Origin of the sequence: Mesorhizobium shangrilense (assembly GCF_028826155.1) — a bacterium.
Taxonomy (GTDB): domain Bacteria; phylum Pseudomonadota; class Alphaproteobacteria; order Rhizobiales; family Rhizobiaceae; genus Arvimicrobium; species Arvimicrobium flavum.
The window spans coordinates 4,041,293-4,097,860 of the sequence record NZ_JAQGPN010000001.1; the positions used below are offsets into that span (position 1 = coordinate 4,041,293).

Genomic DNA, 56,568 nt, shown 5'->3' on the forward strand with positions numbered 1-56,568 from the left:
TCTGGACCGTCCGCCGCGAATCCTGGTTGCCCCCGTTTCCGCTCACGAGACGGTACGAGCATGATCGTGATGCTTCGGGCCGCTTCGAGGAATAGGCGGCACGACGCAGCTAGGCGTCCGACGAACTTTGCAGCCGGATGGCCGAGTTGGCGACCCGATGGAGACCCGGCCAGACCCTAGAGCCAGGTCAGGGCACCGTTCTCGAACTTCAGGACACGGTCCTGCGGGACGTGCAGCCGGGCACCCTCGCGATCCGAGACATTCTCTACGATCTTGAACATCACGCGGATGATGCCGCCATGGGTGACGCATACCGTGGGCAGGCTCAGCTCCGCCAGGAACGGCCGAACGCGCTCAAGCAGCATCTGGTAGCTTTCCGCCCGTTCGCCGGGCGGACGGAAATTCCACTTGTCCTTCGACCGGCGGGAACTGGAACCGGGATCGCGCAGCTCGAGCTCCGTATAGGTCGATCCCTGCCAGTCGCCGAAATGCAGTTCCATCAGGCGCGGGTCAGTCCGGAAGCCCTTCGGGTCCAGTCCCATCGCGGTGCGAACTCGCTCCATCGTCTCGCAGGTGCGGCGGAGCGGGCTGGCGACGAAATCGAACGTCTCGGGATCCGGAATGAGCCGGGCGAGCAGTTCGCCGTTGCGGGTCGCCTGCCGCCTGCCCTTCTCGTTGATGTCGGTATCAGCCTGTCCCTGCAGGCGGCCTTCGGCATTCCAGTCGGTTTCGCCGTGGCGCACGAAATAGACGAGCGGGGACATTTTTCTTGGGATCCTCGCAGCCTACAGGCCGAGTTTGGGGCTAATCCTTGACGACCGAGATATCGGGCGCGTCGACGGCCTTCATGCCGACGACGTGATAGCCGGAATCGACATGGTGGACCTCGCCGGTCACCCCGCGCGACAGGTGCGACAGGAAGTAAAGCGCTGAATCGCCGACTTCCTCTGGTGTCACTGTGCGCTTGAGAGGCGAATTGTACTCGTTCCACTTCAGGATGTAGCGGAAGTCGCCGATGCCCGACGCGGCAAGTGTCTTGATGGGACCGGCCGAGATGGCGTTGACGCGGATGTTGCTGCCGCCCAGGTCGACGGCGAGATAACGCACGCTGGCTTCCAACGCCGCCTTGGCGACACCCATGACGTTGTAGTGCGGCATCACCTTCTCCGCGCCGTAATAGGTCAGCGTCAGCAGCGAGCCGCCGTCCGGCATCAGGGCCTCGGCCCGCTTGGCAATGGTGGTCAAGGAATAGACCGAGATGTCCATCGTGCGCAGGAAGTTATCGCGCGTCGTCTCGACATAGCGGCCGTCAAGCTCCTCCTTGTCGGAAAAAGCGATGGCATGGACGAGGAAGTCGATCTTCCCCCATTTCTGCGCGATGTTGTCGAATACCGCGTCGAGCGTTGCCGGATCTGTCACATCGCAGTGGCCCGCAAGATGGGCGCCGAGTTCCGCCGCAAGCGGCTCGACGCGCTTCCTGAAGGCTTCGCCCTGATAGGTCAGCGCAAGCTCCGCTCCCTGGTCAGCGGCTGCCTTGGCAATGCCCCAGCCGATCGAGCGGTTGTTCGCCACCCCCATGATAAGCCCGCGCTTGCCGGCCATCAGGCCGTTTCCACCCGCCATCTCGCTTAACTCCGCCTGCTGATCCGGAAAACTTGGTCCGCCCTATCGCACAAGCACAGGGCGCGTTTCAAGCCGCATGGAGATACTCCAACAACCGTTTCAGGCGTCCGCTAGGGCATTTAGCCCTGCTTCCTCATGAATTCTTCGAGTTCGGCATGGCCGTTCTCGGGCAACATGACGCGCACATGGGCGTAAAGATCCGCCGTGCCGCCGCCCTTTTCGGGAAGCCCCCGACCCTTGAGACGCAACACCTTGTCGGAGCTCGACCAGGCCGGAACGTTGACCGCCAGACGCCCGGTCGGCGTCTCGACGGCGACCTTGGCGCCAAGCACCGCATCCTTGAGGGGGACCGGGACGTCGACGTGGAGGTCGCGCCCCTCGAGGCGATAGCGGGGATGACGACGGAAACGGATCTTCACCAGCGCGTCGCCCGGCTCGCCGAGCGGAGTCTGCCCACCCTGCCCCTTCAGACGGATGGTCTGTCCGTCCTCGACGACGGTTGGGAGCTTGACCGCGATCTTGCGGCCGTCGGGCATGACCGCAGCGACCTTGGCCGCCGTGGCCGCCTCCTCGATGGTGACGTCCAGGACGGCGTTCAGGTCCTCGCCGCGCTGGACGCGCGCCCGACCGCCGCCGCGCCCGCCACCTGCCCCGCCGAGCGAATCACCGAAGATCTGGCTGAAGATGTCGGTGGCGCCGTCGAACGGGTCGCCGGTCGGCCGCCCGCCGCGAAATTCGAAATGCATGCCGCCCGGTCCCTGCTGGCGGCGGAACCCGGCGAACGGATCGCCGCCCGGAGCGCCCTCGAAACCCTGGAAGCGCGGCTTTCCGTCAGGGCCGATCTCGCCGCGGTCGAAGGCCGCGCGCTGCTTCTCGTCGCCCACAACTTCATAAGCCTGGTTCACCGCGGAAAAGCGGTCCTTGGCAGACGGGTCGTTCGGGTTCTGGTCCGGGTGGTACTTCTTGGCAAGCTTGCGATACGCCGACTTGATGTCCTTGGCGCTCGCCGACTTCGCAACACCCAGCACCTCGTAGGGATCGCGCATGAAAAATCCTGTCGAAAAGGCGAATTTCTCGCCCCTATATGCGTCTTCGTAGGAACAAATTCCAGAGCAGTGCGCGGTGCAGCAGCGACGTGCGCTACATCGGGTCGAAAGCCTTCATGCGCCAGGCGCCGCGGTAGCCCTGGCACGCTTCGCCCTTGTACATGCCCACGCCGTCGTAGCTCTCGCGCGAAGCGGTGAAGGTGCGGCAGAGGGCGCCTGCGGCCCTGGTCTCGGCGACCCCGGTGATGGTGCCGCGCGAACCCGTGTCGGCGTTAGCCCAGGCGAGCGGACCGCCCCCCAATGCCTCGACATCAGCGGCGGAGACAGCATTCCGAATCGTCAGCGAATCCGACACGCTGGTGGAATCGGGCGTCGGGGTGGCGTATCCGACGCTGCCCGTCTGCAGTGTCCGGTCGACATCCGCCTTCGACAGATCGAAGCCGCCTGCCCCGCAGCCGGCAAGCGGCAGCACCAGCGCCAGAATTGCAAGCGGATTCCAGAAATTGGGAGAGCGGCCGCGCGAATGTCGCACGCCCAACGCTTGCGCGTTACGCAACAATGGGCAATCTCCCCGTGGACAGAAGCTTGCGAGCAAAAACTATGAGTGACACTTCGTTAACAAGTGGTGACTTCACCGAGAGCCCGGAGCCCTTCGAACTGTTCGCGGCGTGGCTGGAGGACGCCAGCGCAAGCGAGCCCAATGACCCGAACGCCGTCGCTCTCGCCACCGTCGACGAAGACGGGTTGCCCAACGTCCGCATGGTTCTCCTCAAAGGATTCGATTCGGCGGGTTTCGTCTTCTACACGAATTACGAAAGCGCCAAAGGCCAAGAGCTGTTGACCAACAGGAAGGCGGCAATGTGTTTCCATTGGAAATCTCTTCGTCGCCAGGTGCGGGTGCGCGGCCCGGTGGAGCAGGTGACCGCGGCAGAGGCCGATGCGTACTACGCCTCGCGCCCGCGCGGCAGCCGGATCGGGGCCTGGGCGTCGAAGCAGTCGCGCCCGCTGGAGAGCCGTTTCGCGCTCGAAAAGGCGGTCGCCGAGTACACGGCGCGATATGCGATCGGCGAGATCCCGCGGCCGGCCCATTGGTCCGGCTTCCGGATCGTGCCGCAGACGATCGAGTTCTGGCACGACCGGCCGTTCAGGCTGCACGACAGGATGGTGTTCTCCCGTGTCGCCGGCGGCTGGGCAAAGGCACGGCTCTATCCGTAAGCGCGCCGCCGCATCGGCTACTTCCTGGGCCGGCGGAGCACCCGGCGAGCGGCGGCTGCGGCTGCGATGCCAAGCAGCGGCCAGATCGCCCAGAACCGCCCCTCCCAGGTCAGCAGGTTGACGGCCACGACCGTGGCTCCGATCACGGTCAGTCCGGCCATCACCCGATCGATCGCGCTGGTTCGGCGAGCCCAGTCCAGCCCGGCGATCACAGCAAGGGCGAAGAGCGCCCACACCGACCAGAACTCGCCGGACCACGTGATGAGGTTGATGGCGACGATAACCGCTCCGACAATGCCGAGCAGTTGCACCTTGCGGTCATGCAGCAGGTTTCCTGAGCCGGAACCGGCGTCGCGAGGGATGGGCGCTGCAGCGGCGGCAGAAGCTTCGCCGGCCCCATCGCGCGACGCGTGGACGCTGGCCGTGCGGCCGAACACCGGCGCGCGCTCGGCCTTTCGCAATTCCACCTCGGCCGCCAACGGCCTGCCGTCGTCGCCGATGCGCACGGAGAACACCGGCACGGCCTCCTCCATGTTCTTCACGTCGAGATTGCCAAGGAACTCGAAGCCGACGGTCAGCTTGTTGCGGACCTGGTCGTAGACCGTGCTGGAGATGAGGATGCCGCCGGGCGGCGCTTCCGCCTGCAGCCGCGCGGCAAGGTTCACCCCGTCGCCATAGATGTCGTCGCCGTCTGCAATGACATCGCCCAGATTGATCCCGACCCGATAGAGCATCTGCCGCTCGACCGGCTTTCCGGCATTTCGCTCCGCCAGTTCTCCCTGCGCGTCGATCGCGGCGCGCACCGCCGATACGACGCTCGGGAATTCCGCGATCAACGCGTCCCCCCAGGTGTTGACCACGCGGCCGTCATAGACGGAGACATGCCGCGCGACCGCGTCCCGGGACGCCTTCAGCGCGGCGAAGGTGCCCTCCTCATCGACGCCCATCAAGCGGGAGTAGCCCTCGACGTCCGCCGAGAGGATGGTCGTCAGCTTCCGGTTGGTTTCCATGAACGCCGGCCTCCGCACCGCTCCCGAAGAGCGGCGAAGGCAGCGTCATATCACGCCTTCTTGCGAGACATGAAGGCGGTAAGGGCAGCACGCGCCTCCTCGGAGGTGAGGCGCTCGCGGAAATGCTCGCTCTCCTGCCGGATGCGTGCAACCAGTTCGGCCCGCGGTCCGCGCATCAGGTCGCGCGCGATCTTGAGCGCCTGGGGCGGCTTGGCGGCGATCTGCTCGGCCGCTGCCAGAACGGCATCTTCCAGCACAGCTTCGTCTACGACATCATAGATAAGCCCCGCCGCCTTCGCCCGCTCGGCGGAAAATCCATCGCCGAGGGCGAGCAACGCAAAGGCCTGCTGGCGGCCGAGAATGGCCGGCGCAAGCAGGCTGGAGCCCGCCTCGGGAACGAGCCCGAGATCCGTGAAAGGCGTGCGGAACACAGTGCGCGGCGTAGCGAAGGTCAGGTCGCAATGCAGGTTGAGCGTCGTGCCGATGCCGACTGCAATGCCGTCGACGCCGGAGACGATAGGCTTTTCCGCCTCGGCCAGGCCGATCAGAAAATCCCACACCTCGGCGCCGCCCTCGCCCCCCATGGCCATGACCATGAAGTCCGCCAGATCGTTGCCCGCGGAGAATGAGCCGGGTACGCCCAGGAAAACGTGGCAGCGGATGGCCGGATCGGCGTCGCCGTCCCGCAGCGCCTTGCCCATGGCCGCATACATGGCGCGGGTGATGGCGTTCTTCTTGTCCGGACGGTTCATCCGGATGATGTTGATCGCGCCCTTGCGTTCGATCAGCACGTGTTCAGTCACAGGTTCCTCCTCGTTCAGGCGAGCAGCGTCTTCGACGCGGCGGCCAGGCTCGCGGCGCCCGAAACGACGCGATCCTTCAGCGCACCCGCTTCGCCGACCAGGTTCTCCGCAAAGAAGCGGCAGAGCGCCACGTGGGGCTCGGCCCCTTCCGCCAGCGCACCCTTCGCCAGGTAGCATCCGCCCACAGCCAGGGCGAGCAGACGCAAGTATGGCGTGGCGCCCGCGAGCGCTTCGTCGCCGCGCCCTTCCTTCTGCGCCGCCAGCAGGAATCCAGTGGCCTCGTCCAGCGCGCCAAGCGCAGCATCGAGGCGGTCGGCAGCAGCGCCGAAGCCCGTCATGTTCGACTGGCGCACCGCCTCGACGATGGCGCGCAGCTCGGAGATGTAGCCAGCGATGTGCTCGCCGCCTGACTGGGGCAGCTTCCGCGCCACGAGATCAATTGCCTGGATGCCGTTGGTGCCTTCGTAGATCGGCGCGATGCGCGCGTCGCGTAGCAGCGCGGCCGCGCCGGTCTCCTCGATGAAGCCCATGCCGCCGTGCACCTGGATGCCGAGCGAGGCGACGTCGACGCCGACATCGGTGGAGAACGCCTTGGCGACCGGCGTGAGCAGGTTGGCGCGATCCTGCCAATGGCGCGCTTCGTCGCCTTCGGAGGCATGCGCCATGTCGAGCGCATGCGCACAGCAATAGGCGATCGACCGCGCCATCTGGGTCAGCGCTTTCATGGTCAGGAGGTTGCGCTGAACGTCTGGGTGATGGACGATCGGCGCCATGCCTTGCCCGTCGTAGCCGGCGGCCTTGCCCTGCCGGCGTTCATTCGCATGGGCCAACGCCTTCTGGTAGGCCGTTTCGGCTACTGCGACCCCCTGCATGCCGACTGCGAGGCGGGCATTGTTCATCATGGTGAACATGCAGGCCAGCCCCTTGTTCTCCTCTCCGATCAGCCAGCCGACAGCCCCGGGCTCGCGATCCTTCGCGAAGCCGTCACCATAGATCATGGTGCAGGTCGGCGACGCGTGGATGCCGAGCTTGTGCTCGAGACCGGAGCAGAACACGTCGTTGCGCGCGCCAAGCGAGCCGTCATCATTGACGAGGAACTTCGGCACCAGGAACAGCGAGATGCCGCGCGTGCCGGCGGGCGCGTCGGGGAGCCGCGCCAGCACCAGATGCACGATGTTGTCGGTAAAATCGTGCTCACCATAGGTGATGAAGATTTTTTGGCCGAAGATGCGGTAGGTCCCGTCGCCAGCGCGCTCGGCCCGCGCCTTGAGCGCCGCGAGATCGGAACCCGCCTGCGGCTCGGTCAGGTTCATGGTGCCCATCCATTCGCCGGACACGAGCTTTTCCAGATAGGTCTGCTTCAGTTCGTCGGAAGCGTGCTTGTCGAGCGCCTCGACAGCCCCCACGGTCAGCGTCGGTCCGATGGCGAAGGCCATCGAGCCGGAGTTCCACATCTCGAGCGCCGCCACGGACAGCATGTTCGGCAGGTCCTGCCCGCCGAACTCCTCCGGTGCAGAGAGCCCATTCCAGCCACCCTCGGTCCAGCGGCGATAGAGCTCCTTCCAGCCCTCGGGCATGGTCACGGCGGCGTCGCGGAGTTTTGCGCCCTGCTCGTCGCCGATCTTGTAGAGCGGCGCGACCTCCTCGCTTGCAAAGCGGCCGGCTTCGGCAAGGATCGCGTCCGCGAGATCCTCGGAGAGATCGCCCAGCTTGCCGCCGTCCAGGGCCGCCTTCAGCCCCGCGACGTGCTTTAGGGTGAAGGCGATATCCGCCACGGGCGCTCGGTACATGGATGCGACTCCTCGGCATTTGCGTTTCCCGGACCACAAGGGAAGGGCGCGATCCGACGATCAGGAACCGCTAGATATTTTTTACGTAAACGTCAAACGCCAATTCGTCGGCAGCGGAGCGCGACGCATCGTGGGCATTGACCTCGCCCCTCGGCGCCGTCATTTCCTATGCACGGAGACACGACCATGCTGGCAAGGCCCGAGACGAAACGCTGCATCGAATGCGGCACGCCATACGATGATGCGGCTTTTCACTACTGGGAAGGCCGCGTCGCGAACGGCCCGGCATACTGGTCGGACCGAGGCATCCTGTGTTCGCCCCGCTGCTCGCTGGCCCACCACCAACGCCGCGCGGCGGAGGGCACGCTGGCGGATGCGCCGGCGCCGGATCCCTTCCAGCTTACCCGTTTCCGTTAACGGCGAGCCGGCACGATCTCGCCGTCTTCCTTGACGAACTCACCGATATCCGGATTGGCCAAGATGTCGAGAACACGTTCCGAAGGCCGGGCAAGCAGCGCACCCTTCTCCGTGACGACGATCGGGCGGTTGATCAGAATTGTGTGCGCCATCATGAAATCGACGAGCTGGTCGTCGCTCCATTTCGCATCATCGAGGCCAAGTTCGTCGTAGGGCGTGCCCTTGCGCCGGAGCAAGTCGCGGGGGGAAATACCCATCTGCCTGATCAGACCGAGCAGCCGCTCGCGGCTTGGCGGGGTTTGCAGATACTCGACGATTTCCGGCTCCTCGCCCGAAGCGCGGATCATCGCCAGCGCATTGCGCGAGGTGCCGCAGGCGGGATTGTGGTAGATGGTAACCGTCACGCCTCCGCCTCCCGTTCCACGGCGCGCCAACCGATGTCGCGGCGGCAGAAGCCGCCCGGCCAGTCGATCGCATCGACAGCTGCATAGGCGCGCTGCTGCGCGTCCGAGACAGTCTTGCCCGTCGCCGTGACGTTGAGGACGCGCCCGCCATTGGCGACCAGTTCACCATCCTTGCGCGCGGTGCCGGCGTGGAACACTTCCACACCGCCACTGCCGATCCGGTCCAGCCCCTTGATGACGGTGCCCTTCTTGACCGCGCCGGGATAGCCGTTGGCGGCCATCACCACGGTTAGAGCAGCATCGTCCCGCCAGCGCGCCGAGACATGGCCGAGTTGGCCGTCGGCCGATGCCTCCAGCAGCACCAGCAGGTCGTCCTTCAGCCGCATCATCAGCACCTGGCATTCCGGGTCACCGAAACGGACGTTGTATTCGATCAGCTTCGGCCCATCCCTGGTGATCATCAGGCCGGCAAAAAGTACGCCCGAGAACGGCATGCCCATCTCGGCCATGCCGCGCATGGTCGGCTCGACGATCTCGCGCATGACGCGCTCCGTCATCTCGGCCGACATCACGGGCGCTGGCGAATAAGCCCCCATGCCTCCGGTATTCGGTCCAGTGTCGCCGTCACCGACGCGCTTGTGATCCTGCGCCGAGCCGAACGGCAGCGCGGTCTTGCCGTCGCACAGGCAAAAAAAGCTCGCCTCCTCGCCGTCGAGGAATTCTTCCACGACGACCTCGGCGCCAGCCCCGCCGAACGCGCCGTCGAAGCAGGCGTCGATTGCGGCCAGCGCCTCGTCAAGCTCCATCGCCACGGTGACGCCCTTGCCGGCTGCGAGCCCGTCGGCCTTGACGACGATCGGCGCGCCCTGCTGCCGGGCATAGGTCTTCGCCTCGTCCGCGGAACGGAAACGGCCATACGCGCCGGTCGGAATGCCGAAGCGGGCGCACAGATCCTTGGTAAAACCCTTTGAGCCTTCCAGCTGCGCCGCGGCCTGCGACGGACCGAACACCTTGACGCCAGCGGCGCGCAGCGCGTCGCTCAGGCCGGCGACCAGCGGCGCCTCCGGGCCGACCACGACCAGACCGATTGCTTTTTCGCGGCAGAAGGCAACGACGGCTGCGTGGTCCTCGACGTCGAGCCCGACGCATTCCGCCTCCTGAGCGATGCCGGGATTGCCCGGCGCGGCATAGAGCTTCGTCAGCAGGGGCGATGCGGCGAGCTTCCACGCCAGCGCATGCTCGCGCCCGCCGGAGCCGATGAGGAGAACATTCATGCGCGGTTCCTGCGTTCAATCGACGAACCCGCTACCGCCTCATGGCCGACGCCGCAAGGCGTCAATTTGCGCCGTGGGGCTACCATGGACTATGAAGCCAGGACGAAGGCTCATGTTATGGCGCATATGCGCAAAGGACGCCTTGTGTCATCGCCTGAATGGTGGAAGCACCTGCGCTGGGTGAAACGGCGATTCTGGAAGATGTATCGAAGCGCCGAGAGAAAATTGTCGAAAACTCTGGCCAATCCCAAAGCCGAGACCTGAAGAGACGCATGGAAACCATCCAGTCCCGCACTTCCCAGGGCCGCGTCGCCGATGCGCCGAGCGGACATTGGGTCTACCGGATGCTGCCGCGCGCGGCCTGGCCCTATGCCCAGCTTGCGCGATGGGATCGGCCGATCGGCTGGTGGCTGCTGTTGTGGCCGTGCTGGTGGTCGACCGCGCTTGCCGCTTCCGCCTATGCGCGCCCGGGCGATTCGCTCGCCTCGCTGCTGCCGTCGCCGTGGTTTCTGCTGCTTTTCCTCATCGGCGCAATCGCCATGAGGGGCGCCGGCTGCACCTATAACGACCTGGTCGACGAGGGCATCGACTCGCAGGTGGAACGCACCCGCTCTCGCCCGCTGCCGTCAGGCCAGGTGACCCGCAAGCAGGCATGGGCGTTTCTCGTTGCACAGGCGCTCACCGGGCTGGCGGTGCTCCTCCAGTTCAACGACTTTGCGATCCTTCTCGGCATTTCATCCCTGGCGGTGGTGGCCGCCTATCCCTTCATGAAGCGAATCACCAACTGGCCGCAATTCGTTCTCGGCCTTGCCTTTTCATGGGGAGCGCTGATGGGCTGGGCGGCCGAGTTCGCGGACATCGACGCCCCCGCGATCCTGCTCTACGCCGGGGCCATTCTCTGGACCATCGGCTACGACACGATCTATGCCCACCAGGACAAGGAAGACGACGCGCTGGTCGGCGTGAAGTCGACCGCCCGCCTGTTCGGCGACCAGACGAAGTCGTGGCTGATCGGCCTCTACGGTGGTGCGCTGCTCCTGTTTGCGCTGGCCTTCGCAGCCGCGGGCGCGCCGATGCCAGCGCTTGCCGGCCTGGTCGCGGCCGGCATCCACATGACCCGCCAGATCATTGCGCTCGACATCAACGATCCGGCGCAATGCCTGCGACTGTTCAAGTCGAACACGGTCGTCGGCTGGCTGATCTTCGTCGGGCTGCTCGCCGGCGGCGCCTGGGTGGCGTTGAAGCCGTTGATGTAGCCGTTATCCCCTGGCGATGATCTCTTCGCCGTTGACGACCAGCCGCAATCCCAGTTCGCCCTGACGCCGACGCGCCAGGAAGCGTGGGCGGCGGCGGGTGGAACTGCGCCCCTTGCGCCTTTCCGCGGGCGAACTCGCACGATCAGCCACGCCGAGCGACTCGTCCAGTGTACGGGCCACTCCGTCCGCCTCGATCAAGAGCATCGGCAGGCGATACGCCTCGGACCATGTGCGCCAGTCGGCCGCCACGTCGTCCAGATCCTCGGCGACCAGGAGAGGCACCGACAGCATCGGATCGTTGTGCAAGAGCTCCAGCGTGACCGTCACGTTGCCTTGGGCGTCTTCCATGGCCCGCGCCGCGACGCCCCGGAAGGCGTTTGCCGGCAGCACGATCGTGGCGGGCAAGCCGCTCCTCGAAAGCGTGCGCCGAATGACGGCGCCGCGCCGGTCGATGGAAACGATCACCTCGCCGGCATCGTCGCGGGTCGCGTAGCTCACCATCTGGGGCAGACGGAACGGGTCGAGACGCATGTTGCGCCCCGCCCAGACTGGCTTCAGTCCGGAGCTCATAGTGTTGGCCTTCCTGTCTCTCCTGAGAGCCGGTATCCGGCTTCTCCGGGCCGGTGATCCGGCCTCGTTTATGTGTGCGAGACTAGGCGCCGCTCCTTACTTCGAGCCTTAGAAGTTCGGTTAAATTTTTCGTTGTCTGCCAGATGGTTATTGGAATCCGACCAGTGGTCAGAAAGCGGTAACTTCGGTTGAGTTTCCGTTCAGATGACCTTGCCCGGATTCATGATGCCGGCCGGGTCGAACGCCGACTTGATGCGCCGCATGAGATCGATGGCGACGGTGGGCGCGGTCGCCAGCAGCTCGTCGCGCTTCAGCTGGCCGATGCCATGCTCGGCCGAGATCGAGCCGTCCAGCGCGCGGACCACATCGTGGACGGCCTTGTTCATCGGTTTGTAGAGGTCGAGGAAAGCCGCATCGGCGGCGTCGAGCGGCCGCGAGATGTTGTAGTGCAGGTTGCCGTCGCCCATGTGGCCGAAGCAGACGACGCGCGCCCCCGGGCACACCTCCTCGACCGCCTCCCCCGCCAACCGGATGAACTCCGGTATCGAGGCGATCGGCACGGAAATGTCGTGCTTGATCGAAGCCCCCTCCGGACGCTGGGCCTCGGGTAGGGTTTCGCGGATCGTCCAGAAGCTTTTCGCCTGCGCGAGGTTCTGGGTGACCACCGCGTCGCCGACCGTGCCGTCCTCGATCGCCTCCGCCAGAATGTCCTCGGCGAGCTGCCGCGCGTCGTCCGCCGATCGTCCCGACGAGATTTCCATCATCACGTGCCACGGCCAGTCGACCGAAACAGGAATCATCGTCCCCGCGACGTGGCGGGCGGTGAACTCGACGGGTCTCTGGCCAAGCAGTTCGAATGCGGTCAACGCGCTTCCCGCATGCCCGACCGCCCGATTGAACAGCGACAGCGCCGCCTCGGGGCTCGACAGGCCGACCCAGGCCATCTCCTGGCCCTTCGGCTTCGGAAACAGTTTCAGCACGGCCGCCGTGATGACGCCGAGCGTCCCCTCGCCTCCGACGAAGAGGTTCTTGAGGTCGTAGCCCGTGTTGTCCTTCTTGAGCTTCCTGAGATCGTCCAGCACCTCGCCGGTCGGCAAGACGACCTCGACGCCGAGACACAGTTCGCGCGCGTTGCCATAGGCCAGCACGCCCGTGCCGCCCGCATTCGACGACAGGTTGCCGCCGATCTGGCAGGTGCCCTGCGCCGCCAGCGAAAGCGGAAACAGACGGTCGGCGGCGTCGGCGGCATTGCGGAGATTCTCCAGGATGACGCCGGCCTCGACGGTCACCGTGTTGGAATCGAGGTCCACTTCCCGGATGCGGTCGAGCCGCGAGAGCGAAAGCACCAGCTCCTGCCCCGAACGGTGGGGCGTCTGCGCGCCGACCAGGCCGGTGTTGCCACCCTGCGGCACGATCGCGGTTTTGGTCTCCGTGGCGAGCTTCATGATGCGGCTCACCTCATCGACGCTGCCGGGCCTCAGCACCATCGGCGTGCGTCCAGCCCAAAGTCCGCGCGGTTCGGTCACGTAGGGCTGGATGTCGTCGGCTGCGGTCAGCGCGTATTGCGCGCCCACAATTGCCGCGAAACGCTCGAGGAGGGCCGGGTTCGGAATATTGTCAGCCATTGGTCTGGACTAGGTCCTGTTCTGGGGAAAGTCGCGCGGGGCGGCAGCACGCGTGAGCCGATCGTTGATCGCTTCGCCGAGCCCGTCGGTGGGCACCCTCTCGACAGCTATGGCGGCCGCGCCCGAGCGATCGAGCCGCTGCAGATGCTCGAAGAGGTTCCGCGCCGCCTCGCGCATGTCGCCTGTTTCGGAGAGGTTGAGCACCGCGACGGCCAATTCCGAACCCTTGGCGCGCTCCGCCCCGAAGGCAAGCAGCGCCTCTCCCGGCCTCACCTCGTCTGCGTTGATCCGCACGCCCGCATGTGGCGCATAGTGCGACGCCAGCATCCCGGGGGCCTGTACGGCGCCGCCTTGGCGGCGAAGAACCTTGCGGCCGGTTGCCTGTTCGATCTCAGCCGCGGAAATGCCGCCCGGCCTCAGCAGATGCACCTCGCCGCCCTCGACCTTGACGATGGTCGACTCCACTCCGACCTGCGTCGCGCCTCCATCGACGATCAACGGGATCCTCGCCCCGAGGTCGGCCGCCACCGCGTCGGCGGAGGTGGCGCTGATGCGACCGGACGAATTCGCGCTAGGCGCCGCCAGCGGCCGGCCAAATGCGTCGATGAGCTTGCGCCCGAAACCCTGCGGCATCCGGATCGCGATCGTGTCCAGGCCGGCGGTGACCAGCGGATGGATCGTCGAGGGCTGCCTTGCCGGCAGCACGAGGGTCAACGGACCCGGCCAGAATTTCTCTGTAAGCTTTAGCGACAGCGGGTCGAACAAGGCGATGCCGGTCGCCATCTCGATCGAGCCGACATGCGCGATCAGCGGGTTGAAGCGCGGCCGTCCCTTGGCTTCGAAGATGCGCAGGACGGCGTCGCCATTGGTCGCGTCGCCGGCAAGGCCATAGACCGTCTCCGTCGGAATCGCGACCACTTCGCCCGACTTGAGCACCGCGAGCGCGCGGTCGAGCCCCGTTTCGGTCGTTACGATCTCTGCCAACTCGATACCTCGTCTGGTTGGGGCTGCGTATCGCCGCAGCGGCTCGGCCGCAAGTCCCGGCGTTTTGTTAAAATGCAAAGGATCGTCGCAAGCGGATTGCAACGCGGCATTGCTACAGGAAATGCTGACAAGGGCTGACTTGGGGCAAAACTGCCATGCGCATGGTTCTCACGGCATTCCTGCTTGCTGCTGCAACAGGCAGCGCCGCGGCGTCGTCGTTCCTGGCGATCGGCACCGACGCTCCCAGCGAGACACCGTCGATCCTGGTCCTGAAGAGCGCGGATGCGCCGCTGGCGGCCGTGTCCATCCTTCAGGTGGGAACGACGCCGGACGCCATCGAAACGGCGGCAATCGGCACCGACCATACGCCGAGCGAGACGTTGCTGAGGGGTATCCCTGCCATGCCGATGGTCATCCGGGCGGGCATCGAGGGCGAGGCTTTCATGCGCCCCGACCCGCAGGCGAACAAGGCCGGTTCGCCGACGAAGGCTGGCATCTCCGCCGGCCGGCAAGAGGAGCCGCCGGCCGACGAGTTGGTTCTCGAGTAGGCGCCTATTTCCACCCTCGTAGGCGAGCGGCCCGCATGGGCCGCCGTCGAGGGTGCCTATCCCGCGATCTTCGAGAAATCCGCGACCTGACCGGTCGCCGCCCGGATGCGGGCGAGCAGCGCCAGACGGTTGGCACGCACGTCCAGATCGTCGGCGTTCACCAGCACCTTGTCGAAGAAGGTGTCGACCGGCTCGCGCAGTGCCGCCAGCGCCACCATGGCGGCCGAAAAGTCTTCGTTCTGAATCGCTTGCGCGGCCTTCTTCTCAGCCTGATTCACCGCCTCGAACAGGGCGACTTCGGCCGGATCGGTGAGCAGGTTCGGCGAAACCGCATCGGCGATGCGGGTGCCCTTCTTCTCCTCGGCGGCAAGGATATTCGCGGCGCGCTTGGTTCCCGCGAGCAGGTTCTTGCCGTCCTCGGCGTCGAGCAGTTTTCCAAGCGCCTCGACGCGGCGGACGACCAACAGAAGGTCGTCGGCGTCGGGCGTGATGACAGCGTCGATCAGGTCGTGGCGTGCGCCCTGGTCGCGGAGATAGACTTTCAGGCGGTCGTGGAAGAAGGAAAGGAGGTCGGCGGTCCACCCAGCAGGCGCGGATATGTTCATCGTCTGGATCATTCGAGACAACGTGGCATGTCCGACGAAGCTCTGCGCAAGCGGCAGCCGAACCCCATTCTCCACCAGCATCCTGATCACGCCCAGCGCAGCCCGTCTCAGCGCGAACGGATCCTTGGAGCCCGTCGGCTTCTCGTCGATGGCCCAGAAGCCGACCAGCGTGTCAAGCTTGTCGGCGAGCGCCACGGCGATCGACACGGGGTCGGTCGGCACACGGTCGGACGGGCCCTGCGGCTTGTAGTGCTCCTCGATCGCAGCGGCGACGGAGGGGTTCTCGCCCTGGAGCAGCGCATATTTGCGGCCCATCGCGCCCTGAAGTTCGGGGAACTCGCCGACGACCTCGGTCGTCAGATCGGCCTTGGCGAGCAGTGCCGCGCGGCGGGCAAGGGCCGGATCAGCGCCGACAACGGGTGCGATCTCTTCCGCCAGCCGCGCGATGCGCTCGACGCGCTGCCCTTGCGTGCCGAGCTTGGCGTGGAAGGTGACGTTCAGATGATCGAGGCGGGCCATACGCTGGTCGAGCGGCTTCTTCAGGTCGAGCCCGAACTTCTCGGCGGATTCTTTCAGCAGCGCGAGGTCCGGCAGGTCGCCCTGGTCGGTCTTCCAGAAGTAGAGCGCATCCGAGAGGCGCGCGCGCACGACCTTGCCGTTGCCGTGCACGATCTCCTTGCCGCCATCCTTGGCGACGATGTTCGAGGTGAGCATGAAGTGGTTGGCAAGCGCGCCCTCCCCGCCCTCCGCGCTTCTCACCACAAAGCATTTCTGGTTGGCGCGGATGGTCAGCCGGATCACCTCGGCGGGAATCTCCAGATAGTCCTTCTCGAACTCGCCCATCAGAACGACGGGCCACTCGACCAGGCCCGAGACTTCCTCCAACAGGCCCTCGTCCTCGACCAGTTCAAGTCCATTGGCGAAGGCGAGGTTCTTTGCGTCATGCGCAATGATCTGCTTGCGGCGCTCGGCGTCGAGAACGACCTTGGCCGCCTCCAGCTTCGCAACGTAGTCGTCAAAGCGCTTGACGATGATCGCATCCGGCGCATGGAAGCGGTGGCCGTAGGTCACGTTGCCGGAGCGAATGCCGTCGACCTCGAAGTCGACGACGGCCGGCTCCTCGGTCTCCGGACCGAAGGTGCAGAGGATCGACTGCAGCGGGCGCACCCAGCGCAGGGTTTCACCGCCCCGCCCCTCCAGCTTGCCATAACGCAAGCCCTTCGGCCCCGACGAGCCGCCCCAGCGCATGGATTTCGGCCAAGGGAAGTTGCGGATGACCGCAGGCACCAGTTCCGCAATGATCTCTTCAGCGCCGCGGCCCTGCTTGACGATATGGGCGACGTAGAAGTCGCCCTTCTTCGGGTCGGTGTGGACATGCGCCTGGCTGATGTCGCTCAAACCGGCGGAGCGCAAAAAGCCCTGGATCGCCTGTTCCGGCGCCTTGGTGCTGGGTCCCCTTTTCTCCTCTCGCACGTCCTTCGAGCGCGCGGTCAGCCCACGAACGTCCAGCGTCAGGCGGCGCGGGGTCCAGTATTCCTGGCAGCCTTCATAGGTGAGACCGGCCTCGACGAGACCGTCCGTGACCATCTTGCGCAGATCGCCCGCCGCCTTGCGCTGCATGCGTGCGGGGATTTCCTCGGAACGGAGTTCAAGCAGAAGATCGGGCATGATCACGCGGCCTGTCGAGAAAGGTTGGCGCCGCCGGCGTCGGTCAGCAGGAAGGCTTCGCCGCAGGCTTTCGCGAGATTGCGCACGCGCAGGATGTAGCTCTGGCGCTCGGTGACGGAGATGACGCCACGGGCGTCGAGCAGGTTGAAGACGTGGCTCGCCTTGATCGCCTGGTCGTAGGCCGGCAGCACCATGCGATGCAGCGCCTGGTTCTCGCCTTCGCGCGGCGCGCCGGCTGCCAGCAGCGCCTTGCACTCGGCTTCTGCGTCCTCGAAGTGCTTCAGCAGCATCGCGGTGTTGGCGAACTCGAAGTTGTGGCGGGAATACTCCTGCTCGGCCTGCAGGAAGACCTCGCCATAGGTGACCTTCTCGTCGCCCTCGCGGCCGTTGAAGTTGAGGTCGTACACGTTGTCGACGCCCTGCACATACATGGCCAGCCGCTCCAGCCCGTAGGTGAGTTCGCCCGCAACCGGCGCGCATTCGATGCCGCAGACCTGCTGGAAATAGGTGAACTGCGACACCTCCATGCCGTCGCACCAGCACTCCCAGCCGAGGCCCCAGGCGCCCAGCGTCGGGCTCTCCCAGTCGTCCTCGACAAAGCGGATGTCATGCACCAGCGGGTCGATGCCGATCGCCTCCAGCGAGCCCAGATAGAGCTCCTGCAGGTTCGGCGGGTTGGGCTTCAGGATCACCTGGTACTGGTAGTAATGCTGGAGACGGTTCGGATTTTCGCCGTAGCGGCCGTCCTTGGGGCGACGCGACGGCTGCACATAGGCGGCGTTCCACGGCTTGGGTCCAAGCGCGCGAAGCGTCGTGGCCGGATGGAACGTGCCGGCGCCGACCTCCATGTCGTAGGGCTGCAGCACGACGCAACCTCGCTCGGCCCAGTAGTTGTGCAGGGTCAGGATCAGGCCCTGAAACGAGCGGCTGGGATCGGAATAGTTCGGCTGCGACACGGGTGGACTGAGCCTCAAGGGTAACAGGGGGCAGGAATTGAGGCCCCTCGTAGTGCGATGGCTTTTTGGGGTCAAGCATCGCCGGCTTCGCCATTCGCCCGGACGGCGCACCGCGCGACCAATTTTCAACCAGAGGCTGGGCGTTCGTACCCCATTGTAACTTTGCATGCTGCCGTCTAGATATGCCCCAACATCCAGAGTTGGGCCGACGCCCGACGCCAACCTGCCTTCCGGGCAAGGTGGCGCTCCCGCAGGGGAGGATGTGGCCGGACCGGCAACCAAGCGGATCAAGCCACAGCGTCTGTCCTCCCGGTGAATGTAAAGGACAGACACGCAAGATGCCGATCAAGATACCGAACGATCTTCCCGCCCGCACCACGCTGGAGGCCGAGGGCGTGATGGTGATGCGCGAGGCAGAGGCCGTGCGCCAGGACATCAGGCCGCTGAAGATCGCGCTGCTCAACCTGATGCCGAACAAGATCAAGACCGAGACGCAATTCGCGCGCCTGCTCGGCGCCACTCCGCTGCAAGTGGAGCTGACGCTGGTGAAGATCACCAACCATGTCGCCCGCAACACGCCGAGCGACCACATGATTTCCTTCTACCGCGACTGGGAGGACGTCCAGTCCGAGAAATTCGACGGTTTCATCGCCACTGGCGCGCCGGTGGAGACGCTGCCGTTCGAGCAGGTGACATACTGGGACGAGCTACGCCGCATCTTCGACTGGACGCAGACGCACGTGCACGCATCCTTCAACATCTGCTGGGGCGCCCAGGCTGCCGTGCATCACTTCCACGGCATGCCCAAGTACGATCTTCCGCAGAAGGCCTTCGGCGTCTACCGGCACCGCAACCTAGAGCCCGCATCTCCCTACCTGCGCGGGTTCTCGGACGACTTTTCGATTCCGGTGTCGCGCTGGACCGAAGTGCATCGGGACGACATACCGCCGGCCAGCGGCATCAAGGTGCTGATGGAATCCGACGAGGCGGGGCTGTGCCTTCTCGACGACCCGGCGCACCGGTCGCTGCACATGTTCAATCACATCGAGTATGATTCCGGCTCTCTGGCCGAGGAGTACTTTCGCGATCGCAACGCCGACGCCCCCATCGCGCTGCCGCGCAATTACTTTCCGCATGACGACCCGACGCGCCAGCCCGAGAACCGCTGGCGCAGCCACGCGCATCTCCTGTTCGGCAACTGGATCAACCAGCTCTACCAGACGACGCCGTTCGATCTCGCGGACGTCGGGAGGAAGTAAGTCGTCGCTGGCCGGCAACGCGCCCGGCATGGCCACAAGGGTGGCGCGAGATCGCCCCTCCAGACGCTCCCCGCCTCAGTTCGGCGCCGGCAACACCAGCTCCTGGCCTGGCACCAGCCGGCCGGGATCGCCTTGCAGCTGCGGGTTCAGGTTCAATATCTCGATATAGCGGTTGCCGTTGCCGAGCACCTCGTTGGCAATCGACCACAGCGACTGCCCGCGCAGGACCGTATAGGCGGCAGGCGTCGCTTTCACGCTATCGGTCCGCAATTCGGTCCGCTTCTCCTGCTTGGGCGGTTCGGCGGGCTCGACCGCCGGCGGCTCGGCTCCGACCGGCTGACCTGCCGTCGCCTTGTCTGGAACCGGCGGCAGCCCCTCGGCGAGCTTCTTCTGGACATTGGCCAGAACGTCCGGCTCCGGCTTCAGGTCGCGTGCGTGGCTCCACTGGAAGGTCGCCTCCAGCCGGCGGCCAACGCGCCAGTAGGCATCGCCCAGATGATCGTTGAGGACCGGGTCGTCGGGCTTCAGAGAGACGGCGCGCTCGAGCTCGCGGACAGCGTCCTCGTAGCGGCCGAGCCTATAGAACGCCCAACCGAGGGAATCGACGATGTAGCCGTCGCTCGGCCTCAGATCGACCGCCTTCTGGATCATGCCAAGGGCCTCGTCCAGGTTCATGCCCATGTCGACCCATGAATAGCCGAGGTAATTCAGGACCTGAGGCTGGTCGGGCTGAAGTTCGAGCGCCTTGCGGAAATTGGGCTCGGCCTTCGGCCACTGCTTCAGCCGCTCGTAGGCAATGCCGCGCTGGTAATAGATGTTCCAGACCGATGTCGATGCACCGTCCTTGCGCTCGCCGATGTGGCCCGATTCGATGCGCCGGGCGGCGGCGTCATAGAGCTTCGCCGAGTCCGCGTACTTTTCCTGCGAGCCGTAGACCCCGCCAAGCGCCAGATAGGCGCGCAGGTCGTTTGGATCGCTGTCGAGCAACTTCTTGAGATCCGCCTCGGCCTCGGCATGGCGATCGAGATCGGCAAGGTTCAGCCCGAGTTGCAGGTCGGCGGCCCGGCGCATCGGCGAATCCTTGGGGATCCGACGATAGAGCGCGATGGCGCCCTCGGCGTCCTGCTGCTGTTCGGCGAAGCCGGCCAGTTGCAGCAGCGCGGCATCGCTGTCCGGCCGCAGAGCCAGGGCAAGGCGCAGATAGAGGCGCACGAAAGGCTCGCCACCGCCGCGGTTCAGCGCGCTGCCAAGATCGAGCAGCACCTCGGACGCGCCGTCTGGAGTGGATTCGACGACGGGGGGGATCTTTTCACCGGCTTCCACCTTGGCGCGCAGCTGGTTGATGGCCACGCGGCCCGCTGCGAACTGCTCGGCCATGTCGAGCGCCTTGAGCGCGCCCGCCTTGTCCCCCTTGCGGGCGAGGAAACCGGCATAGGCTTCAGCGGCCCGCAGGTAGGTGTCCGGGGCTGAGCCACCCGAGACGAGGTCGGACACCGTCTCTTCAAACGCTTCGCCGGCCTCCTTCTCCAGACCGGAAGCCTCGGCGATCAGGGCGCGGTGATAGGTCTTGAAGAGCGAATACCATTCGGGTCCTTCAAGCTGGTCGATCGCCTCGAGCGCGCCCTTGCCGTCTCCTGCGCCCTGTTTCGCCCAGGCGGAAAGCAGCCTCGAGATGAGGCGGTCGAGATCGGATTCCAGCGCCAGCTTGAGCATCGTCTGCGCAGCGTCGTAGCGGCCCTTGCGGATATCCTCGACAGCGAGCGCCACCCGCGAGAAGCGTTCGACCTCCGCCACCGTCTTCAGTTTTTCGGCATAAGGCAGCGACGCCTCGAACTGCCCATCGGAGATGAGCGCCAGCATCAGGCTCTGCTGCATGGCCTGGTTGTCGGGATCGAAGCTGAGGGCGCGCTTGTAGTAAGCGATGGCGCCATTGAGATCGTTGTCGACTTCAGCCACGCGCGCAGCCAGGAATGCTCCCGAGAACGAATTGATGGCGACCGGCTCGGTGGCCGCGGCCTGCTTCGCTTGCCCTCCGGCACTCGAGAGGAGCAGGGTTGCGAGCGCCGCCAGCGCCGTGCGCGACAACGAAGATTTCTGGCGCATTCTGTCCCTTTCCAGTTCCAGCGCCCGGCGCTGGACTTAGCAGCCGCTATTCCGCGAAAAGCATGGCCTTTTTGCGATACAGGTCAATCGGCGGCCGATCATAACATCGTCAGCCACGCCGCGGCATGCCTTATTCTACACGAGGCTGACGCCGTTGCGCGATCGCTGTTTGCACGGATGCTCTTTGCCGAAAGCCACATGACGGCAGGCTATGCCGTCATGCTTAGCGCTTGGTTTAAACCGCGCGGCTGATACAGAATTCGATCACTTCGATGAGCGCCGCCTTCTGAGGCGTGGCTGGCAGAGGCGCCAGCGCGTCCCTGGCAATCTCGCCGAAGTGGCGGGCGCGGCCGACCGTATCGGCGATCGCGCCGTAGCGGGCCATCAGGCCGATGGCCTTTTCAAGCGAAGCGTCGTCAGCTTCGTTGTTCTCGATCGCCGCCTTCCAGAACTCGCGCTCGGAGGCGGTGCCGCGCCGGTAGGCCAGGATCACCGGGAGCGTGACCTTGCCCTCGCGAAAATCGTCGCCGACGTTCTTGCCGAGATCCGTGCTGTTGCCGCCATAGTCGAGCGCATCGTCGATCAGCTGGAACGCCAGACCGAGGTTCATGCCGTAGGATCGCAGCGCGGCGCGGTCGTTCTTGGACGCCGACGCGATGACGGGGCCGACCTCGGCTGCCGCCGAGAACAGCGCCGCGGTCTTGGCCTTGATCACCGAAAAATGCTCGTCCTCGGTCGTTTCGAGGTTCTTGGCGGCGGCAAGCTGCATGACCTCGCCTTCGGCGATGATCGAGGCGGCCGAAGAAAGGATGTCCAGCGCGTCGAGAGAGCCGACATCCACCATCATGCGGAAGGCCTGGCCGAGCAGGAAATCGCCGACCAGCACGCTCGCCTGGTTACCCCAGATCATGCGGGCGGTCTTCTTGCCGCGCCTGAGGTCGCTCTCGTCGACGACGTCGTCGTGCAGGAGCGTCGCGGTGTGCATGAACTCGACGCTGGTGGCGAGCTTCACATGGCCATCGCCCGAATAGCCGAACATCTGCGCCGCAGCCAGCGTCACCATCGGACGCAGCCGCTTGCCACCCGACGAGATCAGATGGTTCGCAACCTCGGGAATCATCTCGACGTCGGAACCGGCCTTGGACAGGATCAGTTCGTTGACGCGCTTCATGTCGCCGGCCGTCAGGTCGATCAGCGGCTTGATCGACGCGGCCTCGCGCTTACCGTCCTCAAGATTGACGACTACACCCACAAGAATGCTCCGATTTCAGTCGCGCCTTGTTTGCACCGCTGGCGCAAAGAGTCTAGGGCGCGCGTCGTCGGCACCGCAAGCGGCGAATTGGCGCGGCGTGGCGATTGCATTGGGCGCTAGGCCATGCGAAGCCCCTGCAGGGAGAAGGCGCGTCGGCGTGTCCGATCGCATGATTAGGCAATCGAGGGTTCGCCGGTGCGAGATTGGCCTATCCGATTTTGGCAGTCCCTTTCAGCCGTCGGGCTGCTGCTGGCAACGCTTTTCTTCGCGGCATCGCTCACTCCGAGCCTGGTCCCGCGGCCATTTGTTCTCCAAGGCGTGCTCTCAGGCCTGTCGCTTGCCGCCGGCTATGGCCTGGGCGCTCTCGCTGAATGGATCTGGGACTCACTGCAACTGCGCCGGCCTTCGGGCCGCCTCCGGCGCTTCCTGCAGATTGGTGCTGCCGTCATTCTCGCAGTTGTCGCCGCGACGTTCCTCTGGAAGGCGTCGGAATGGCAGAACTCGATCCGCGTGCTGATGGATTTGCCGCCCGTCGACAGCGCACATCCTACGAAGGTGGGCCTGATCGCACTCGCGGTGTTCGCTCTGATGATCGCTCTGGCCCGCATTTTCCAGATCGTTTTCCGCCTTTCGTCCAGGGCGCTGGCGCGCTTCGCACCGGGGCCTGTGGCCATGCTGGCGGGAGCAGCGATAGCCACCTTCCTGTTCTGGTCGATCGCAGACGGCATTTTCTTCCACTGGGCGCTGCGCGCGGCCGACGCCTCCTTCAAGCAGCTCGACGCGCTGATCGAGGAAGATATTCCGCGGCCCACGGACCCGAACAAGACGGGCAGCTCGGCCTCGCTGATCAAGTGGCGCGGCCTGGGGCGGCAGGGCCGTGCCTTTGTCGCGACCGGCCCGACGCAGCAGGACATCGGCAATTTCCTGCAGCGGGACGCGATGGAGCCGATCCGCGTCTATGCAGGGCTCAACTCGGCCGAAACGCCGGAAGAGCGCGCGCAACTGGCGCTGGCCGAACTGAAGCGCGTCGGCGGCTTCGAGCGCTCGTCGCTGCTGGTCATCGTACCCACGGGTACAGGCTGGGTCGACCCCGCCGCCAGCAATTCGGTCGAGTATCTCCACGGCGGCGACATCGCCAGCATCGCGGTACAGTACTCCTACCTGACGAGCTGGCTATCGCTGCTGGTCGAACCGGACTATGGCAGCGAGACGTCGCGGGCGCTGTTCCACGCGGTCTACGACTACTGGACGAAGCTTCCCAAGGACACGCGTCCAAAACTCTACCTGCACGGCCTGAGCCTCGGCGCGCTGAACTCCGAACTGTCGGTGGAACTTCTCGAGGTGGTTGGCGACCCGTTTCAGGGCGCGCTCTGGAGCGGCCCGCCCTTTCCCAGCCCGCTCTGGGGTTCCGTCACACGCAGACGCGTGCCCGACTCGCCCTCCTGGCTGCCGCGATTCGGCAACGGGTCCGTCGTACGCTTCACCTCGCAGCAGAACGCGCTCAATATCCCCGGCGCGAACTGGGGCGCAATGCGGATCGTCTACCTCCAGTACGCCAGCGATGCAGTGACCTTCTTCGACCCGCGCTCCATCTACCAGGCTCCTTCGTGGATGGTCGGCCCCCGCGGACCCGATGTCTCTCCCGAACTGCGCTGGTATCCGGTGGTGACCTTCCTGCAGCTGCTGCTCGATCTAGCCACCGCCACGACCACGCCGATCGGACACGGCCACGTCTACGCTCCCCAGCACTACATCGACGCCTGGATCGCGGTGACAGATGTGCAGGGCTGGAGCACGGAAAACATCGAGCGACTGAAGGTCAAGCTGGCGAAAGAAATGCCGTAACCTAGGCGGCGCAGTTTACAGCTGCGCCACAAACTGCGACCTTTCCGACATGATCGAGCTCATCCGCACCAACGATGCCGTCGTCATTTCCTTTGTCGAGGCTCTGCTGCGCGACGCCGGAATCCGCTTCGTGGTCGCCGACCAGAACATGAGCGTGCTAGACGGCTCGATCGGCATCCTGCCGCGCCGCATGCTGATCGACGAAGAAGACGCCCCTACCGCGCGCAAACTCCTGGAGGACGCCGGGATCGCCAAGGAGATCAGCGGCCGCTGAGCCGCTGCAACCCGAAACTCTGGCTCACTTTCCGTAAGCGGCCAGAAAAATCCGCACGCATTCACGCGCGTGACCCCGCAGCGCATCCGGGGACGGAATGGCGTCGTCTCCCAAAAGCATCGCGTCATTGACCGGCGCGCCCATGACGAGCCAGTTGAAGAACGACGCAGCGACGCGCGCATCCTCGACCGCGACCGCGCTGCGTTGCCGATAGAGTTCGAAGGCCCGGGTGAGCCGGTCGATGGCGTGCTGGGGGCCGCGCGTATGCAGCGCCTTGCCCAGCTCCGGGAAACGCCCCGCCTCCGCAATGACGAGGCGGCGCAGCTGCATCAGCCTCGGCGTCATCACGATCGCAAGCTGCTGCTCGGCGTATTCCAGCAGAAACTCCTCGACTGGCCTCTCCCCGTCGGGGTCCTCGACTCGCTCCTGCATCGTATCGGCCGCGCCGCCCGTCATGCCGGCAACGACCTCCAGGAACAGCGATTCCTTGCTCGCGTAGTGCGCATAGACCGTCTGCTTGGACACGCCGGCGGTCGCCGCCACCTCGTCCATGCTGGTTCCCGCGAAACCGTGCTTCAAAAACAAGTCGGAGGCGGCCTGCACGATCGAACGGCGAGAGCGCTCCACACGGGTCCGCGCTGTTTTCGTCATTTCCACCACGATATGTTCCAGCTCATTCCTGAAAGCGTACCCGGGTCACATTGACAAATCAAACTGGACCGTCCAGTCTAATTTGTATGGAGGAACGGTCATGGCGCGAGACATTCTGGTCGCCACATGCGGCTGCGGGCATACGAGGATCGAAGCACGTGGCGCGCCCATCATCGCCGCCAACTGCTACTGCGACAGCTGCCGGCGCGCGGGCCACATCTTCGAGACGCTCCCCGGCGCACCGAAAGTAGTCGACAATGATGGCGGCACGCCGTTCATCCTCTACCGGAAGGATCGCGTCGTGGTGACGAACGGGCGGGAGACGCTTCGCGAGCACCGCATCAAGCCGGACTCCAAGACCCGAAGGATCGTTGCGAGCTGCTGCAACGCGCCGATGTTCCTCGAATTCACCAGCGGACACTGGCTGTCGCTGTACAAGGGGCGTTTCGCGCCGCAGGACCAGCCGCCGGTCGAGATCCGGACGATGACGGGCGACCGCCAGGCGGGGCCTGACTTCAGCGACGGCGTGCCGAGCTACAAGACGCACTCGGTGCGCTTCATGTGGCAGTTGATGAAGGCATGGGCAGCGATGGGTTTCCGCGCGCCCAAGGTCGACGGGATCAAGGGAGAACTCGCCCAGCCCTCCCGCTGAAGGATGGGCGTCATCACCTGCATTGAAACTCGCGCCGTGACCTGCCACGGTCACGCCATGATAGAGCTACCGCACACCGGCCACGTTGCCATCACTATCTTCGCGCCGCAGCCGCTGCGCGGGACTGGCATCGTCAACGGGAGCGTCCGTTGAACGAGGTCGCCGCCTTGCCGGAAGCAGCCAGGCACGACACTCTCGACGCCTTCCACCGCGGCGCGTTCCATCTGGTGCAGCCGACAGGCCGGGGCCATCGCGCCGGCATGGACGCCATGATGCTAGGAGCGGCGGTCCCGACAAGCTTCGGCGGGCGGCTCGCCGATTTCGGCGCGGGCGCGGGGGCAGCCGGAATGGCCGTCGCATCCCGCTGCCCCCGAAGCTCAGTGGTCCTTGTCGAGCGCGCACCCGAGATGGCCGAGTACGCGCGGCTGAGCCGCGACCATCCGCTCAACCGACATCTGGCGGATCGGGTCTCTGTCCTCGAAGCGGACGTTTCTCTCACGGGAAAAAAACGAGTCGCGGCAGGGCTTTCAGACGCCGCCTTCGACTTCGTCATCATGAACCCGCCCTTCAACGCGGCCGCCGACCGCGCAACGCCCGACGCGCTGAAGCGCGCCGCCCATGTGATGGAGGACGGGCTGTTCGAAAGCTGGCTGCGCAGCGCCGCCGCCGTGCTCAAGCCCCGCGGCGGATTGGCGATCATCGCTCGTCCGGTCTCGCTCGCCGCCATACTCGCGTCCACCGCGGGGCGGTTCGGCGGCGTCGAGATCTTGCCGGTGCATCCGCGCGCGGAACAACCTGCGATCCGTATCGTCCTGCGCGCCGTCCGGGGTTCACGCGCGGGACTGTCCCTGAAACCTCCGCTCGTTCTCCACGGGACGGGCGAACGCTTTTCGGAACAGGCCGACGCGATCAGCAATGGCCGCGCATCGCTTTTCGGCGATTGAAGGCCCCGCTTCGCGACCAACGCCATTGCGCAGGTTTGCCAAGTCACTACATCCAGCGGAGACCAACCGGAGAGCTTTCGAGTGAATCGCATTTTCAGCCGCCTGCTGCCGAAATCCATGCGGAGCGAGGCCGTCACCATTCCGGTGGTGAGGCTCAACGGCGCCATCATGTCGGGCGGCGGCCAGTTCCGGCAGACGCTGTCGCTCGCCTCGACCGCCGGCGTGCTGGAGAAAGCCTTCGCAGTCGACGCCCCGGCGATCGCCATCTCGATCAATTCTCCCGGCGGCTCGCCCGTACAGTCGCGCTTGATTTTCAAGCGCATACGCGATCTCGCTCAGGAAAAGAATCGGACAGTTCTCGTGTTCGTCGAGGACGTGGCGGCGTCCGGCGGCTACATGATCGCGATTGCCGGCGACGAGATCTTCGCCGACCCGTCATCGATCGTCGGCTCGATCGGGGTGGTGTCGGCTTCGTTCGGTTTTACCGAACTGCTCAACAAGATCGGGGTGGAACGCCGCGTCTACACGGCCGGCAAGAACAAGGCGCTGCTCGACCCATTCCGTCCGGAAAAGCCCGAGGACGTGGAGCGGCTGAAGGCGCTGCAGCTCGAGGTCCATGACACTTTCATCGACCTGGTGAAGTCGCGCCGCGGCGTCAGGCTGAAGGACGACCCCGACCTCTTCACCGGTCTTTTCTGGAGCGGCAAGAAGGGTCTTGAACTCGGCCTGGTGGACCAGCTCGGCGACATGCGGACGATCCTGAAGGAACGCTACGGACCGAAGACGCGGCTCAAGCTGATCACCGCGCCGCGCGGTATCTTCGGCCGCAAATTCAATCTGTTCGGAACGCGCAGCGAGGCCGAGATGGCGGACTTCGCCGGCTCAGCGGCTTCAGGCCTCATCCGCGCCATCGAAGATCGCGCGCTCTGGAACCGCTTCGGCCTTTGAAAAACCCTCAAACCCGGATAATCTCGGCCATCTAACCCAATATGCGCGGCCGACGAAACGGCCGGTGAGTGGGAGAAGGACATGCCGCAGCTCATCTTCTTCGCAGTGGTCGGCGTCGCGGCCTATTTTGTGTACCGCGCCTTCGTGCGCGAGGCGGAGCGCGTGACAGCCAAGATCCGCAGGGAGGAGCGCCAGGCGCGCAGCGGTACCTCAGGGACCCTCGTTAAGGACCCGAAGACCGGCGAATATCGCCTGGCCAAGGATTGAGCGTCGCCTTTCCAGTGGATCAGCAGGTACACCCGATATCCCGGCTCGCGCCGGCAAAGATCAACCTCGCGCTGCACGTCACCGGTCGACGGTCGGATGGTTTTCATCTGCTCGAGAGCCTGGTGGTGTTCGCGCGGTTCGGCGACCGGGTCGAGGCGACGCTCGCCGACGCGGACGAGCTTGTCGTAACCGGCCGGTATGCGCCAGACGTCCCGCTCGATGACGGCAATCTCGTCGTGAAGGCTCGCGACGCCTTGCGCAGCAAGGCCGGCGACAAGAAAGCTCCACCGGTGCGCATCACGCTCGAGAAGAACCTGCCCGTCGCGTCGGGCGTCGGCGGCGGTTCGAGCGACGCCGCGGCGACCCTGCATGCCCTGGCCGGCGCGTGGGGCATGGAAATGGACGGGCCGGAGTTAGCGGAGATCGCCCTGACGCTCGGCGCGGATGTGCCGATGTGCCTGGCAGCGAAACCGCTGGTCGCGCGCGGCATCGGCGAAGAGTTGTCGCTTGTTCCCAACCTCCTCCCGCTCGGTCTCGTGCTCGTCAATCCGGGCGTGCCGGTGCTCACGGCAGACGTGTTCGCGGCGCTGGCCAGCAGCGACAACAGCCCGCTGCCGCCGCTGCCGGTCCATCTCGACTTTCACGGGGTCAGGAACTGGCTCGCCATCACGCGCAACGACCTCGAGCCGGCGGCACGGGCGATCCAGCCGTCGATCGGCGCAGCCATTGCCGCACTGGACAAGGCGGGGTCGGGCTTCACGCGCATGTCGGGGTCCGGGGCGACATGCTTCGGGCTGTTCGAATCGGGGAACATGGCCAAGCGCGCCGCGGCCGCCATTCGCAGCCGGCATCCGGACTGGTTCGTGGCGGCGACGCGCACGATCTCCTCGGAGGCCGAAGACCGATGATCCGCATCGACGATACGCGCCCGTTCATCCCCGTGCAGATTGCGGTGCTCACCGTGTCGGACACCCGTAGCCTTGCCGAAGACAGATCGGGCCAGACGCTGGCAGATCGCATCGCCGAGGCAGGCCACCTACTCGCCGCCCGCGACATCATCACCGACGACGCCGGGAAGATCCGCGACAAGGTGCTCGGTTGGTCCAAGGACCCCGGCATCGACGTGGTGATCACGACCGGCGGCACCGGTTTTACCGGGCGCGACGTGACGCCGGAGGCTCTGGAACCGATCTTCGAAAAGCGCATGGACGGGTTTTCCGAGGTCTTCCACCGCATTTCCTACGACAAGATCGGCACGTCGACCGTACAGTCGCGGGCGACCGGCGGCGTCGTCAACGCCACATTCGTATTCGTTCTCCCCGGCTCGCCTGGCGCCTGCAAGGACGCGTGGGACGGCATCCTGAAGCCGCAGCTCGACTACCGCCACATGCCCTGCAATTTTGTGGAGATCATGCCGCGGTTGGACGAGCACCTGCGGCGCAGCAAGAGTTAGCGCCTGACGCCAGCACGCGTGTCGTGGCGAGCCCGCGAACGTCCCTAGGCCTGCGCGGGGACGATTTCCGCGCTCAGCCGCTTGGTCGCCAAACCGCTCGCAAGGCTTTCTGCGTCACGCGCGGACTTCGCGAGGGCTGCAGCCTGGCGCCTCTGGATCAGCAATCCGTTCGCCAGCGCCCTGTTGCGTGAAAAGACACGCGAGAGGAACGGCGCCCGCGCAGCCTTTGCGCGGCTGAACTGCGCCGCGATGGTCGACTTCGACACGTGATGGACGACCGGCTCGATCCATCCTTCTGAGAGCCGGGCACCCGGCTCGAGAATGAGCAGCCAGTCGCCCTTGGCCTGCTTCACGGCGTCGGCGATGCCTTCGGTCACGAAATGACAGCCCGCGTGCTCCGCCACGTGGTGCGTCTCGTCGGTCGAGCCGCAGTCGCAAACGATGACGTCGCGGATCACGCCGTCCACGGCGCCTGGGACCAGCGACGCAAGCGTACGCGCCAGCCCCTCCTCGCTGTTCTTCGTCTCGATCAGAACGGTCAGCATACCTTACCGATTACCGCAAAGGCCGGCCCAACGCCAGTTGCGGAAAAGAGTAAAAAGTTCTTGATTTGTTCCGCACCGCAACCTAGGAATAATTTCATGAGAACGGCGAGTCGAACAAAAAGCGACAGTCCCTGGGAGCGCGCAAAAGTGGAACAGGTCGTGCGAGCCGACATTACAGCCTTCGGTGCAGGAAGAGCCGAGATGGCGAACGCGATGATCGAACAGAGCGGCCTCCGGGTCAGGCCGGACCGCAACCGCGGGCGATCCGCGGGCATCAATCCGTCCGGCCGCTACGAGCCGATGTCGCGGACCGTCTTCGATGACGGCTGGAACTCGCTGGAGGAACTGCCGCCCTTCAAGACCGAGGTGCAGGTCGAGAAGCCGCGCACGATCATCACGCGCAACTCGTCGCCGGATATCTCCTTCGATCGCTCCATCAATCCCTATCGCGGCTGCGAGCACGGCTGTGTCTATTGTTTCGCGCGGCCGACCCACGCCTATATGGGCCTTTCACCGGGGCTCGACTTCGAATCGAAGCTGTTCGCCAAGCCGGACGCCGCGCACCTGCTGTCGCGCGAACTCTCGAAAGAGGGCTATCAGCCGCGCACCATCGCGATCGGCACCAATACGGATCCCTACCAGCCGATCGAGAAGCAGTATCGCATCATGCGCGAAGTCCTCGAGGTGCTGGAAGCGCGGCAGCATCCCGTCGGAATCGTGACCAAGTCCGCGCTCGTGACGCGCGACATCGACATACTGAGCCGCATGGCCGAGAAAGGGCTGGCCAAGGTGGCGCTGTCGGTGACGACGCTCGACCGCAAGCTGGCGCGGACGATGGAGCCGCGCGCCTCGACCCCGAGCAAGCGGCTTGAGGCCATGCGGCAGCTGCACGAGGCGGGCATCCCCGTCTCCGTCATGGTGGCGCCGATCATTCCCGGCCTCAACGATTCAGAGGTCGAGCGCATCCTCGAGTCGGCCCGGGCGCAGGGCGCCGCCGAGGCGGGCTATGTGATCCTGCGCCTTCCGCTCGAAGTCAGTCCGATCTTCAAGGATTGGCTGCTGCGGCACTACCCGGACAGGTATCGCCATGTGATGTCCCTGATCCGCTCGATGCGGGACGGCAAGGACTACGATTCCGAATGGGGCAAGCGCATGAAGGGCAGCGGCCCCTATGCCTGGCAGATCGGCCGCCGCTTCGAGATCGCGGCCAAGCGCCTGGAATTGAACGTCGAGAAGCGGCAGCTGAGAACCGACCTGTTCGAGCCGGGCGACCGGGAGAACGAACAACTCATTCTGATCTGATCTGATCCGATTTGATCTAATCCGACCTGATCTCGAACGCACGCACCTCTCGATCAAAAAGAACCCGCCCGGCCCGCCCCAGGCCCGACGGCGCCCTCCCGCCGCTCCCCACGGCCGGGAAGGCTTGCGGAGAATCGGAACCGATGCGACCATCGCCGCATCATGGCTCGCCGGACTTCCGATTCTCCGCCCCTCTTCGAAATCATCGCGAAACCCGACTTCTCGTTCGAGCGGTCGGCGATGCGCGACGGACACGCCCCGGTTGCCGGGATGGACGAGGCCGGGCGCGGTCCCCTCGCCGGCCCCGTGGTGGCGGCTGCGGTCATTCTGAACCCACGCAGGATTCCGAAGGGGCTGGACGATTCCAAGCGGCTGACCTTTGCCCAGCGCGAAACCCTGTTCGACGAAATCCTCGCCAAGGCCGAGGCGGTCTCGATGGCCTCGGTCTCGGCCGAAGGGATCGACAGCGTGAATATTCTGCGGGCGAGCCTCGAAGCGATGCGCCGCGCCATCTGCGGTTTGCACATCAAGCCGAAGATGGCGCTGGCCGACGGCCGCGATGTGCCGCCCGGGCTGCCATGCCTGGGCCGGGCCCTCGTCAAGGGCGACCAGCGCTCGCAGTCGATCGCAGCAGCCTCGATCGTCGCAAAAGTCATGCGAGACCGCATGATGTGCGGCTGCGGCCGCGCCGATCAGCGCTACGGCTTCGAGATCCATATGGGTTATGCGACCGAGCGCCATCGTTCGGCCATCGAAATCCATGGCGCCGTGCCCCGCCTCCACCGCGCTTCCTTTGCGCCGTTCCGCATCGCCGCGGAGGCGGAGATCGAGGTCGAGGCGCTAGTCTAAAGCTGTTCGCGAGTCGCGCCTCTCAACGGGGCTTGCCACCGCGACCGATCGGCAACGCGCCCTCACATCCTCTCCGGGGTCCAGTCGAGGAAGAACCCCACGTCTCCCGGAATGCCGCCCGGGAAGTTGATGATCGTGGCCTTGAGCTTGAAGCCCTGCGGCTTGCCGAATTCGAGATATCGAAGGTAGAACTCCTTCGCCTTCCCCTGCAGCGTGTCGGTCCATTTCGGATCGCCGCTATTGATCGCCCGCCCACTGTCGCTGCAGAGGTCCGAAGGGAAACTGTAGACCATGGCCTCGTACTTGCCGTCCCTCACCGCGTTCATGACGAGGCGTCGCACCATGGCAATCTCGTTCTCCGAGACCTGATTCTTCAGGAAATCCTCGGTGAAGGCTGTCAGTCTCTGCTGCTCCTTGTTTTTCTGGGTCTCGAATTTCCTTGCCTCTTTCATCTGCTCTTCCAGCAGCATCATGCGAAGCTGGTCGGCGCTCGGCGGGGTATCGTTCTTCTTGATGTCGGGCATTTTGCTTCTGCTCCTTGCGTGAGGAAGGGGGCACCTGCAGGCTGAGGTGCGGCTATGCGATCAGAGCACCTCCGGCACCAGGCGCCGCGGATAATCGTCATCGACGAAGTCGTCGGGCCGCTTCTGCCGCTTGCCCAGCTTCGGTTCCTGGAACGGGACGCGCCGATACGGGATCGAGTGCAGAATATGCGAGATGCAATTGACCCGCGCGCGCTTCTTGTCGTCCGACGGAACGATCCACCAAGGAGCGTGCTCGGTGTCCGTGGCGCGTATCATCTCGCCGTAGGCGCGCGTGTAGTCCCACCAACGCCGGTAGGACTCGATGTCCATGGGGCTGAGTTTCCACTGCCGGAGAGGATCATCGATGCGCTGCCGAAAACGCTTCTCCTGTTCCTCTTCGCTCACGTCGAGGAAGTATTTGAGCAGGGTGATGCCGCTTTCGACGATGGCGGCCTCGAAACGGGGCGCCAGTTCCAGGAAGCGACGCGCCTTCTTCTCGCTGCAGAATCCCATCACGCGCTCGACGCCCGGCCGGTTGTACCAGGAGCGATCGAAGATCACGACCTCGCCTGCCGCCGGCAGCTGCTGGATGTAGCGCTGCATGTAGATCTGGGTCTTCTCGCGATCCGTCGGCGCCGGCAGCGCCACAACGCGGAACACGCGGGGACTGACCCGCTCGACGATACGCTTGATCAGCCCGCCTTTGCCGGCGGCGTCGCGACCCTCGAAAATAATGACGATGCGTGCGCCGGACTCCTTCACCCAGGCCTGCAGGTAAGCAATCTCGACCTGCAGCTTGGCGAGCTTCTTTTCATAGCGCTCAGCCGACTTCTTCTTTTCCCGCTTCTCGACCGGCTCCGGCTGGCTGTCAGCCTCGGCGACGGCGGGAGCCTCCCCCTCCAGGGTGCCGCCGTCTCGGCGGTCGTTGCGCTTGTTGTTCTCTTTCGTGTCCTTGTCCTTGATCATTGCCTACCTCCCACTACGCTGTGCGAAGATGGCCGCCTGGTCAGGCGGTCGTTTTTTTGAGCCTGAGTGCATCCTCGAGACTGTCGAACACCATTGCGGGGCCGAGGCGCTCGATCACGCCTGCCCGATCGAGAATGCCGCGCACTTCGGCATGGAGCTCCGCCAGCCCCAGCGAAACGCCCCGGCCATGGAGTTCGGCGCAAACCTCCTCGAGCATCGCTGCGGCCGAGCTGTCGACCTGCGGTATCGAACTCGCGTCGATGACCAGCCAGCGGGTGTCGGGCGGCATTCCTTCGGCAATCGTCCGCAACCGCGACTTCACATAGTCGGTATTGAAGAAAAGGAGGCTGCCCTGGAGCACGCAGATGACCATTCCCGGGACCGGACGCGCCTCGGCCATTCGATGCAATTTGTAGAAGCCGTCACGGCCGGCAATCCGGCCGAGCATCGCATCGCGGGGATACATCAGCTTGCGCAGAAGATAGACGAGGGTAGCGCCAATCGCGATGACGACGCCGTTCAGGACGCCAAGGCTGATCGGTCCCCACATTGCTATCAGCGCGAAGGCAAACTCCATCCGGCTGACACGCCACAGCTGGCGCAGGCCGGCGAAGTCGATGAGATTGAGCGCCGTCGCCGCAAGGATCGCCCCCAGCGCAGCGATCGGCAGAACTCGCAAGGCCGGCCCGAGAAAAAGCACCGTCGCAATCAGGGCGAGCGCTGCCACCACGCCCGCCACCTGCGTACGCCCCCCGACCGTCACGTTGACCGCAGTGCGCGAGTCAGAGGCACTCACCGGAAACGCGGCAAAGAGCCCGGCGGCAATGTTCGCGGCGCCGAAACCAACCAGTTCGCGGTTGGGATCGACGGAGTAGCCGCCCCGCGCGCCAAAGCTCTGCGCCGTGACGACACCAGACCCAAAGCTCACGAGGAATATGGCCGCCGCTCCCAGCGCAAGCGTTTCAAAGGGCAGATTTGCGATGGACGGCAGGCTCGGCGCAGGGAGACCGAGGGGAATGTCTCCTACGACGGCGATACCCCGACCTTCGAAGTCGAAGGCGACCGAGAGCGCTCCCGAGACCAGGACCACCAGAACCGGACCGGGAACCGGCAGCCGCACGAGCCGCACAGCTTGCAGCAATGCGAACATCGAGACAGCGACGAGCAAGGTCGGCCAATGAATTGATCCGAGCTTGCCGGCGAGTTCCACGATCGGGCCAATCAGTCCGCTGGCCTGGATATCGAGGCCAGTGAACCGGTCGATTTGCCCAATCAGGATGGAAAGCGAAATTCCGGCAAAGAACCCGATGAGGATGGGACGGGACAGGAAATTTGCCACGACGCCAAGCCGAAGCGCGCGCGCCAGCAGGCATAGGACGCCGACTCCCAAAGCCAAGGCGGCGGCGATCATTGTTCGATCCGCCGCCGGCGGCGAACTTCCCATAACAGCGACAAGAACAGCCGCCAGCACCGTCATCGTGGCCGCATCGGGGCCAACGATGAGCTGCCGGGAAGGTCCGATGAGCGCGTAGGCGAGCAAAGGCCAGATGCTGGCATAGATTCCCGTTTCCGGAGGAAGGCCAGCGATCGCCGGATAGGCAATGGCGCTCGGCAGGCCAACGGCAGCAATCGCCAGACCCGCGGAGATGTCGCTACGGAGCCAGCTCGCCTTGTATCCTGCAAGGTTCGTCAGCAACGGCGGGCGCCAGCCAAAAGCGCTCCCGGCCTTCCTGCCCGTCGATGCTACTCTAGCCGCTCCCATTCGCAGAATGGACGTCATGACATCTTTACCTGAGAGACCAATGATTTGCCGTCAAACTGTCCTTGCACCACAGGACAGCAGGCTTTGTCGTGACGCGATCCCTTGCTCGCCGCCATACCTTGTTCTCTCGGGCTGATTGTGGCCCGACAGGCATAGGGTTCAAGGATCGAGGGGTAAGTTACCGTAGCGCGCACGGCCGCTTGCCGTCGGCAAATCAACCGCGAGGCCGATGCCTGCGGGGAGCAATGCATGACCGAAACGTCGGCGATCCGCGGCGACCGCCGGGTCGGAGCGCGGAGCGCCCGGCTTCAGCGGAAGGCCGTCAGAACTTGAACAGGGCGCCGCCGAAGAACGCCTGGCTGGTCTCGTATTCGCCGTTGTTGTCGTCGTAGCTGTAGTTACGCCAGAGCAGCCATAGCGAGAGGTTTGCCGAATCGATGTTCTGGACAGCCGCCAACCCGACGGACTGGCTATCGGAAGCCTCGGCGGCAATGTCCTTGCCGAGATAGTAGTCGACCGAAAAAGCGGTGGAGCCGATGTCGAAGAAATCGCGCTCGTAGCCGAGTTTCGTATAACCGTAGTAGCCCGAAGGCCCGTCCGTGTCCTCCTGGCCGGCGGCCAGCGTCAGGCTGATCCCGGAAGCCTTGTGCAGTCCCGAAACCGATCCGGCGAGGAAGTTGGTGTCGTTGGTCTCATTGCGCGAGAGGCTGATCGCGCCGCCCAGCACGAAATCGTCGAAATCGCCATCGTAGGTTGCTGCGATGTCATACTGGGCGTCCGCGTCGTCGGCGACCCAGTCGACGCCGTAGGACGCGCGCAGTCCGAAGCCGTTGTACTTCGGCGTATCATACCGCACCCGGAACTTGCGCCCCAATCCGTCGAAGTCCGAGAAGGCATCGCCAACCTGGATGTCCGACAGATCGTCGTCTTCGAAACGGAAGAAATAGCCCCCGGCGGTGTCCGGAATGCTGGCATAGGCGACGACGGTGGTTCCCGACTTGTCGACTTCGGCGGTGCCGTCGCTGGCCATGCTGCCCTGCCCGAGCCACAGCTTGCCGAAGCGTTCATTCGCCATGGTGATCTCGGCCTTGCGGATGTTTTTCTGCCCGAAGTCCCAGTCCGGCGTGTGGTTGACCTGGCTCACGTCGTTCGACGCCAGCGGCTGATACTCAACCTCGAAGGTGGATCCGAAGTTCCAGTCACCTCTGGTTGAGGACATCTGCAGACCCGCGCGGGTACTGGAATTGTCATTGTCGACGAAATTGGTGTCGGTTACCTGTCCGTCGTCATAGCTGAGCACGCCCATGTTTATCTGGCCGTACAATCTTATGACCGTCCCATCGCCGAACGTGTATTCGATCGGCTTCAATCCTTCGGCCGAGGCTGGGCCATGCACAGCCGCAATGCCAAGGAACACAACACCTGCGAGGGTGAACGATGGCACCTTGTGGTTCCTCATACCGTTTCAATCTCCGCTGCAGGACTTGATCGACTCAAGAAGGAACGCCCACCGCAATCACTATAATGGTTCCCCAAAGAGTTAAAAGAATGTTTGCGACGGGATATGCAGGGGTGTAGCCAAGCACGGCGACCGGGCTTTTCGACTGGCTCTGCACGGCGGCCATTGCCGCCGTCATCGTGAGCGCGCCTGCAACGCCGCCAAGCAGCAGCACGGGATTCATTTTCAGTACGTAGCGGCCGAAGAACAGCCCGACCAGCAGCGGCGTCAGCGTCACCACCGCGCCCCCCAGCAAGAGGCCGAGCCCGACTTCCCTGATCGCCGACACGAAGACCGGCCCGGCATGCAGCCCGGTCAGCGCGACGAACGCCGCCAAGCCGAGCGAGGTCATGAGCGCGATGGCGCCGTCGGGGATCCGCCCGAAAAGCGGGTGGCGGGTCCTGAGGTGGCCGACAACCAGACCGGCGATCAGGGCGCCGACGCTCGTTCCCAGCGAAACGACGACGCCGCCCAGCGGAAACCGTATGAGCGTGCCCACCAGACCGCCGATGAAGATTGCCAGGCCGAGCACGATGAAATCCGTCGCCGTCGACGGAGCGATCACCGGCCCGAGACGCGCTGCGGCGTTGTTGACGACGAATTCCGGCCCGACCAGGGTCAAGACATCGCCTCGTTCGAGCCGCAGTTCGGGGGCTAGCGGCACCTCGACGCCGCCGCGGCTGACGGAACGCAGATAGAGCCCTCGCACCCAGTCTTCTCCGGCGATCTCCTGGATCGTCCGGCCCGACGGCTGGGTGAAGAGGACGCTGACCACGAGGAAAGGGACGTCCAGCAATTCGCGATCATCCACCTCTTCGGCGTGAGCTCCTACCAGTTCGACGATGGCCTCGCGACGGCCGGTCACGGCAACGATGTCATTTGCCTCCAGCACAAGGTCGGGACGGGCGTCGATGAGTTCGCCGCCGCGCCTGATGCGCACGATGAAGAGGCGGCTCTGCGGCACGAGCCTCTCGACGTCCAGTACCGACTTGCCCACCACAACGCCGTCGTCGTCCACCTCATAGGCCCGGACTTCGAACTGACGATAGCCCGACACCGCGCCCGGCGTCTCGCGCTCGATACCGAGTTGCTGTTCGAGCTTCTTCGCCTCCGCCACGAGGTCGACCCGCAACAGCTTGGGACCGGCGACGCTGCAAAACCAGATCGCTCCGACCGCACCGAACAGGTAGCAGACCGCATCCGCTACGGCCACGTGCGCAACGAGGCGGGCGCGATCGACGTCCGCCAAAGGGAGAGCCCCTATGGCCTCCGTCGCCGTACCCATGGCGGCGCTTTGCGTCAGGGAGCCGGACAGCAGACCCGCAGCGAACCCGGCGTCGAGGCCGAGAACCATCGCCACGGCATAAGCGGCGCCCAGTCCTGCGCCCGTACAGACGAGCGAAAGCAGCACCGCATTCAGTCCGTCCTTTCGCATCGTCTGCAGGAACTGAGGACCGACGGAGTATCCGATCCCGAACAGGAAGAGCAGGAACAGGAACGACTTCGTCATCGGCGAATCGGGCACATATGCGAACTGCCCGATGAGAATCCCGGCGAAGAGCGACCCCGTCACCGGGCCGAACGAAAAGGTCCCGAACTTGAAACTTCCGAAGTAGTAGCCGAGAGCAATCGCGAGGTAGAGCGCGAGCTCGGGATACCGGACCAGGAACTGCTCGAGCCAGGATAGCATGGGGCCGCGCTACTTCCCCCCTCGCTTGGAAGCCTCGTACACGTCCCGATAGCCGCGGGCGATGGCGCGCACGCCCCTGCCGATGTTCTCGTATGCCTCGTCGGGCAGATTGGCCAGCGAGACGCGCATCGACCACTCGGGTGCGTCAAATCCACCCCCGTTCAGGAGAACTATGCCGTGCCCCTCGGCGAGCCGGAAGGCAAGGTCGAGCGGATGCACGTTCTTCTTCAGATACGCGACGGCATCGTCCCCGATATTCTTGCGCGCCCAGAACTCGAAATCGATCAGGCCATAGTAGGCGTCGTAGTTTGGATTGGGCGACAGTTCCAGTCCCAGCGCTTCGATCAAGGACCTGAAGCGCTTGTGCACGATCTCTATGCAGGCCTTCTGGTAGGCCTTTTCCTCGTCCAGGAGTTCGCAAAGCGAAAACATCGTCATCATGACCTGCTGCGGCAGTGACAAGCCGGCAGTGTGGTTGAGGCCGACGTCACGGCTGTCGGCGACAAGGCGATCGATGAATTTGAGCTTTTGCGGTTCGAGCGAAATCGGCGCGTAGCGCTTGTTCAACGGCTTTGCGCGATCGGCCGGCAGTTTGGCAATCATCTCGTCGAAGATGTTGTCCTCGTGGATGCCGATCACACCGAGGCGCCAGCCGGTGCAGCCAAAATACTTGGAGAAGGAGTAGACGCCTATCGTGTTCCTGGGGAGTTCGCCGAGCAGGGAGCGGAAACCGTTGACGAAAGTCCCGTAGACGTCGTCGGTCAGGAGCATCAGGTCGGGGCGCTTCGTCTTCACGAGGTTGACGATCTTCGCGAGCGTTTCCCGATCCATTCCCATGCCCGTGGGGTTGCCGGGGTTGACGATGAAGAACGCCTTCACCTTGGGGTCTTCGAGCTTCTTGATCTCCTCGTCCGAGTATTGGAACCTGTTCTCCTGGGGCGCGCTCACCTCGACATATTTGAGGTTGTAATCCTCGAGATGCGTGATCTCGAGATAAGGCGTGAAGATCGGCGTGCCGAGCGCAATGGTGTCTCCGGGGAGAAGCAGCCGATTGGCCTTGAGCGACTTGAAGATGTAGCACATCGCCGCCGTGCCGCCCTCGACCGCGAAGAGGTCGAACTTGCCGGCCGGGCGCGGTTCGCCGCACATGGCCCACATCAGGTATTCGTGCACGACCTGCTCGTTATGGACGAGCATGCGGTCCGGCACCGGATAGTTGTCGCCGATGATCGAATCGACCAGTTCATGAACGAAGGCGTCGGGCTTGAACGAGAACTTCTTGACCGCAAACTTAACCATCTCCGACAGCATGGCGGCGCCGGGCATGTCGTCGTGCTTGTCCAGCCATTTCTCCAGTCGCCGGGCGATGCCGTCCGCCTGCGGCATCCCTCCGATGCCGGGCGCCTTGTCCATCACGCGCTTGCTCTCGGTGATGGCGAACTGGCCAAGCAGAAAGAACGCCTCTCGCGGCTTTGTGGCGATCCAATTTGGGTTGCCTCGCCCCGCGTTCAGGAAGGCCATTTGAGCGGTCTTTGAGGCCTCCTTGGCCAAAGTGATCAGCTCGTCCTTGATCTCGAATGGGCTGAGCGCCTCGAATTTGCGAAGGGTCAAAAGGTCAGCCATGGCATGTTCCTTCCGTTTGAAAGCAGGCGAAGATCTGCTGCTAGGTGCGCAAGGGGACGCGCTAGGTGAGCAGGATGACCAGAACCATGCCCCAGATCGTCAGCAGCGTATTTCCGACGGCATAGGTCACCGTGTAGCCCAGCCCCGGGATCTGGCTCTTCGCACGATCAGTGACCATGCCAAGCGAAGCCGTTGTCGTGCGGGCTCCGGAGACCGCCCCGAGTACGATGGCGTCGTCGAACCGGAACAGGTATTTGCCGATGTACATCGCCGCGATCAGAGGGAGCGTGGTGGCGAAAATGCCCCAGAGAAACAGGCCGAAGCCGAGTTGCTGAAGTCCTGCGATGAACTTCGGACCCGACGAAAGCCCGACAATGGCGATGAACACGTTGAGACCGACGGAGTTCATGAACCATACGGTGGGCGACGGGATTCGCCCAAACCTTGGATGGACCGACCGGAGCCATCCGAAGAAGAGGCCGGAGATGAGGGCGCCGCCCGACGTGGACAGGGTGAGCGGGACACCGCCCACATTGTAGACGAGCGCACCCACCAGGGCGCCGATCGCAATGGCCGCTCCGATGAACATCACGTCGGCGACATCGGTCACCTTGTCCGCATAGCCGAGCACCTTGGTAGCCTGGCTCACATCCTGGGTGCGCCCCACGAGCGTGAGGATGTCGCCGCGATGAATCTCTGTGGCGGGCAGGATCGGAATATCGGTCGCTGTCGCGCCCCGCGTGATCTTCCGCAAGAACACGCCGCGCGCCCAGGGCGACTGCGCCAGCTCGGTCAGGCTTCGTCCGTCGACCTCCTTGTTGGTCACGTAGACGTCGAGGCCCTCGATGGGCACCGCAAGCAGCTCGCGGTCGTCGACCTCCTCCCCCTCCACGCCGATCAGGTCGACCAGGACGTCGCGCCGGCCGACAACGGCCACGATGTCGCCTTCCTGGATGACAGTGTCCGAGGTTGCATCAGCAATCTTGTCGCCACGACGGAAACGCTCGATGTAGATCCGGTGCTCCGGCACCATGCGCTCGATCTCAGCCGCCGTCTTGCCGACGACCCGCCCGTTCTTTCTCACACGGTATGCACGCAGTTCGAACTGGTGCCATGCCGTCCCCGGACCGCCCGTCGCCTTTTTTCCGCCATGCGCCTCTTCATACCGCTTGCATGCAGCCTCCAGGTCGATGCCGAGCAGAGCGGGGCCGATCAAGGCAATGATCACGGCTGACCCGACCGTGCCGAAGATGTAGGTGACGGCGTAGGCGACGGGCATTCCGTCAAGCAGGGTCTTCGTCTCCTCAGGGGGCAGGCCAAGACGGTTGATGGCGTCGGTCGCCAAACCCATCGATGCGGAGATCGTTTGGGAGCCGGCGTAGAGCCCTGCCGCAGAGCCAACGTCGTAGCCCGCCAGTATTACCGCAAGAAACGCGCCAAGCAGGCAGAGCACGCACACTACAGCGGCGAACACCGCCTGCGGAACGCCATCCTTGGCGATGCCGCGGACGAACTGGGGCCCGACGGAATAGCCGATGGCGAACAGGAACATCAGGAAGAAGAACGGCTTGAGGGGCCCGGTGACCTCGATGCCGAGCTGGCCGATGATGACCGCGGCGATCAGTGTCGCCGTTACCGCCCCAAGGCCGAGGCCCTTGTAGGTAAAGGAGCCGAAATAGTATCCAAGCGCCAGCGAGAGAAAGATGGCGATTTCCGGATACTGACGAAGGGTATTTGCAAACCATTCAAACATGATCCACCCTCTTCCACGACTACGGCGCGTTCATCTCCGGGACCTGGTCGAGTTCCAACGACCCCGCTGGTCGCAGATGGCCGTTCCCCACGCCTATTTGCGCGCCTTGCCCGCAACCACTTTTGGATTTATGAGCTTCAGCCCTTTCGTCCGCTCGTAGCCGTGGATCTCCTTGACATCGAGCTTGCGCATGAAGTCGATCGTCTCGCTGGTGATCACCTGGCCGGGAACCATGATGGGAAAGCCCGGCGGATACGGGATGACGAAGTTGGCGGAAACCATCTCAGGCCCGTCCCGCAGTCGCTTGTCGCATTCCTCGGAATTCAGGGGCACATACTCGCAGGCGGCCGGGTCGTAGCCGCCATAGAAGGCCGAGCGCATGTCGCCTTCGGGGGTGAGCTTCCCCGCGTCGCCCCTGAAAATCTGGTGGAAGTGACTAAAATTCGGCAGGTCGGGCACGTCCTTCATGAGCGATTTGACGCGCGCGTCGAACGCGTCGCGCCCGACCTGGCCGCCCTGGGCAAACCGCGCCTCAATGCCGTGCGAGATCTCAAGAAGCACCCGGATCAGATGTGCGATGTCGCTGCGTGTGTTGTTGATGTTGGACTGCAGCAGGACCGAGTTGCGCGACGTCTTGTTGAGCTGGATGTCGTAGGTGTTGGCGAGCAGCGCCTTGAACTCGGTGCCATCAAAACCGGCAGTTCCACAGACCAGCGTGATGCGGGTGGGATCGAGACAGAACTCGTCCTCGCGCATGCTGCGCACCTGGTCCACCCAGGTCACCCCGGGCTCGAGGAAGTCGACGAAACCACTGTTGCGGAACTCGGCCGGGATCATTCCTTCGGCGCCGAGCACCTTGAAGTACTTTGAGATCAGCGGATGCGAGTTCACCTCATGGCGAATGGCGAGCGCGATCGCGATCGCATTGGCCACAAGGCCATATCCTTCCAGTTCCATCTGCCGCCGCGCAATGTCCAGGCTCGCGATGAGCTGCTGGTTCGGGCTGGTGGAGGCGTGCGTGAATACGGCTTCCCGGAACTGCGACTCGACGGTGAAATAGTCGACGTCCTTGACCAGGACCATGGACCCTTGGCGCAGCGCCGACATGGACTTGTGGGTGGAGTTGGTCTGGTAGACGCGCAGGCGGATCTGCCTCGGGTCGGGGATCAGGCGCGTTGCGAGCAGGGTTTCCCTTGATGGAGACTTTCCAAGCTCGGCCTGCTGGCGCTCGTAGGCTTCGAGCGATTTCGGATCACGCATCCAGCTCTCGATATCGGCCGCAGCTCCCATCGCCGTCCGCGCGCGGAGGAACGGAGAGAAGCGGGCAAAGCCGAACCAAGCCTCGTCCCATAGGAAGATCAGGTCGGGCTTGATGGCCAGGCATTCGTCCATGACACGGCGGGTGTTGTAGATGTGCCCGTCGAAGGTGCAGTTGGTCAGGTCGACCATCTTGACGCGGTCGAGACGGCCCTCGTCCTTCAAATCGAACAGCGCCTTCTTGATGCTTGCCAGCGGGACCGCGCCGTACATCGAGTACTCGGTCATCGGGAACGCCTCGACATAGAGAGGCTGTCCGCCGGCCAGTACGAGCCCATAGTGGTGCGACTTGTGGCAGTTGCGATCGAGGATGACGATGTCGCCGGGTGCCACCAGCGCCTGGTGAACCATCTTGTTCGAGGTGCTGGTCCCGTTGGTCACAAAGAAGACACGGTCGGCGCCGAAGGCACGGGCGGCCATCTCCTGCGCCTGCTTGATGTTTCCGGTCGGCTCCAAAAGGCTGTCGAGACCTCCCGTCGTGGCGCTGCTCTCTGCCAGCAGCAGATTCAGGCCGTAGAACTCGCCCATGTCGCGTATCCAGTCGGATTTCAGCACCGACTTTCCGCGTGCGATCGGCAGGGCGTGAAAGGTGCTGATGGGGCGCATCGCGTATTTCTTCAGGTTGTCGAAGAAAGGCGTGCGGAACCGCGCGGCGATCCCTTCCATAACGGTCAGGTGAAGCTCCAGGAGCTCTTCAACCGAATAAAGAACGCGGCGCACGGCGGCAGCGCGTTCGTCGCCCGCAACCGCCTCGACCCGCCGATCCGACAGAAGGTAGATGTCGAGCTCGGGCCGGATCCGCTTCAGCGCGTTTGCAAGCGCCAGCGGCCGATCCCGTTCCGGCACTTCGGAGGCGCCGAAGCCGGTGGCGTCGAGGAATCTTCTCAGCATCGGCGCATCGTGCCGGGACCTCTGGGCGAAGCCTTCGTAGATGGTCACTGCCGCGATCGCCGGGTTGATGATGGCGGCGCTGATTGCATCTTCGAAGGAGGCGACCTGCACGGCTTCGTAGATGAATGCGTCTTCGGGCCGTCGCAGCCGTCGCATTTCGTCGATCAGCGTCGCGTTGCGCATCGCCGCTTCCGGCGTCACCAGAAGCATTTCGAAGTAAGGTCGCCGGCCATCATTGGTTTCGAAGGTGGCGACGAGCCCTTGATCGAGCTCGGCAGCAGCCTCGTCGCTCCGCCAGTCGGCCGCATCATGTTTGTATTGCCGGGTGACAACCGATCGCGACAGCCGCCGAGCGAGTTCCGCGAAGGATTCCGCCGCGTCGGCATGGAGCCGCTCGCGCAGCTTCGATGTCAGCCTCCTGCCTGGGAAAGCATGAAACTCCTCGATCGCGCCGAGGGAATCCAGGGTCGCCTCGACCGAGGAACGGTCGGCCGTGCCGGCGGCCCAGTCGTTGGCGATGGCGGTGAGCTCGCGCCATTTGTCGGCGCGCGCCGCGGGCATGGAAAAGAAGTGGTCGATTCGCTCCCGTTCATCCGATGCATCGCGGGTCTTGGCCATGACGCTCTCTCCCGGCTGATTTCGATCAGCGCGCTGCGCGTTGCTTGCTTCCTTCGATCGCTTCGGAGCCAAAATCGTACCCCGTCCTGGATTTGCTTGCGTGTGCCGCCAACTTTTCCGCGGAATGGTGGGAGGCGGAGCAAACCGGATCAAGGATCAGAGGGTAACTTACGGTAGCGTCGTTTGCCCCGCTGCCCGCGTGCATAGTCATTGTCGCAGCCTCAGCCCCGCGAGGCGGCCGCCGAAAGACCGGCATCGGCCAACGCTTCTTCTATGTGGGCGCCAAGGTCGGGATGGACGTTGCCTCCACCCACGTCGGCCAACACGTCGTGACCGTAATGTGGGTCGATGGCGAGAACCGATCTGACCGCAGCCGCGGCTTCTTCTCGCCGCCCCAGCCGCAACAGCGAGATGGCTTGCAGGGCATGGCCGTGCGTGACGTCCAGCGCATGAATGTCCCGCGCGGCGGCGAGGGCCTGCTCGAAGCGACCGCCGATGAAGTGATAGAGGCAAAGCCCGACGTGATGACCCGTCACATGTCCGGCTTCCATCGCCGATGCGCTCTCGAGGAGCGGCAGGGCGCGCTCCCACTCGGCCAGCAGCGACCAATAGAGCCCAAGCTCGGCTATCACCTCGACAGCGTTGGTGTTCAGCGCGAGAGCCGTCTCGGACGCCTTCAGGCTCGCCCCCACGTCCTGCTGGAACCAGCAGGCCATGCCGAGGGCGTGGTACCCGCTGCTCGAATCCGGCGCGATCTCGATCGCCTTTTGCGCAAGCGCCACCGCCTGTCCCAGCAGCATGGCCGGAGAATCTCCGACAGCGAACCCGAAGCGATGGCCATCCGTATGGAGCTGCGAGAGGCGGGCAAAGGCTTCCGCGCAATCCGGATCGATCAGGACGGCACGTTCGAGACCCTCGCGAGCCGGCCGATAGAGATCGCGACGGTAGGCGCGGCGGTATTGATGGAAGAGGAGCATACATTCGGACACGCCCGGCGCACGGTCATCCTGTCCGGCGGACCTGCGTGCCTTGTGATTGAAGATGACGCCGAAGGGCTCCGCCACGGTGCGCGCGATCGCGTTCGCCACCTCGTCGCGGACGCCCAGAGTGCCTTGGGGGGGAAGGTCCCGTTGAAAGCGCTGCCCCCAAAGGACGCGTCCCGTCGTTGCCTCATGCAGCACCGCCTTGACATGGAGCTTGTCGGCCAGCACGGCCTTGCTGCCGGAGAGCACGAAGTCGGCAGTGCGCTCGATATGCATCAATTCCTCGTCGTGCGCCGAGGCGCGCCCATGGGACCTCGATCCGTAGACGCGGAGATGCGGATAGCGACTAAGCCCGATCATGAGCTCGCGCGTGAGACCCTGCTCGTAGCTCAGGAATATGGACTGGTCGCCTTCGAGCTCGAACGGTTTGACCAGAATGGACGACACGTAGCCGCTGTGGCTCTCTGCGTCGAAACCGCTCTGCGGCGCTGCATGCTCCGGTTCGTCACAGAATTCGGGTACATACCCGCCCTTGGGCATGGTGATCCGAACCGCGCCGTGCTTGCCTTCAGTCAGATAGAAGCGCTCCAGCGAGCGGCGCAGTCGTCTCGCCTCCATGCGGACGACGGGATCCTGCTGGGGGTCGAAGTGGACGTCGCGACCGAACACTGTCGTCGCGATGGTGTAGGCTTTGATGCGATGCGCGTTTCCCGCCAGCGTTTCCTCGACCACATATTCGAGGAAACGCCGATTGCGTTCCGATGCATCGAACTGGACCGAGCCGACGATCCGCCGGACCTCCGCACGAACGTCTTCCGCGGAATTGGCTTCGAAAACTGTCGCTTCGGTCTGGGCAAACGCCTGTGAGGCATCTTGAGGCGCAGTCACGAGCCGCAGCTCGGCACTGGACGTCATCCTGACCCTCCACAGCGTAGCCGGCCACCGGCAGCGCCCGCCGTTGACTTTTACAAGAACAGGCGCGAGCTTAACCTTGAGCGATGGGTTCTCCTATTGTCCGTGCGTGCGTTGTCCGCGGGGACAATGTACGGAAGGACAGGTAACAGCGTCCGGAGGCTCGCATAAAAGGAACAGCGCACCAGCAAATGGCCGGTGTACGTTCTCACACGCGCATTCAGAGACCGAATGCGCGGTATGGTTGCTTTGCAGCAGCCACCCGCAAACTGTCAGGCAGAAGTCGGAGGCGCGTTCCCCGCTCCATGTTCCTCGGCTGGGTCGTCCTCCTTTGCCTGATGTCCTTGGTCCCGGAGGCGTCGGCGGCTGATCCACGGACGAGATCGATCCTGGTTCTCGAGCAGTCGGATGTGAGGGGCCCCTTCTATGCCGCGATCTTCAACGGCTTGCGCTCGAAGGTGAACGATCCCGCCTCTGCGCCGGTCACACTCTATGCCGAGAACCTGGACCTCAGCCGTTTCGGCGGAGAGGATTACGAGCAAAGCCTGCAGCGGCACCTCGTCACAAAGTATCGCGACAAGCCGATCGGGGCCGTGGTCGCCGTCGGGGCTGCCGCACTCGAGTACGCCCTGCGCTGGCGTTCGGATCTGTGGCCGGACGTTCCGGTGGTGTTTGCGTTCGTCGATGAAGCGACGATCGCCGGCCTGTCGCTTCCTCACAACGTCACGGGCAGGATGACGAGATTGCGGCTGCGCGACATGGTGGAGGCCGGGCGCGCTGTCGTGCCTTCCCTCAGGCATGTCGCGCTCCTCGGCGACCACCTTGAGGATCAGCCCGTCTTTAGGCACTTCGCAGACGAGATTCCGGCGATCGAAGAGGAACTGGACGTCATGGATCTCACCGGCATGCCGATGCCGGAGCAGCGGCGGCGCGTCAGCGCACTATCGAGCGACACCGCCATCCTCTACACAGCGGGCTATTCCGACGGGGCCGGAACGTATTTTCCACCCACCGATGCGCTCGCCCTGATCGCCGAGGCGGCCAACAGACCGATCGTGGCGCCCCTCGAAAGCTACATTGGTCGCGGGGCGGTCGGGGGCTATGTCGCGTTTCCAGCGCTCATTGGAACGGAAGCCGCGGAACTCGCACTTGAGATTCTCGACGGCAGGGATGTCGCCAGCATCCCCATCGCCGTAGGGGATTCTATGAAGCCGGTCTTCGATTGGCGTCAGCTCAAGCGATGGGGCGTGGACGAGCGCCGCCTTCCCGCGGGCAGCGAGATCCGCAACCGCGTCCTGCCCATCTGGCGGCAATATCCCCAGGAGGTGGCCAGCATCGCGCTGGTTCTGCTCTTGCAGAGCGGCCTCATCGCGGCCTTGCTCTATGAGCACAAGCAGCGGCGAAAGGCAGAGGTCGAAGCGCGCGCGAGATTGAGCGAACTGGCGCATGTGAACCGACAGGCCACGGCCAGCGAGCTTTCCGCATCCATTGCGCACGAGCTCAACCAGCCGCTCGGCGCGGTGCTCGCCAATGCCGAAACCGCCGAACTGCTGCTAGGCTCCCCGCAGCCGGACGTCGAAGAGATCAAGGAAATCCTGGGCGACGTCAGGCGCAACACCCAGCGGGCGAGCGACGTCATTTCCAGGCTGCGCCGCCTGCTGAAGAAGGCACAGGTCGAGCCGCACGATGTCGACGTGAATCAGGTGGTCGATGAGGTCTTCAAGTTCGTCTCCGCTCAAGCGTCGGCGAGCGATGTCGATCTCACCCAGCGTCTAGAACCGCGACCTCTCGGCATCCGGGGGGACACGATCCAGTTGCAGCAGGTGGTTCTGAACCTCGTCATCAACGGCATCGAAGCGATCGGCGATGCCCGGGGAGGGTCGCGGCGGATGGTCGTCGGCAGCACAGCCCGGCTCAGCGATGCCTTGGTCGAGATTGCCGTCTCGGACTCCGGTCCCGGCATAGCCGCCGACAAGCTGGGCAATGTCTTCGATCCGTTCTACACCACCAAGACCCATGGGATGGGGATGGGACTGTCGATAGCCCGCACCATCATCGAGGCGCATGGCGGCTCCATCCACGCCGAAAACCAGTGCGGCGGAGGCAGCATCTTCCGGGTCCGACTGCCGCTGACTCAGTCGCCGGCCGAGGAAGTTCAATGAGCTACACGATCCACATTGTCGACGATGACGAAGCGTTTCGTACTGCCATCGGCCGTCTGCTGCGGGCGCACGGCTACAATACCGCCGAGTATCAGTCTGCAGACAGTTTCCTTGAGCAGGCTCGCCACGGCATGGAAGCGGGCTGCATCGTACTGGACGTCCGACTGCCGGGGCTGAGCGGACCCGACCTGCAAACCCGTCTGAGTGCGGCAGGCGACCCCTTTCCGATCGTCTTCCTGACCGGACACGGCGACGTTCCCACCACGGTCCGCGCAATCAAGGCCGGCGCCGAGGATGTCCTGACAAAACCTGTTCCCGGGCCCGTCCTGCTCGACAGCATCGCCCGCGCCTTTCGAAGATACGATTCGGAACAGACCCAGCGGGAATGGCTCAAGAGCGCGCGGTCCCTGCTCGACACCCTTACCGTGCGCGAGCGGGAGGTGTTCGAGCATGTCGTTCGAGGCAGATTGAACAAGCAGACCGCGCAATCGCTTGGCATCACTGAGCGGACGATCAAGGCGCACCGCCAGCGCATCTTCGACAAACTCGGCGCCAGGTCGGTCGCCGATCTCGTCTCGATGGCGGAGCGTCTCGGCCTGCTGGTCGATGCTCCTCCGGCTGGCGCAGCCTCAGTTGCCGGCGACGCATGGCCAGCCGGCAAGCCGCCGCTCCCAGCCGTCGACCGGGGCTAAGCTGTCGGCAGGTTGCCGGCCACTCTGGCCTGTCCGTCAGGACAATAGCCAAAGAGCGCCGCCCGGCTATCTAGTTTCCAGCCATAGCGCGTTGTCGCCTCAAGCCGACATGCGCTCACGGGTCGGACAACCGGATCGCCATGCTGACTGGCAAGCTCGTACATGTGGTCGACGACGACAGCGGCTTCCTGAAGGCGCTCGAGCGGCTGCTCAAGGCGCATGGGCTGCAGGTCAGAACCTTTGCCTCCGCCGAAAAATTCGAGTCGGAGGCAGATCCCTCCGAGGCGGCGTGCCTCATCGTGGACATCCAGCTGGGCGGCATGACGGGGATCGACCTGCTGCGCCGGCTGTCCGACGCCGGCATACAGGTTCCGGTCGTCCTGGTGACGGCCAACGACAGTGAAACGATGCGCAGGCCGCTGCCGCCGCAGGCTGCAGCGCGTATCTCGAGAAGCCGTTCGCGGCGAAAGCACTGATGGACGCAGTCAGCGCAGCTGTAGCTCGGAGTGGAGGACAGGCGCTCTGAAGGGGACTCCGGTGGCCCCTGCCCCGTCGCCCGGCCAGCGCGCGGCCCGGCGCCGACCGAAGGTCGTCAGCGCTCAGTCCGGCATCCCCCGCCGACGGGATCCCGCTACAGTAACTTACTTGCGTTCGACCAGCGGGGAGGCCCACCATGAAACGGATTGACCAGAGTGGTCGAGGGACTATGGTCCTATGGCGGATGCGAAAAATCGGTCGATGCCCCTGAGCGCCGCTTTGGCTCGGTTCGTGGATGTTGCCGACCTCATCAAGTCCCGACTGCATACAGATGAGGTGCTGCGCGACCTGTGCGAGGACTATAGGCTGGCGCGAGAGACGCTCACCCGGCTGAGGAAGGAAAAGCCGAAGAATTCAAGCCGGATCGCCGAGTACGCGTCTCTCGTTGCGGAGACCGAGGATGAGATCATCCGGCATCTACTGGACACAGAGGGGCGGAAGAGTGGATGATCGACCGCTGCGAAGTGCCCGACACGGCTAATAGACGGGCGACAGGCGACGCGCAGGTCGCCGACCCCGGGGAGGCCGGCGCGTCGAAAAACGCGGTCCGGAAGGGATGAGCGGTGATGACGAACGTCGTGATGCATCCAGCAGCCCCTGAGCACCTGCCCGTGTTCATAACGGCGCCGGGACAATCGGACGTGTTCATGATCGGATGCGTCATTTTCCTTGTCCTCGCGGTTGTGGGACTGGGAAGCCTCTACTTCAAGCTGCACGCGCTGCCCGAACATCTCGCGCATGGCAACGCCAGCAAACTGCAGTTCGAAGTCGTGTCCGTGCTGGCGCTCTTGGGTCTGTTCACTCACAACAACACCTTTTGGATCGCGGCTTTGCTCCTCGCGTTCGTTCCGATCCCCGACCTCCATGCGCCGCTCGTGACAATGGCCGAGTCGCTGGCCAAGATGGCCGGACGGCTTGGATCATCCTCGCGGACCGACGCGCCGGCCTCCGGGGCGCAGGAGGAGATCGCATGGGGAACGCCGCCCGCCGAAACGCCTCCACCAGGTCCGATTGGGACCGGCGGCAGCCACCTGAACGACGCAACCCCTCAGGCGACTGTCAACAGCGGACACGCGCCAAGCGGGAGCGCTGCCGGCAAACAGCCTCGTCCGGAGCACAAGGAGAGTTGAGCATGATTGAGCTGCTTCTCTGCTCTGTCGTAACCATCCTCCCCGATTTCCTCTATCGACGCTTCGTACAGGGAAAGAGGATCGGCCACGAGATCACGCTGTTTACGGTGTGGTATGAGCTGCGATACGGGATAACGACGTGTCTCGCCCTCACGATCATGCTCTTCACGCTGATCCTCTACTACCATCCGTCGACGTCGAACGCCGTTTCGTACTACCGGACTGTGCCAGTCCTTCCCGAGGGGTCCGGCCGCGTGGAAGAGGTCTTCGTGAACCTCAGGGACAAGGTCAAGGCCGGCCAACCCATCTTCAGGCTCGACAGCTCGGAGCAAGAGGCGGCGCTGGAAACATCACGTCGACGCCTCGCGGAGGTTGACGCATCGGTCGCCCTTGCCAAGTCCCAACTGCTGGTTTCCGACGCCCAGATCGGCGAGGCCCAGAGCGCATATCAGCAGGCGGTGGACGAACTCGCCACGAAGACCGAACTGATGGAGCGGAACTCTCCCTCCGTCACGCGCCGCGAGATCGAAAGGCTGCAGAACCTCGTCAACGGGAGGCAAGCCAGCCTGTCTGCGTCCGTTGCCAGCAAGCAAACGATCGAGACCGAAATCTCTTCGGTCCTTCCATCGCAGAAAGCCAGCGCCGAAGCCCAGCTCAAGCAGGCACAGGTCGAACTCGACAAGATGATCGTGCGGGCCGGCATCGACGGCACGCTGGAGCAGTTCACGCTCCGCAGAGGCGACGTCGTCAACCCGTTGATGCGGCCGGCGGGTGTCCTTGTCCCCGCGGAGGCTGGACGATGGGGCCTGCTGGCCGGCTTCAACCAGCTGGAAGCCCAGGTGATGGCGGTCGGCATGGTTGCCGAGGTCACCTGCGTTTCCAAGCCGATGACAATCATTCCTATGGTCGTTACAAACGTGCAGTCACTGATCGCGGCAGGCCAGGTCCGCGCGTCCGACCAGTTGATTGACGCTCAGCAGACAGTCGGCCAGGGAACGATCACCGTCTATCTCGAACCGCTCTTCGAGGGCGGGTTCGAAGGCGTCATGCCCGGCAGCAGTTGCATTGCCAACGCCTATACAAACAACCACGAGATACTCGCAACGCAGGATCTGGGCACGCTGACGCGGGTGTATCTCCACGTCATCGATACGGTCGGGCTCGTCCACGCCCTCGTTCTCAGAATCCAGGCATTGCTGCTCCCAATCAAAACACTGGTTTTCTCGGGAGGCCACTGACGGGCTTACTCGGCCGGTAGATCGGCGCGGGTAGTGCCGGCCATCGAGCATGACGGACAAGGAGCAGGCAGTGCCGCCATCAGCTTCAGCCCCGCGCATGGCGCGCCGCTTGCGGCGGAGCGCGCTGTGCCGAGCCTTCATTGCCGCCTTCATATCCGTGGCGGTCGCCGGTTGCGTCGGAGGTACCGACATCCGGGATGCAGTTCCGCAACTCCTCGTCGACAACGCGCAGGTCGTCGGCTACGGGCCGATCCGCATATGGGGAGATGATCGCGGCGGGGTTACCGAACAGGAAGTCATAGCGGTCCGGAAGCAACGCACCGCGGCGGCCCGGACCGATCCCTCGATTAATCTCAAGTCGGTCAACGCTCTGACCATCTCCGGCGGCGGCAGCTCCGGCGCGTTCGGCGCCGGCATCCTGTCGGGCTGGACCGCCCATGGCGACAGGCCGAAGTTCGACATCGTGACCGGCATCAGCACCGGCGCGCTGATCGCGCCTTTCGCCTTTCTGGGACCGGAATATGACGGACAGCTGACCGAAGCCTTCACGACCGTCGACGGCAAGGACATCTACGAGCGCAACAACCTGTTCACCGCACTCCGGACAGGTTCGTTCACGAGCAACATGCCGCTGCGGCGGATGATCGAGAAGTACATGACCCCCGAGGTGATCGACCGAATCGCCCGTGAACATACAAAGGGGCGGCGTCTGCTGATCGGCACGACGAACCTCGACGCCGAGCGGCCGGTGATCTGGAACATGGGGGCGATCGCGGCCAGCAATGTCCCGGGGCGAGACAAGCTGTTCCATGACGTCGTGCTGGCATCGGCCGCAATTCCCGGCGTGTTTCCACCAGTCGACATCAAGGTCGTGGCGGACGGACGGACATACGACGAGATGCATGTCGATGGCGGCACCAGCAACCAGGTCTTTCTGATGCCAGCCAGCCTGTCCCTCAAGAGCATCGACCGGAAGCTTGGGGTCTCCGGGATGAAGCGGCGCCTCTACGTTATCCGCAACGGTCGTACCTCGCCGGAATTCAGCGTCGTCAAGCACCGGCTCCTGCCGATCGCCGGCAAGTCCATCTCGTCGCTCCTGAAAACCCAGGGCGTTGGCGACATCTACCGGCTCTACACCATGTCGAGGCGAGACGGTGTCGACTTCAACTTCATCGCCATGCCCACCTCCTTCACCGAAGCCGAAGAAACGCCTTTCGATCCGAAGTACATGAACGCCCTCTACCAGACCGGATACGCTATGGCGCGAAACGGCATGCCCTGGGAAAAACTGCCTCCAGGCTATGAGGATTGACCGATTGCGTCGGTCTGCGCGGACGGTGCGCAGCGAGCGATCAGGCAGATATCCGACCGTCGCCGATCATCATTCCCCGGCGCGCAACTGCGGGTCTGCGCCTGGTGCTTCACCTGCGACTTCAGCCCGAAGGGCCGGTGTTTTCACACCCGTGGGGCCGCCGACGACGAGTTCCTGATCCCGGCCGTCGACCGCGGCACTATGCGTCGTGTTCTCAGCGCTTCCCTCGGCGATCCAGGCGTTGAGCAGGGTGTAGGTCACGGCCAGCACGGTCGGACCGATAAAGATGCCCAGGAACCCGAACGCGATCAGCCCGCCGATGACCCCTGCAAAAATGAGCAGCAGTGGCAGATCCGCTCCCCTCCGTATCAGTATCGGGCGTATGACCTGGTCGATCGTCCCCGCAACCAGCGTGAAGACAAGCAGCACGGTTCCCCATACGATGTCACCTGTGTAGTAGAGCCAGATGACAGCCGGAACCATGACGAGAGCGGGTCCGAGCTGGATGAGGCAGAGCACGAACATCAGCGCCGTCAGCAGTCCGGCGAAAGGCAGGCCTACCGCCGCCAGCCCCACTCCGCCGATGATGCTCTGCGCAAATGCGGTGACGACGACGCCGAGCGCCACGCTGCGGATCGCCTGCCCAGCCAGGTATACGGCCCTTTCACCACGGTCGCGCGCAAGCCGCCGCCCAAAGAGAACCAGATAGGCCCCTGCCCGTTCACCGCCGGCATACATGACTGCGGCGATCACCGTCGTAAGCAGAAACTGCACCAGCATCCCGCCCAAGCTGCCGGCAGCAGACGCGAGCCATTGCGTCAACGATCCGACGTATGGCGAGAGCTTGGGCGTCAGTTGCTCCACATTGGCAGCGGTCAGCTTGCCCCAAGCGTTGACGATGGGAGCGCCGACCAGAGGAAGGTTTGCGACCCAATCCGGCAACGGCGGCACCCGCATGGACAGCACAGTCCGCAACAGATCGCCGAACAGATCGATATTAGTGACCACTGTGCTGATCGCCAGCCAGACCGGGACGATGAGTACCAGGAGGATGGTGAGCGTCATCACCACGACGGCTACCCAACGGCGACCGCCGGCACGCCGCTCCACCCACAGCATCAGCGGCCAGGTGGCCAGGACCAGCGTCGTCGCCCACAGGATGGCTGGCAGAAGCGGCTGCATTATCCAGAAGCTTGCGACCAGGAGGCCACCGATGAACAACACGGTGAGGGTAATCCGGCCGATATCCTGATGATTGTTCGTCATTGGCTAGAACCTCCCGCCGCGACGAGCGGCGCGCAACACAATCAGCTGAAACGACTGGTGCGCCTCGGCGCGGCCTCGCTTCTGGCGACCATATTCCCCGCCGACAGACGACGGCAACGGCACGGAAACCATGGCCTCGACCAAGAGCGCACTTGCATTGCGCGACGTCCGGCGCCCCGCGCATCGTCGCATTCGGAACGCAACCCGCCTCCCCCGCCCCGACACCGGCGCAAGCCCGCATTCCTCAACCGCGCGGCCAGCGCTCCCCGGAATTTCCAAATACGCACCGGCACCGTAGACATCGCATTGGCGCTGGCAATTGTACTCAGGGCCATCGGGGTCGGCTCGCGTGACGAGGGCGACGCGACTGACACCCACATGCACCGCATCAAACAAAAAAGCCGCCCCGGAAGGCGGCTTTCTCGTAGTCTGGATTCGATCCGCTCAGTTGAGCTTGGATTTGAGTTCCTGGACTGAGGAAGAAAAGAGCGAAGCGCTCGCCTTCGCGTCGACGGTGCCTTCCAGCACCTTCCGGGCGGCCTCGACCGCAATGTCGACAGCGGTCGCGCGCACCTCGTTGACCGCGTCGCGCTCAGCCTGGCCGATCTTCTGTTCGGCCATCGCCGTACGACGGGCGACATATTCTTCCGTCTTCTTGTGCGCCTCCTCGACGAGGCTTGCGGCCTCACGCTTGGCGGCGTCGACGATATCGACGGCCTCTTTCTCGGCCTCTTTGCGCTTGCGCTGGTACTCGGCCAGAAGCTGCTGGGCTTCCTCGCGGAGGCGGCGTGCCTCCTCGAGTTCGTTGGCGATCCTGCCGGCGCGGTCGTCGAGCGACTTGCCGACGGTCCCCGGCACCTTCATGTAGATGACGAGGGCCAGGAAGATGACGAGGGCGACTGTGGCCCAGAATGTGGCGTCCATGATCGCTAACCCCGTGCTGTCTTGACCGCGGCCGCGACAGCAGCCTTGTCGGCCTTGCCGCCGACCAGCTGCTGGACGATGGCTGCAGCCGTCTCCTCGGCTATCGAACCAACCTCGCTCATCGCCGCAGCCTTGATCGAAGCGATGCGCGCCTCGGATTCAGCAAGCTTGGCGTCGAGGCCCTTCTCGATTTCCTTGCGCTGCGCCTCGGCTTCCGCCTTGGCGCCGTCGCGGGCCTCCTGACCGATCGCATTGGCCTTGAGCTTCGCCTCGGCGAGTTCCTGCTCATAAGCAGCGACGGCAGCATCCGCCTCGGATTTCATCCGCGCAGCTTGGTCGAGATCCTGGGCGATGCGATCGCGCCGCAGCTCCAGGATGCCCCCCAGACGCGGGAGAACGACCTTCTTCAGGAACAGGTAGAACAGGCCGAAGGTGATCGCCAGCCAGAGCAGCTGCGAGGGGAAATACTGAGGCTCGAAGGGCGGAAACGAGCCGCCTTCCGGCTGTTCGGTGTGCGCACCCGCTTCCGTACCTTGGGCCTGCGATGCAGGATTGCCGGTCGCGGCTCCCTGCGTCTCTCCGCCCGCCGGCGCGGTTGCCTGCGCATACCCGGGTGTCACAAACATGGTCTT

Annotated in this window: 53 protein-coding genes and 1 riboswitch (1 of these 54 running past the window's edge); of the genes, 23 read left to right on the forward strand and 30 right to left on the reverse strand. The window is 64.3% G+C overall.

All coding sequences use genetic code 11. The features are described from left to right. Positions 1-95: the final stretch of a GFA family protein gene (locus tag PD284_RS19585; RefSeq protein WP_274629811.1), read on the forward strand. It extends 298 nt beyond the left edge of the window; 95 of the gene's 393 nt are visible here — the last part of the coding sequence; the start codon falls outside the window, past its left edge; its stop codon occupies positions 93-95. Between the two features lie 81 nt (positions 96-176). Here PD284_RS19585 and PD284_RS19590 read toward each other — a convergent pair whose 3' ends face one another. The 4 genes from PD284_RS19590 to PD284_RS19605 form a co-directional block, all read right to left on the reverse strand. Then, the gene (locus PD284_RS19590) at positions 177-764 is read right to left on the reverse strand and encodes a histidine phosphatase family protein (protein WP_274629812.1); all 588 of its coding nucleotides are present in this window, start codon (positions 762-764) and stop codon (positions 177-179) included. Positions 765-804: 40 nt separating this feature from the next. After that, positions 805-1,623, reverse strand: a complete 819-nt coding sequence (fabI, locus tag PD284_RS19595; protein ID WP_274629813.1) for an enoyl-ACP reductase FabI — start codon at positions 1,621-1,623, stop codon at positions 805-807. A 119-nt stretch (positions 1,624-1,742) separates the two neighbouring features. After that, complete coding sequence (locus tag PD284_RS19600) at positions 1,743-2,669, reverse strand: DnaJ C-terminal domain-containing protein (RefSeq protein WP_274629814.1); 927 nt, start codon at positions 2,667-2,669, stop codon at positions 1,743-1,745. A gap of 94 nt (positions 2,670-2,763) precedes the next feature. Next, complete coding sequence (locus PD284_RS19605; protein ID WP_274629815.1) at positions 2,764-3,225, reverse strand: RT0821/Lpp0805 family surface protein; 462 nt, start codon at positions 3,223-3,225, stop codon at positions 2,764-2,766. 44 nt (positions 3,226-3,269) lie between these two features. Between PD284_RS19605 and pdxH the strand changes: the two genes are divergently transcribed. After that, on the forward strand, positions 3,270-3,884 hold the full coding sequence (gene pdxH / locus PD284_RS19610) for a pyridoxamine 5'-phosphate oxidase (protein WP_274629816.1): 615 nt from the start codon (positions 3,270-3,272) through the stop codon (positions 3,882-3,884). A gap of 17 nt (positions 3,885-3,901) precedes the next feature. Here pdxH and PD284_RS19615 read toward each other — a convergent pair whose 3' ends face one another. The 3 genes from PD284_RS19615 to PD284_RS19625 are packed head-to-tail and all read right to left on the reverse strand — an operon-like array spanning position 3,902 to position 7,487. Further along, positions 3,902-4,894, reverse strand: coding sequence for an adenylate/guanylate cyclase domain-containing protein (locus PD284_RS19615; RefSeq protein WP_274629817.1), 993 nt, complete (start codon positions 4,892-4,894; stop codon positions 3,902-3,904). 50 nt (positions 4,895-4,944) lie between these two features. Continuing rightward, positions 4,945-5,697, reverse strand: coding sequence for a crotonase/enoyl-CoA hydratase family protein (locus PD284_RS19620; protein WP_274629818.1), 753 nt, complete (start codon positions 5,695-5,697; stop codon positions 4,945-4,947). Positions 5,698-5,711: 14 nt separating this feature from the next. Then, the gene (locus tag PD284_RS19625) at positions 5,712-7,487 is read right to left on the reverse strand and encodes an acyl-CoA dehydrogenase family protein (protein WP_274629819.1); all 1,776 of its coding nucleotides are present in this window, start codon (positions 7,485-7,487) and stop codon (positions 5,712-5,714) included. 186 nt (positions 7,488-7,673) lie between these two features. On the opposite strand from PD284_RS19625, the gene PD284_RS19630 reads away from it, so the two are divergent. Then, entirely contained in the window at positions 7,674-7,904 is a 231-nt protein-coding gene (locus tag PD284_RS19630; RefSeq protein WP_274629820.1) for a hypothetical protein, read from the forward strand. Here PD284_RS19630 and arsC read toward each other — a convergent pair. Next, positions 7,901-8,308, reverse strand: coding sequence for an arsenate reductase (glutaredoxin) (arsC, locus tag PD284_RS19635; RefSeq protein WP_274629821.1), 408 nt, complete (start codon positions 8,306-8,308; stop codon positions 7,901-7,903). The genes PD284_RS19630 and arsC overlap by 4 nt on opposite strands. Next, on the reverse strand, positions 8,305-9,582 hold the full coding sequence (gene purD / locus PD284_RS19640; protein WP_274629822.1) for a phosphoribosylamine--glycine ligase: 1,278 nt from the start codon (positions 9,580-9,582) through the stop codon (positions 8,305-8,307). Before purD ends, arsC begins: the two co-directional genes overlap by 4 nt. 272 nt (positions 9,583-9,854) lie before the next feature. Here purD and ubiA point away from each other — a divergent pair, with 272 nt between their 5' ends. Then, entirely contained in the window at positions 9,855-10,838 is a 984-nt protein-coding gene (gene ubiA, locus PD284_RS19645) for a 4-hydroxybenzoate octaprenyltransferase (protein ID WP_274629823.1), read from the forward strand. Positions 10,839-10,841: 3 nt separating this feature from the next. Here ubiA and PD284_RS19650 read toward each other — a convergent pair whose 3' ends face one another. From PD284_RS19650 to PD284_RS19660, 3 genes are all read right to left on the reverse strand, one after another. Beyond that, a complete protein-coding gene (locus PD284_RS19650) occupies positions 10,842-11,408 on the reverse strand; it encodes a DUF6101 family protein (RefSeq protein WP_274629824.1) in 567 nt (188 codons plus the stop codon). Between the two features lie 200 nt (positions 11,409-11,608). Continuing rightward, positions 11,609-13,033: an FAD-binding oxidoreductase gene (locus PD284_RS19655; RefSeq protein WP_274629825.1), complete on the reverse strand. Its 1,425-nt coding sequence runs from the start codon at positions 13,031-13,033 to the stop codon at positions 11,609-11,611. 9 nt (positions 13,034-13,042) lie between these two features. Then, on the reverse strand, positions 13,043-14,017 hold the full coding sequence (locus PD284_RS19660) for an L-threonylcarbamoyladenylate synthase (protein ID WP_274629826.1): 975 nt from the start codon (positions 14,015-14,017) through the stop codon (positions 13,043-13,045). Positions 14,018-14,172: 155 nt separating this feature from the next. Here PD284_RS19660 and PD284_RS19665 point away from each other — a divergent pair, with 155 nt between their 5' ends. After that, positions 14,173-14,565: a hypothetical protein gene (locus PD284_RS19665; RefSeq protein WP_274629827.1), complete on the forward strand. Its 393-nt coding sequence runs from the start codon at positions 14,173-14,175 to the stop codon at positions 14,563-14,565. A 56-nt stretch (positions 14,566-14,621) separates the two neighbouring features. Here PD284_RS19665 and glyS read toward each other — a convergent pair whose 3' ends face one another. Together glyS and PD284_RS19675 are read right to left on the reverse strand one after the other, a co-directional pair. Beyond that, positions 14,622-16,838: a glycine--tRNA ligase subunit beta gene (gene glyS / locus PD284_RS19670; RefSeq protein WP_274629828.1), complete on the reverse strand. Its 2,217-nt coding sequence runs from the start codon at positions 16,836-16,838 to the stop codon at positions 14,622-14,624. A gap of 2 nt (positions 16,839-16,840) precedes the next feature. Further along, positions 16,841-17,794 carry a glycine--tRNA ligase subunit alpha gene (locus PD284_RS19675; protein WP_274629829.1) on the reverse strand — a complete coding sequence of 318 codons (954 nt, stop codon included), beginning with the start codon at positions 17,792-17,794 and terminating at the stop codon, positions 16,841-16,843. 185 nt (positions 17,795-17,979) lie between these two features. Next, positions 17,980-18,086: riboswitch (SAM-I-IV-variant riboswitch) on the forward strand. Between the two features lie 46 nt (positions 18,087-18,132). Between PD284_RS19675 and metA the strand changes: the two genes are divergently transcribed. Continuing rightward, positions 18,133-19,053, forward strand: a complete 921-nt coding sequence (metA, locus tag PD284_RS19680) for a homoserine O-acetyltransferase MetA (RefSeq protein ID WP_274629830.1) — start codon at positions 18,133-18,135, stop codon at positions 19,051-19,053. A 75-nt stretch (positions 19,054-19,128) separates the two neighbouring features. Here the strand turns inward: metA and PD284_RS19685 are convergent, their stop codons facing one another. Further along, positions 19,129-21,156: a tetratricopeptide repeat protein gene (locus PD284_RS19685; RefSeq protein ID WP_274629831.1), complete on the reverse strand. Its 2,028-nt coding sequence runs from the start codon at positions 21,154-21,156 to the stop codon at positions 19,129-19,131. 235 nt (positions 21,157-21,391) lie between these two features. Further along, positions 21,392-22,408: a polyprenyl synthetase family protein gene (locus PD284_RS19690; RefSeq protein WP_274629832.1), complete on the reverse strand. Its 1,017-nt coding sequence runs from the start codon at positions 22,406-22,408 to the stop codon at positions 21,392-21,394. 195 nt (positions 22,409-22,603) lie between these two features. On the opposite strand from PD284_RS19690, the gene PD284_RS19695 reads away from it, so the two are divergent. Beyond that, positions 22,604-24,253 (forward strand): alpha/beta hydrolase, encoded by a 1,650-nt coding sequence (locus PD284_RS19695; RefSeq protein WP_274629833.1) that lies wholly within the window; start codon positions 22,604-22,606, stop codon positions 24,251-24,253. A gap of 49 nt (positions 24,254-24,302) precedes the next feature. After that, positions 24,303-24,527: a putative signal transducing protein gene (locus tag PD284_RS19700; RefSeq protein WP_274629834.1), complete on the forward strand. Its 225-nt coding sequence runs from the start codon at positions 24,303-24,305 to the stop codon at positions 24,525-24,527. A gap of 24 nt (positions 24,528-24,551) precedes the next feature. Here PD284_RS19700 and PD284_RS19705 read toward each other — a convergent pair whose 3' ends face one another. Continuing rightward, positions 24,552-25,178: a TetR/AcrR family transcriptional regulator gene (locus PD284_RS19705; RefSeq protein ID WP_274629835.1), complete on the reverse strand. Its 627-nt coding sequence runs from the start codon at positions 25,176-25,178 to the stop codon at positions 24,552-24,554. Positions 25,179-25,278: 100 nt separating this feature from the next. Here PD284_RS19705 and PD284_RS19710 point away from each other — a divergent pair, with 100 nt between their 5' ends. The 6 genes from PD284_RS19710 to moaB all read left to right on the forward strand — a co-directional run bounded on the left by PD284_RS19710 (position 25,279) and on the right by moaB (position 29,442). Next, the gene (locus tag PD284_RS19710) at positions 25,279-25,830 is read left to right on the forward strand and encodes a GFA family protein (protein WP_274629836.1); all 552 of its coding nucleotides are present in this window, start codon (positions 25,279-25,281) and stop codon (positions 25,828-25,830) included. 149 nt (positions 25,831-25,979) lie between these two features. Continuing rightward, complete coding sequence (locus PD284_RS19715; RefSeq protein WP_274629837.1) at positions 25,980-26,774, forward strand: tRNA1(Val) (adenine(37)-N6)-methyltransferase; 795 nt, start codon at positions 25,980-25,982, stop codon at positions 26,772-26,774. Between the two features lie 117 nt (positions 26,775-26,891). After that, positions 26,892-27,722, forward strand: a complete 831-nt coding sequence (locus PD284_RS19720) for a S49 family peptidase (RefSeq protein ID WP_411956280.1) — start codon at positions 26,892-26,894, stop codon at positions 27,720-27,722. A gap of 81 nt (positions 27,723-27,803) precedes the next feature. Beyond that, positions 27,804-27,989, forward strand: a complete 186-nt coding sequence (locus tag PD284_RS19725; protein WP_274629839.1) for a hypothetical protein — start codon at positions 27,804-27,806, stop codon at positions 27,987-27,989. Beyond that, positions 27,986-28,897, forward strand: a complete 912-nt coding sequence (locus PD284_RS19730; RefSeq protein ID WP_411956234.1) for a 4-(cytidine 5'-diphospho)-2-C-methyl-D-erythritol kinase — start codon at positions 27,986-27,988, stop codon at positions 28,895-28,897. Before PD284_RS19725 ends, PD284_RS19730 begins: the two co-directional genes overlap by 4 nt. Continuing rightward, positions 28,894-29,442, forward strand: coding sequence for a molybdenum cofactor biosynthesis protein B (gene moaB / locus PD284_RS19735; RefSeq protein ID WP_274629840.1), 549 nt, complete (start codon positions 28,894-28,896; stop codon positions 29,440-29,442). The genes PD284_RS19730 and moaB overlap by 4 nt, the downstream gene beginning before the upstream one ends. Positions 29,443-29,486: 44 nt before the next feature. Here the strand turns inward: moaB and PD284_RS19740 are convergent, their stop codons facing one another. Next, positions 29,487-29,987: a glycosyltransferase gene (locus PD284_RS19740; protein ID WP_274629841.1), complete on the reverse strand. Its 501-nt coding sequence runs from the start codon at positions 29,985-29,987 to the stop codon at positions 29,487-29,489. Positions 29,988-30,134: 147 nt separating this feature from the next. Between PD284_RS19740 and PD284_RS19745 the strand changes: the two genes are divergently transcribed. Next, positions 30,135-31,289 carry a PA0069 family radical SAM protein gene (locus tag PD284_RS19745; protein WP_274629842.1) on the forward strand — a complete coding sequence of 385 codons (1,155 nt, stop codon included), beginning with the start codon at positions 30,135-30,137 and terminating at the stop codon, positions 31,287-31,289. Positions 31,290-31,451: 162 nt separating this feature from the next. Further along, positions 31,452-32,138: a ribonuclease HII gene (locus PD284_RS19750; RefSeq protein WP_274629843.1), complete on the forward strand. Its 687-nt coding sequence runs from the start codon at positions 31,452-31,454 to the stop codon at positions 32,136-32,138. A gap of 62 nt (positions 32,139-32,200) precedes the next feature. On the opposite strand, the gene PD284_RS19755 is transcribed toward PD284_RS19750, so the two are convergent. The 9 genes from PD284_RS19755 to PD284_RS19795 form a co-directional block, all read right to left on the reverse strand. Then, positions 32,201-32,662, reverse strand: a complete 462-nt coding sequence (locus tag PD284_RS19755; RefSeq protein WP_274629844.1) for a histidine kinase — start codon at positions 32,660-32,662, stop codon at positions 32,201-32,203. 60 nt (positions 32,663-32,722) lie between these two features. Further along, a complete protein-coding gene (ppk2, locus tag PD284_RS19760) occupies positions 32,723-33,628 on the reverse strand; it encodes a polyphosphate kinase 2 (protein ID WP_274629845.1) in 906 nt (301 codons plus the stop codon). 40 nt (positions 33,629-33,668) lie between these two features. Next, complete coding sequence (locus tag PD284_RS19765) at positions 33,669-35,390, reverse strand: SulP family inorganic anion transporter (protein ID WP_411956281.1); 1,722 nt, start codon at positions 35,388-35,390, stop codon at positions 33,669-33,671. 322 nt (positions 35,391-35,712) lie between these two features. Next, the gene (locus PD284_RS19770) at positions 35,713-36,834 is read right to left on the reverse strand and encodes a porin family protein (protein WP_274629847.1); all 1,122 of its coding nucleotides are present in this window, start codon (positions 36,832-36,834) and stop codon (positions 35,713-35,715) included. A gap of 49 nt (positions 36,835-36,883) precedes the next feature. Further along, a complete protein-coding gene (aspT, locus tag PD284_RS19775; protein ID WP_274629848.1) occupies positions 36,884-38,578 on the reverse strand; it encodes an aspartate-alanine antiporter in 1,695 nt (564 codons plus the stop codon). Between the two features lie 9 nt (positions 38,579-38,587). Continuing rightward, a complete protein-coding gene (locus PD284_RS19780) occupies positions 38,588-40,201 on the reverse strand; it encodes a bifunctional aspartate transaminase/aspartate 4-decarboxylase (RefSeq protein ID WP_274629849.1) in 1,614 nt (537 codons plus the stop codon). Between the two features lie 61 nt (positions 40,202-40,262). After that, complete coding sequence (gene aspT, locus PD284_RS19785) at positions 40,263-41,954, reverse strand: aspartate-alanine antiporter (protein WP_274629850.1); 1,692 nt, start codon at positions 41,952-41,954, stop codon at positions 40,263-40,265. A gap of 93 nt (positions 41,955-42,047) precedes the next feature. Further along, the gene (locus PD284_RS19790; RefSeq protein ID WP_274629851.1) at positions 42,048-44,780 is read right to left on the reverse strand and encodes a decarboxylase; all 2,733 of its coding nucleotides are present in this window, start codon (positions 44,778-44,780) and stop codon (positions 42,048-42,050) included. Between the two features lie 221 nt (positions 44,781-45,001). Next, complete coding sequence (locus PD284_RS19795) at positions 45,002-46,678, reverse strand: tetratricopeptide repeat protein (RefSeq protein ID WP_274629852.1); 1,677 nt, start codon at positions 46,676-46,678, stop codon at positions 45,002-45,004. A gap of 302 nt (positions 46,679-46,980) precedes the next feature. Here PD284_RS19795 and PD284_RS19800 point away from each other — a divergent pair, with 302 nt between their 5' ends. The 7 genes from PD284_RS19800 (at position 46,981) to PD284_RS19830 (ending at position 53,746) form a co-directional block, all read left to right on the forward strand. After that, entirely contained in the window at positions 46,981-48,837 is a 1,857-nt protein-coding gene (locus PD284_RS19800) for a sensor histidine kinase (RefSeq protein WP_274629853.1), read from the forward strand. Beyond that, on the forward strand, positions 48,834-49,529 hold the full coding sequence (locus PD284_RS19805; protein ID WP_274629854.1) for a response regulator transcription factor: 696 nt from the start codon (positions 48,834-48,836) through the stop codon (positions 49,527-49,529). The genes PD284_RS19800 and PD284_RS19805 overlap by 4 nt, the downstream gene beginning before the upstream one ends. Before the next feature lie 140 nt (positions 49,530-49,669). Continuing rightward, complete coding sequence (locus PD284_RS19810) at positions 49,670-50,005, forward strand: response regulator transcription factor (RefSeq protein WP_274629855.1); 336 nt, start codon at positions 49,670-49,672, stop codon at positions 50,003-50,005. A 262-nt stretch (positions 50,006-50,267) separates the two neighbouring features. Then, positions 50,268-50,516 carry a hypothetical protein gene (locus PD284_RS19815; protein ID WP_274629856.1) on the forward strand — a complete coding sequence of 83 codons (249 nt, stop codon included), beginning with the start codon at positions 50,268-50,270 and terminating at the stop codon, positions 50,514-50,516. Between the two features lie 116 nt (positions 50,517-50,632). Continuing rightward, positions 50,633-51,196 carry a hypothetical protein gene (locus tag PD284_RS19820; protein WP_274629857.1) on the forward strand — a complete coding sequence of 188 codons (564 nt, stop codon included), beginning with the start codon at positions 50,633-50,635 and terminating at the stop codon, positions 51,194-51,196. A gap of 2 nt (positions 51,197-51,198) precedes the next feature. After that, positions 51,199-52,434: an HlyD family secretion protein gene (locus PD284_RS19825; protein WP_274629858.1), complete on the forward strand. Its 1,236-nt coding sequence runs from the start codon at positions 51,199-51,201 to the stop codon at positions 52,432-52,434. Between the two features lie 49 nt (positions 52,435-52,483). Further along, a complete protein-coding gene (locus PD284_RS19830; protein ID WP_274629859.1) occupies positions 52,484-53,746 on the forward strand; it encodes a patatin-like phospholipase family protein in 1,263 nt (420 codons plus the stop codon). 69 nt (positions 53,747-53,815) lie between these two features. On the opposite strand, the gene ydiK is transcribed toward PD284_RS19830, so the two are convergent. The 3 genes from ydiK to PD284_RS19845 form a co-directional block, all read right to left on the reverse strand. Continuing rightward, positions 53,816-55,012, reverse strand: a complete 1,197-nt coding sequence (gene ydiK / locus PD284_RS19835; protein ID WP_274629860.1) for an AI-2E family transporter YdiK — start codon at positions 55,010-55,012, stop codon at positions 53,816-53,818. 444 nt (positions 55,013-55,456) lie between these two features. Next, positions 55,457-55,936 (reverse strand): F0F1 ATP synthase subunit B, encoded by a 480-nt coding sequence (locus tag PD284_RS19840; protein WP_274629861.1) that lies wholly within the window; start codon positions 55,934-55,936, stop codon positions 55,457-55,459. Between the two features lie 5 nt (positions 55,937-55,941). After that, on the reverse strand, positions 55,942-56,562 hold the full coding sequence (locus tag PD284_RS19845; protein ID WP_274629862.1) for a F0F1 ATP synthase subunit B: 621 nt from the start codon (positions 56,560-56,562) through the stop codon (positions 55,942-55,944). Positions 56,563-56,568 lie beyond the last annotated feature (6 nt).

What these genes read in the sequence shown, in the direction of transcription:
- PD284_RS19590 (WP_274629812.1), bottom strand. Translation starts at nt 764, where the DNA reads ATGTCCCCGCTCGTCTATTTCGTGCGCCACGGCGAAACCGACTGGAAT.
- fabI (WP_274629813.1), bottom strand. Translation starts at nt 1,623, where the DNA reads ATGGCGGGTGGAAACGGCCTGATGGCCGGCAAGCGCGGGCTTATCATG.
- PD284_RS19600 (WP_274629814.1), bottom strand. Translation starts at nt 2,669, where the DNA reads ATGCGCGATCCCTACGAGGTGCTGGGTGTTGCGAAGTCGGCGAGCGCC.
- pdxH (WP_274629816.1), top strand. Translation starts at nt 3,270, where the DNA reads ATGAGTGACACTTCGTTAACAAGTGGTGACTTCACCGAGAGCCCGGAG.
- PD284_RS19615 (WP_274629817.1), bottom strand. Translation starts at nt 4,894, where the DNA reads ATGGAAACCAACCGGAAGCTGACGACCATCCTCTCGGCGGACGTCGAG.
- PD284_RS19625 (WP_274629819.1), bottom strand. Translation starts at nt 7,487, where the DNA reads ATGTACCGAGCGCCCGTGGCGGATATCGCCTTCACCCTAAAGCACGTC.
- PD284_RS19630 (WP_274629820.1), top strand. Translation starts at nt 7,674, where the DNA reads ATGCTGGCAAGGCCCGAGACGAAACGCTGCATCGAATGCGGCACGCCA.
- purD (WP_274629822.1), bottom strand. Translation starts at nt 9,582, where the DNA reads ATGAATGTTCTCCTCATCGGCTCCGGCGGGCGCGAGCATGCGCTGGCG.
- ubiA (WP_274629823.1), top strand. Translation starts at nt 9,855, where the DNA reads ATGGAAACCATCCAGTCCCGCACTTCCCAGGGCCGCGTCGCCGATGCG.
- PD284_RS19650 (WP_274629824.1), bottom strand. Translation starts at nt 11,408, where the DNA reads ATGAGCTCCGGACTGAAGCCAGTCTGGGCGGGGCGCAACATGCGTCTC.
- PD284_RS19655 (WP_274629825.1), bottom strand. Translation starts at nt 13,033, where the DNA reads ATGGCTGACAATATTCCGAACCCGGCCCTCCTCGAGCGTTTCGCGGCA.
- PD284_RS19665 (WP_274629827.1), top strand. Translation starts at nt 14,173, where the DNA reads ATGCGCATGGTTCTCACGGCATTCCTGCTTGCTGCTGCAACAGGCAGC.
- glyS (WP_274629828.1), bottom strand. Translation starts at nt 16,838, where the DNA reads ATGCCCGATCTTCTGCTTGAACTCCGTTCCGAGGAAATCCCCGCACGC.
- metA (WP_274629830.1), top strand. Translation starts at nt 18,133, where the DNA reads ATGCCGATCAAGATACCGAACGATCTTCCCGCCCGCACCACGCTGGAG.
- PD284_RS19685 (WP_274629831.1), bottom strand. Translation starts at nt 21,156, where the DNA reads ATGCGCCAGAAATCTTCGTTGTCGCGCACGGCGCTGGCGGCGCTCGCA.
- PD284_RS19700 (WP_274629834.1), top strand. Translation starts at nt 24,303, where the DNA reads ATGATCGAGCTCATCCGCACCAACGATGCCGTCGTCATTTCCTTTGTC.
- PD284_RS19705 (WP_274629835.1), bottom strand. Translation starts at nt 25,178, where the DNA reads ATGACGAAAACAGCGCGGACCCGTGTGGAGCGCTCTCGCCGTTCGATC.
- PD284_RS19710 (WP_274629836.1), top strand. Translation starts at nt 25,279, where the DNA reads ATGGCGCGAGACATTCTGGTCGCCACATGCGGCTGCGGGCATACGAGG.
- PD284_RS19720 (WP_411956280.1), top strand. Translation starts at nt 26,892, where the DNA reads ATGCGGAGCGAGGCCGTCACCATTCCGGTGGTGAGGCTCAACGGCGCC.
- PD284_RS19725 (WP_274629839.1), top strand. Translation starts at nt 27,804, where the DNA reads ATGCCGCAGCTCATCTTCTTCGCAGTGGTCGGCGTCGCGGCCTATTTT.
- moaB (WP_274629840.1), top strand. Translation starts at nt 28,894, where the DNA reads ATGATCCGCATCGACGATACGCGCCCGTTCATCCCCGTGCAGATTGCG.
- PD284_RS19740 (WP_274629841.1), bottom strand. Translation starts at nt 29,987, where the DNA reads ATGCTGACCGTTCTGATCGAGACGAAGAACAGCGAGGAGGGGCTGGCG.
- PD284_RS19750 (WP_274629843.1), top strand. Translation starts at nt 31,452, where the DNA reads ATGGCTCGCCGGACTTCCGATTCTCCGCCCCTCTTCGAAATCATCGCG.
- PD284_RS19755 (WP_274629844.1), bottom strand. Translation starts at nt 32,662, where the DNA reads ATGCCCGACATCAAGAAGAACGATACCCCGCCGAGCGCCGACCAGCTT.
- ppk2 (WP_274629845.1), bottom strand. Translation starts at nt 33,628, where the DNA reads ATGATCAAGGACAAGGACACGAAAGAGAACAACAAGCGCAACGACCGC.
- PD284_RS19765 (WP_411956281.1), bottom strand. Translation starts at nt 35,390, where the DNA reads ATGGGAGCGGCTAGAGTAGCATCGACGGGCAGGAAGGCCGGGAGCGCT.
- aspT (WP_274629848.1), bottom strand. Translation starts at nt 38,578, where the DNA reads ATGCTATCCTGGCTCGAGCAGTTCCTGGTCCGGTATCCCGAGCTCGCG.
- PD284_RS19780 (WP_274629849.1), bottom strand. Translation starts at nt 40,201, where the DNA reads ATGGCTGACCTTTTGACCCTTCGCAAATTCGAGGCGCTCAGCCCATTC.
- aspT (WP_274629850.1), bottom strand. Translation starts at nt 41,954, where the DNA reads ATGTTTGAATGGTTTGCAAATACCCTTCGTCAGTATCCGGAAATCGCC.
- PD284_RS19790 (WP_274629851.1), bottom strand. Translation starts at nt 44,780, where the DNA reads ATGGCCAAGACCCGCGATGCATCGGATGAACGGGAGCGAATCGACCAC.
- PD284_RS19795 (WP_274629852.1), bottom strand. Translation starts at nt 46,678, where the DNA reads ATGACGTCCAGTGCCGAGCTGCGGCTCGTGACTGCGCCTCAAGATGCC.
- PD284_RS19800 (WP_274629853.1), top strand. Translation starts at nt 46,981, where the DNA reads ATGTTCCTCGGCTGGGTCGTCCTCCTTTGCCTGATGTCCTTGGTCCCG.
- PD284_RS19805 (WP_274629854.1), top strand. Translation starts at nt 48,834, where the DNA reads ATGAGCTACACGATCCACATTGTCGACGATGACGAAGCGTTTCGTACT.
- PD284_RS19810 (WP_274629855.1), top strand. Translation starts at nt 49,670, where the DNA reads ATGCTGACTGGCAAGCTCGTACATGTGGTCGACGACGACAGCGGCTTC.
- PD284_RS19815 (WP_274629856.1), top strand. Translation starts at nt 50,268, where the DNA reads ATGCCCCTGAGCGCCGCTTTGGCTCGGTTCGTGGATGTTGCCGACCTC.
- PD284_RS19820 (WP_274629857.1), top strand. Translation starts at nt 50,633, where the DNA reads ATGACGAACGTCGTGATGCATCCAGCAGCCCCTGAGCACCTGCCCGTG.
- PD284_RS19825 (WP_274629858.1), top strand. Translation starts at nt 51,199, where the DNA reads ATGATTGAGCTGCTTCTCTGCTCTGTCGTAACCATCCTCCCCGATTTC.
- PD284_RS19830 (WP_274629859.1), top strand. Translation starts at nt 52,484, where the DNA reads ATGACGGACAAGGAGCAGGCAGTGCCGCCATCAGCTTCAGCCCCGCGC.
- ydiK (WP_274629860.1), bottom strand. Translation starts at nt 55,012, where the DNA reads ATGACGAACAATCATCAGGATATCGGCCGGATTACCCTCACCGTGTTG.
- PD284_RS19840 (WP_274629861.1), bottom strand. Translation starts at nt 55,936, where the DNA reads ATGGACGCCACATTCTGGGCCACAGTCGCCCTCGTCATCTTCCTGGCC.
- PD284_RS19845 (WP_274629862.1), bottom strand. Translation starts at nt 56,562, where the DNA reads ATGTTTGTGACACCCGGGTATGCGCAGGCAACCGCGCCGGCGGGCGGA.